This is a genomic window from Pseudonocardia petroleophila (assembly GCF_014235185.1).
In the GTDB taxonomy this organism is placed as follows: Bacteria; Actinomycetota; Actinomycetes; order Mycobacteriales; family Pseudonocardiaceae; genus Pseudonocardia; species Pseudonocardia petroleophila.
Window position 1 is genome coordinate 459844 of the sequence record NZ_CP060131.1, and the last position, 55346, is coordinate 515189.

General features: G+C 75.2%; 62 protein-coding genes and 2 tRNA genes (2 of these 64 only partly in view). 26 read left to right on the forward strand and 38 right to left on the reverse strand.

What is annotated here, in order from left to right; genetic code table 11:
- Both H6H00_RS02190 and H6H00_RS02195 read right to left on the reverse strand, forming a co-directional pair.
- Positions 1-30 carry the beginning of a patatin-like phospholipase family protein gene (locus tag H6H00_RS02190; protein ID WP_255425537.1) on the reverse strand. Its footprint begins 906 nt before the window's first position, so the window shows 30 of its 936 coding nt (coding positions 1-30); its start codon is at positions 28-30; its stop codon lies beyond the left edge, outside the window.
- 68 nt (positions 31-98) lie between these two features.
- Positions 99-821 carry a hypothetical protein gene (locus H6H00_RS02195; protein WP_185719714.1) on the reverse strand — a complete coding sequence of 241 codons (723 nt, stop codon included), beginning with the start codon at positions 819-821 and terminating at the stop codon, positions 99-101.
- 139 nt (positions 822-960) lie between these two features.
- Here H6H00_RS02195 and H6H00_RS02200 point away from each other — a divergent pair, with 139 nt between their 5' ends.
- Together H6H00_RS02200 and H6H00_RS02205 are read left to right on the forward strand one after the other, a co-directional pair.
- Positions 961-1620 (forward strand): response regulator transcription factor, encoded by a 660-nt coding sequence (locus tag H6H00_RS02200; protein WP_185719715.1) that lies wholly within the window; start codon positions 961-963, stop codon positions 1618-1620.
- Positions 1621-1625: 5 nt separating this feature from the next.
- Positions 1626-2003 (forward strand): response regulator transcription factor, encoded by a 378-nt coding sequence (locus H6H00_RS02205; RefSeq protein ID WP_185719716.1) that lies wholly within the window; start codon positions 1626-1628, stop codon positions 2001-2003.
- Positions 2004-2006: 3 nt separating this feature from the next.
- Here the strand turns inward: H6H00_RS02205 and H6H00_RS02210 are convergent, their stop codons facing one another.
- The 5 genes from H6H00_RS02210 to H6H00_RS02230 all read right to left on the reverse strand — a co-directional run bounded on the left by H6H00_RS02210 (position 2007) and on the right by H6H00_RS02230 (position 8057).
- Positions 2007-4328, reverse strand: coding sequence for an ABC transporter permease (locus H6H00_RS02210; protein ID WP_185719717.1), 2322 nt, complete (start codon positions 4326-4328; stop codon positions 2007-2009).
- Positions 4325-5911: a sensor histidine kinase gene (locus tag H6H00_RS02215; protein ID WP_185719718.1), complete on the reverse strand. Its 1587-nt coding sequence runs from the start codon at positions 5909-5911 to the stop codon at positions 4325-4327. The genes H6H00_RS02210 and H6H00_RS02215 overlap by 4 nt, the downstream gene beginning before the upstream one ends.
- On the reverse strand, positions 5908-6621 hold the full coding sequence (locus tag H6H00_RS02220; RefSeq protein WP_221775768.1) for an ABC transporter ATP-binding protein: 714 nt from the start codon (positions 6619-6621) through the stop codon (positions 5908-5910). Before H6H00_RS02220 ends, H6H00_RS02215 begins: the two co-directional genes overlap by 4 nt.
- A gap of 113 nt (positions 6622-6734) precedes the next feature.
- Positions 6735-7472, reverse strand: a complete 738-nt coding sequence (locus H6H00_RS02225; RefSeq protein ID WP_185719720.1) for an alternative oxidase — start codon at positions 7470-7472, stop codon at positions 6735-6737.
- Between the two features lie 165 nt (positions 7473-7637).
- A complete protein-coding gene (locus H6H00_RS02230; protein WP_185719721.1) occupies positions 7638-8057 on the reverse strand; it encodes an acyl-CoA thioesterase in 420 nt (139 codons plus the stop codon).
- Positions 8058-8076: 19 nt separating this feature from the next.
- Here H6H00_RS02230 and H6H00_RS02235 point away from each other — a divergent pair, with 19 nt between their 5' ends.
- Positions 8077-8496 (forward strand): acyl-CoA thioesterase, encoded by a 420-nt coding sequence (locus H6H00_RS02235; protein WP_185719722.1) that lies wholly within the window; start codon positions 8077-8079, stop codon positions 8494-8496.
- Positions 8497-8499: 3 nt separating this feature from the next.
- Here H6H00_RS02235 and H6H00_RS02240 read toward each other — a convergent pair whose 3' ends face one another.
- Positions 8500-8769, reverse strand: a complete 270-nt coding sequence (locus tag H6H00_RS02240; protein ID WP_185719723.1) for a DUF2795 domain-containing protein — start codon at positions 8767-8769, stop codon at positions 8500-8502.
- A 202-nt stretch (positions 8770-8971) separates the two neighbouring features.
- Here H6H00_RS02240 and H6H00_RS02245 point away from each other — a divergent pair, with 202 nt between their 5' ends.
- From H6H00_RS02245 to H6H00_RS02265, 5 genes are all read left to right on the forward strand, one after another.
- The gene (locus H6H00_RS02245) at positions 8972-9370 is read left to right on the forward strand and encodes an STAS domain-containing protein (RefSeq protein WP_255425538.1); all 399 of its coding nucleotides are present in this window, start codon (positions 8972-8974) and stop codon (positions 9368-9370) included.
- A 14-nt stretch (positions 9371-9384) separates the two neighbouring features.
- Positions 9385-9480 (forward strand) — tRNA-Sec (locus H6H00_RS02250).
- A 37-nt stretch (positions 9481-9517) separates the two neighbouring features.
- Complete coding sequence (locus H6H00_RS02255; protein WP_185719724.1) at positions 9518-9766, forward strand: carboxymuconolactone decarboxylase family protein; 249 nt, start codon at positions 9518-9520, stop codon at positions 9764-9766.
- A gap of 12 nt (positions 9767-9778) precedes the next feature.
- On the forward strand, positions 9779-10129 hold the full coding sequence (locus H6H00_RS02260; protein WP_185719725.1) for a carboxymuconolactone decarboxylase family protein: 351 nt from the start codon (positions 9779-9781) through the stop codon (positions 10127-10129).
- A 19-nt stretch (positions 10130-10148) separates the two neighbouring features.
- Positions 10149-11513: an amidase gene (locus tag H6H00_RS02265; RefSeq protein WP_185719726.1), complete on the forward strand. Its 1365-nt coding sequence runs from the start codon at positions 10149-10151 to the stop codon at positions 11511-11513.
- Here the strand turns inward: H6H00_RS02265 and H6H00_RS02270 are convergent.
- From H6H00_RS02270 to selD, 5 genes are all read right to left on the reverse strand, one after another.
- Positions 11504-13054 (reverse strand): PH domain-containing protein, encoded by a 1551-nt coding sequence (locus H6H00_RS02270; protein WP_185719727.1) that lies wholly within the window; start codon positions 13052-13054, stop codon positions 11504-11506. The genes H6H00_RS02265 and H6H00_RS02270 overlap by 10 nt on opposite strands.
- A complete protein-coding gene (locus H6H00_RS02275) occupies positions 13051-13560 on the reverse strand; it encodes a PH domain-containing protein (RefSeq protein WP_185719728.1) in 510 nt (169 codons plus the stop codon). Before H6H00_RS02275 ends, H6H00_RS02270 begins: the two co-directional genes overlap by 4 nt.
- A gap of 57 nt (positions 13561-13617) precedes the next feature.
- A complete protein-coding gene (cds1, locus tag H6H00_RS02280; protein WP_185719729.1) occupies positions 13618-14715 on the reverse strand; it encodes an L-cysteine desulfhydrase Cds1 in 1098 nt (365 codons plus the stop codon).
- A 90-nt stretch (positions 14716-14805) separates the two neighbouring features.
- Positions 14806-15390 (reverse strand): PH domain-containing protein, encoded by a 585-nt coding sequence (locus tag H6H00_RS02285; protein ID WP_221775769.1) that lies wholly within the window; start codon positions 15388-15390, stop codon positions 14806-14808.
- A 92-nt stretch (positions 15391-15482) separates the two neighbouring features.
- On the reverse strand, positions 15483-16505 hold the full coding sequence (gene selD / locus H6H00_RS02290; protein WP_185719730.1) for a selenide, water dikinase SelD: 1023 nt from the start codon (positions 16503-16505) through the stop codon (positions 15483-15485).
- A gap of 24 nt (positions 16506-16529) precedes the next feature.
- Here selD and selA point away from each other — a divergent pair, with 24 nt between their 5' ends.
- From selA to H6H00_RS02310, 4 genes are all read left to right on the forward strand, one after another.
- The gene (selA, locus tag H6H00_RS02295) at positions 16530-17834 is read left to right on the forward strand and encodes an L-seryl-tRNA(Sec) selenium transferase (RefSeq protein WP_185719731.1); all 1305 of its coding nucleotides are present in this window, start codon (positions 16530-16532) and stop codon (positions 17832-17834) included.
- A gap of 34 nt (positions 17835-17868) precedes the next feature.
- Positions 17869-19641 carry a selenocysteine-specific translation elongation factor gene (gene selB, locus H6H00_RS02300; RefSeq protein WP_255425539.1) on the forward strand — a complete coding sequence of 591 codons (1773 nt, stop codon included), beginning with the start codon at positions 17869-17871 and terminating at the stop codon, positions 19639-19641.
- An 18-nt stretch (positions 19642-19659) separates the two neighbouring features.
- Complete coding sequence (locus tag H6H00_RS02305; protein WP_185719732.1) at positions 19660-20067, forward strand: STAS domain-containing protein; 408 nt, start codon at positions 19660-19662, stop codon at positions 20065-20067.
- A 141-nt stretch (positions 20068-20208) separates the two neighbouring features.
- Positions 20209-20502, forward strand: a complete 294-nt coding sequence (locus H6H00_RS02310; RefSeq protein ID WP_185719733.1) for a WhiB family transcriptional regulator — start codon at positions 20209-20211, stop codon at positions 20500-20502.
- Between the two features lie 67 nt (positions 20503-20569).
- On the opposite strand, the gene H6H00_RS02315 is transcribed toward H6H00_RS02310, so the two are convergent.
- The 3 genes from H6H00_RS02315 to H6H00_RS02325 form a co-directional block, all read right to left on the reverse strand.
- Entirely contained in the window at positions 20570-21070 is a 501-nt protein-coding gene (locus H6H00_RS02315) for a Dps family protein (RefSeq protein WP_185719734.1), read from the reverse strand.
- Positions 21071-21177: 107 nt separating this feature from the next.
- Positions 21178-21774, reverse strand: coding sequence for a hypothetical protein (locus H6H00_RS02320; protein ID WP_185719735.1), 597 nt, complete (start codon positions 21772-21774; stop codon positions 21178-21180).
- A 182-nt stretch (positions 21775-21956) separates the two neighbouring features.
- Positions 21957-24104 carry a SpoIIE family protein phosphatase gene (locus H6H00_RS02325; RefSeq protein ID WP_185719736.1) on the reverse strand — a complete coding sequence of 716 codons (2148 nt, stop codon included), beginning with the start codon at positions 24102-24104 and terminating at the stop codon, positions 21957-21959.
- A gap of 175 nt (positions 24105-24279) precedes the next feature.
- Between H6H00_RS02325 and H6H00_RS02330 the strand changes: the two genes are divergently transcribed.
- The 4 genes from H6H00_RS02330 (at position 24280) to H6H00_RS02345 (ending at position 27220) form a co-directional block, all read left to right on the forward strand.
- Positions 24280-24672 carry an STAS domain-containing protein gene (locus H6H00_RS02330; protein ID WP_185719737.1) on the forward strand — a complete coding sequence of 131 codons (393 nt, stop codon included), beginning with the start codon at positions 24280-24282 and terminating at the stop codon, positions 24670-24672.
- A gap of 107 nt (positions 24673-24779) precedes the next feature.
- Entirely contained in the window at positions 24780-25220 is a 441-nt protein-coding gene (locus H6H00_RS02335) for an ATP-binding protein (RefSeq protein WP_185719738.1), read from the forward strand.
- Entirely contained in the window at positions 25217-25996 is a 780-nt protein-coding gene (locus tag H6H00_RS02340) for a SigB/SigF/SigG family RNA polymerase sigma factor (RefSeq protein ID WP_185719739.1), read from the forward strand. The genes H6H00_RS02335 and H6H00_RS02340 overlap by 4 nt, the downstream gene beginning before the upstream one ends.
- A gap of 27 nt (positions 25997-26023) precedes the next feature.
- On the forward strand, positions 26024-27220 hold the full coding sequence (locus tag H6H00_RS02345; RefSeq protein WP_185719740.1) for an NAD(P)/FAD-dependent oxidoreductase: 1197 nt from the start codon (positions 26024-26026) through the stop codon (positions 27218-27220).
- On the opposite strand, the gene H6H00_RS02350 is transcribed toward H6H00_RS02345, so the two are convergent.
- The gene (locus H6H00_RS02350) at positions 27217-27438 is read right to left on the reverse strand and encodes a DUF3618 domain-containing protein (RefSeq protein ID WP_185722105.1); all 222 of its coding nucleotides are present in this window, start codon (positions 27436-27438) and stop codon (positions 27217-27219) included. The two genes, H6H00_RS02345 and H6H00_RS02350, sit on opposite strands and share 4 nt — an antisense overlap.
- Positions 27439-27519: 81 nt before the next feature.
- Here H6H00_RS02350 and bcp point away from each other — a divergent pair, with 81 nt between their 5' ends.
- Positions 27520-27987: a thioredoxin-dependent thiol peroxidase gene (gene bcp, locus H6H00_RS02355; protein ID WP_185719741.1), complete on the forward strand. Its 468-nt coding sequence runs from the start codon at positions 27520-27522 to the stop codon at positions 27985-27987.
- Positions 27988-28679: 692 nt separating this feature from the next.
- A tRNA-Leu gene (locus H6H00_RS02365) sits at positions 28680-28753 on the forward strand.
- A 3-nt stretch (positions 28754-28756) separates the two neighbouring features.
- On the opposite strand, the gene H6H00_RS02370 is transcribed toward H6H00_RS02365, so the two are convergent.
- Positions 28757-29416: a TVP38/TMEM64 family protein gene (locus H6H00_RS02370; protein ID WP_185719742.1), complete on the reverse strand. Its 660-nt coding sequence runs from the start codon at positions 29414-29416 to the stop codon at positions 28757-28759.
- Between the two features lie 106 nt (positions 29417-29522).
- On the opposite strand from H6H00_RS02370, the gene H6H00_RS02375 reads away from it, so the two are divergent.
- Complete coding sequence (locus tag H6H00_RS02375; RefSeq protein WP_185719743.1) at positions 29523-29930, forward strand: carboxymuconolactone decarboxylase family protein; 408 nt, start codon at positions 29523-29525, stop codon at positions 29928-29930.
- A gap of 19 nt (positions 29931-29949) precedes the next feature.
- Here the strand turns inward: H6H00_RS02375 and rdgB are convergent, their stop codons facing one another.
- Positions 29950-30543, reverse strand: coding sequence for an RdgB/HAM1 family non-canonical purine NTP pyrophosphatase (gene rdgB, locus H6H00_RS02380; protein ID WP_185719744.1), 594 nt, complete (start codon positions 30541-30543; stop codon positions 29950-29952).
- Positions 30540-31286 carry a ribonuclease PH gene (rph, locus tag H6H00_RS02385; RefSeq protein WP_185719745.1) on the reverse strand — a complete coding sequence of 249 codons (747 nt, stop codon included), beginning with the start codon at positions 31284-31286 and terminating at the stop codon, positions 30540-30542. Before rph ends, rdgB begins: the two co-directional genes overlap by 4 nt.
- A 63-nt stretch (positions 31287-31349) precedes the next feature.
- On the opposite strand from rph, the gene H6H00_RS02390 reads away from it, so the two are divergent.
- On the forward strand, positions 31350-31826 hold the full coding sequence (locus H6H00_RS02390; protein ID WP_185719746.1) for a DUF2231 domain-containing protein: 477 nt from the start codon (positions 31350-31352) through the stop codon (positions 31824-31826).
- On the opposite strand, the gene H6H00_RS02395 is transcribed toward H6H00_RS02390, so the two are convergent.
- From H6H00_RS02395 to H6H00_RS02420, 6 genes are read right to left on the reverse strand one after another with little or no spacing between them, the layout of a single operon-like run.
- Positions 31823-32596, reverse strand: coding sequence for an MBL fold metallo-hydrolase (locus H6H00_RS02395; RefSeq protein WP_185719747.1), 774 nt, complete (start codon positions 32594-32596; stop codon positions 31823-31825). The genes H6H00_RS02390 and H6H00_RS02395 overlap by 4 nt on opposite strands.
- A gap of 10 nt (positions 32597-32606) precedes the next feature.
- The gene (locus H6H00_RS02400; RefSeq protein WP_185719748.1) at positions 32607-32999 is read right to left on the reverse strand and encodes a hypothetical protein; all 393 of its coding nucleotides are present in this window, start codon (positions 32997-32999) and stop codon (positions 32607-32609) included.
- Positions 32992-33354 carry a hypothetical protein gene (locus H6H00_RS02405; RefSeq protein ID WP_185719749.1) on the reverse strand — a complete coding sequence of 121 codons (363 nt, stop codon included), beginning with the start codon at positions 33352-33354 and terminating at the stop codon, positions 32992-32994. The genes H6H00_RS02400 and H6H00_RS02405 overlap by 8 nt, the downstream gene beginning before the upstream one ends.
- Complete coding sequence (locus H6H00_RS02410; protein WP_221775770.1) at positions 33351-34514, reverse strand: MFS transporter; 1164 nt, start codon at positions 34512-34514, stop codon at positions 33351-33353. Before H6H00_RS02410 ends, H6H00_RS02405 begins: the two co-directional genes overlap by 4 nt.
- A complete protein-coding gene (murI, locus tag H6H00_RS02415) occupies positions 34511-35317 on the reverse strand; it encodes a glutamate racemase (RefSeq protein ID WP_185719750.1) in 807 nt (268 codons plus the stop codon). The genes H6H00_RS02410 and murI overlap by 4 nt, the downstream gene beginning before the upstream one ends.
- A gap of 9 nt (positions 35318-35326) precedes the next feature.
- Complete coding sequence (locus H6H00_RS02420; RefSeq protein ID WP_185719751.1) at positions 35327-35944, reverse strand: rhomboid family intramembrane serine protease; 618 nt, start codon at positions 35942-35944, stop codon at positions 35327-35329.
- A gap of 681 nt (positions 35945-36625) precedes the next feature.
- On the opposite strand from H6H00_RS02420, the gene H6H00_RS02425 reads away from it, so the two are divergent.
- Together H6H00_RS02425 and H6H00_RS02430 are read left to right on the forward strand one after the other, a co-directional pair.
- Entirely contained in the window at positions 36626-37918 is a 1293-nt protein-coding gene (locus H6H00_RS02425) for an HNH endonuclease signature motif containing protein (protein ID WP_185719752.1), read from the forward strand.
- 24 nt (positions 37919-37942) lie between these two features.
- Positions 37943-38287 (forward strand): hypothetical protein, encoded by a 345-nt coding sequence (locus H6H00_RS02430; protein ID WP_185719753.1) that lies wholly within the window; start codon positions 37943-37945, stop codon positions 38285-38287.
- Between the two features lie 66 nt (positions 38288-38353).
- On the opposite strand, the gene H6H00_RS02435 is transcribed toward H6H00_RS02430, so the two are convergent.
- The 4 genes from H6H00_RS02435 to H6H00_RS32750 are packed head-to-tail and all read right to left on the reverse strand — an operon-like array spanning position 38354 to position 41034.
- Positions 38354-39301, reverse strand: coding sequence for a cysteine synthase (locus H6H00_RS02435; RefSeq protein WP_185719754.1), 948 nt, complete (start codon positions 39299-39301; stop codon positions 38354-38356).
- Positions 39302-39308: 7 nt separating this feature from the next.
- Complete coding sequence (locus H6H00_RS02440; RefSeq protein ID WP_185719755.1) at positions 39309-39578, reverse strand: MoaD/ThiS family protein; 270 nt, start codon at positions 39576-39578, stop codon at positions 39309-39311.
- A gap of 43 nt (positions 39579-39621) precedes the next feature.
- Positions 39622-40200, reverse strand: coding sequence for a M67 family metallopeptidase (locus H6H00_RS02445; protein ID WP_185719756.1), 579 nt, complete (start codon positions 40198-40200; stop codon positions 39622-39624).
- 9 nt (positions 40201-40209) lie between these two features.
- Positions 40210-41034, reverse strand: a complete 825-nt coding sequence (locus H6H00_RS32750; protein ID WP_221775771.1) for a GNAT family N-acetyltransferase — start codon at positions 41032-41034, stop codon at positions 40210-40212.
- A gap of 102 nt (positions 41035-41136) precedes the next feature.
- Between H6H00_RS32750 and H6H00_RS02460 the strand changes: the two genes are divergently transcribed.
- Positions 41137-42816 (forward strand): bifunctional metallophosphatase/5'-nucleotidase, encoded by a 1680-nt coding sequence (locus H6H00_RS02460; protein WP_379539895.1) that lies wholly within the window; start codon positions 41137-41139, stop codon positions 42814-42816.
- Here the strand turns inward: H6H00_RS02460 and H6H00_RS02465 are convergent.
- Positions 42813-43364, reverse strand: coding sequence for a DUF2017 domain-containing protein (locus H6H00_RS02465; protein ID WP_185719757.1), 552 nt, complete (start codon positions 43362-43364; stop codon positions 42813-42815). The genes H6H00_RS02460 and H6H00_RS02465 overlap by 4 nt on opposite strands.
- Positions 43365-43664: an ATP-dependent Clp protease adapter ClpS gene (gene clpS, locus H6H00_RS02470; protein WP_185719758.1), complete on the reverse strand. Its 300-nt coding sequence runs from the start codon at positions 43662-43664 to the stop codon at positions 43365-43367.
- Positions 43665-43700: 36 nt separating this feature from the next.
- On the opposite strand from clpS, the gene H6H00_RS02475 reads away from it, so the two are divergent.
- Positions 43701-44996, forward strand: a complete 1296-nt coding sequence (locus tag H6H00_RS02475; protein ID WP_185719759.1) for a nicotinate phosphoribosyltransferase — start codon at positions 43701-43703, stop codon at positions 44994-44996.
- Positions 44993-45538 carry an isochorismatase family protein gene (locus H6H00_RS02480; protein WP_185719760.1) on the forward strand — a complete coding sequence of 182 codons (546 nt, stop codon included), beginning with the start codon at positions 44993-44995 and terminating at the stop codon, positions 45536-45538. Before H6H00_RS02475 ends, H6H00_RS02480 begins: the two co-directional genes overlap by 4 nt.
- On the opposite strand, the gene H6H00_RS02485 is transcribed toward H6H00_RS02480, so the two are convergent.
- Complete coding sequence (locus tag H6H00_RS02485) at positions 45535-46410, reverse strand: thioesterase family protein (protein WP_185719761.1); 876 nt, start codon at positions 46408-46410, stop codon at positions 45535-45537. The genes H6H00_RS02480 and H6H00_RS02485 overlap by 4 nt on opposite strands.
- A 403-nt stretch (positions 46411-46813) precedes the next feature.
- Here H6H00_RS02485 and H6H00_RS02490 point away from each other — a divergent pair, with 403 nt between their 5' ends.
- A complete protein-coding gene (locus H6H00_RS02490; protein ID WP_185719762.1) occupies positions 46814-48811 on the forward strand; it encodes an ATP-dependent DNA helicase in 1998 nt (665 codons plus the stop codon).
- Between the two features lie 13 nt (positions 48812-48824).
- Here the strand turns inward: H6H00_RS02490 and H6H00_RS02495 are convergent, their stop codons facing one another.
- From H6H00_RS02495 to ctaD, 5 genes are all read right to left on the reverse strand, one after another.
- Positions 48825-50708, reverse strand: a complete 1884-nt coding sequence (locus tag H6H00_RS02495) for an SEC-C domain-containing protein (RefSeq protein ID WP_185719763.1) — start codon at positions 50706-50708, stop codon at positions 48825-48827.
- 80 nt (positions 50709-50788) lie between these two features.
- Positions 50789-51967, reverse strand: coding sequence for a winged helix DNA-binding domain-containing protein (locus H6H00_RS02500; RefSeq protein WP_185719764.1), 1179 nt, complete (start codon positions 51965-51967; stop codon positions 50789-50791).
- Positions 51964-52641 carry a peptidyl-tRNA hydrolase gene (locus H6H00_RS02505; protein ID WP_185719765.1) on the reverse strand — a complete coding sequence of 226 codons (678 nt, stop codon included), beginning with the start codon at positions 52639-52641 and terminating at the stop codon, positions 51964-51966. Before H6H00_RS02505 ends, H6H00_RS02500 begins: the two co-directional genes overlap by 4 nt.
- A complete protein-coding gene (gene serB / locus H6H00_RS02510) occupies positions 52638-53861 on the reverse strand; it encodes a phosphoserine phosphatase SerB (RefSeq protein ID WP_185719766.1) in 1224 nt (407 codons plus the stop codon). Before serB ends, H6H00_RS02505 begins: the two co-directional genes overlap by 4 nt.
- A gap of 4 nt (positions 53862-53865) precedes the next feature.
- Positions 53866-55346: the 3' portion of an aa3-type cytochrome oxidase subunit I gene (gene ctaD / locus H6H00_RS02515; RefSeq protein WP_185719767.1), read on the reverse strand. Its footprint extends 274 nt past the window's final position; the window shows 1481 of its 1755 coding nt (coding positions 275-1755); its start codon lies beyond the right edge, outside the window; the stop codon is at positions 53866-53868.

Here is a 55346-nt window from a genome sequence, read left to right on the forward strand (position 1 = left end):
GTGGTCACCGCGGAGGAAGGCGCCCGTCACGGGCGGAGAGTAGGCCACGCACGACGCAGGCCCGGACCGTGCGGTCCGGGCCTGCGGGGTGGAGCGGGTCAGCGGCCGGCTCCCCGCGAGCCGCCGACCCACTCCTGGTCGGTCATCCGCAGCACCGCGACGCCGACGGCCACCATGAACAGGCCCAGGCACGCGCCCTGCACGATCCCGGAGACCGCGCCGATCGGCAGCGCCACGGCCCCGACCACCATCAGCGGGACCAGCAGCGTGGGGACCCAGTGGAAGAACCCGGCGCGCCAGGCGGCGACACCCAGGACGGTCATGCCCACGAAGGTGAGCATCAGGACCGGGCCGGCCAGCATGAGACCGGCCAGCGGCAGGGCCTGGGCGGCGTCGGACACCGCCACCGCCTGGTCGGCGGGCAGGCTCTGGCGGATCGCGATGTCGTAGAAGTCGGTGACGAGCAGGCCGGGCAGGGCGAGCGCCCCGGGCACCGCCAGGGCCATCCCGACGTTGCCGGCGATCCGGCTGCGGCGGCGGGTCATGATCCCCAGTGCGAGCAGCACCGGGACGATGCCCAGGTAGCCGTAGTGCAGCAGCAGTGCCGCGACCTGGCTGCGGACCGGGTCGGCCACCAGCGAGTCCAGGTAGGCGAGCTTGCCCTCCGCGGTCTCCCAGTTCGTCGCCGCGAACCCGGCCGCGGTGACGAGACCGCCGAGCACCGCGACGGCACCGGTGACGCGGCGGCGGAAGCGGGTGGCGGGGGCGACGGGGACGTCGACGGCGGAGAAGAGGTCGGCGGCGGTGGCGGTGGCGGTCATGGCGGGCTCCTCGGATCGGTCGGTCTGGTGCCGAGAAGACTCCTCGGGACGGGCCGCCGGCGGACCGGTGTTCCCTGGCCGACCGACAGTGGTGCCAGCACCCCCCGCAACGGGGCGTCCGCGCCCTACGCTCGTCGACGTGCCCACCCGAGTCGTCCTCGCCGAGGACAACGCCCTGCTGCGCGCGGGCCTGGTCCGGCTCGTCGACGCCGCCGAGGACCTCTGCCTCGTCGGTTCCGCCGCCGACCTGCCCGCGCTCACCGCACTCGTCGACCACGAGCTGCCCGACGTCGTCGTCACCGACATCCGGATGCCCCCGACGCACACCGACGAGGGCATCGCGGTCGCCACGCGGCTGCGCGAGGCGCACCCCGGGATCGGGGTGCTCGTGCTCAGCCAGTACGCCGAGGCGCCCTACGCGCTGACGCTGCTGGCGGGCGGCACCGCGCGCCGCGGGTACCTGCTCAAGGAGCGCGTGGCCGACGGCGACGAGCTCGCCGAGGCGATCCGCCGGGTGGCCGCGGGCGGGTCGGTGATCGACCCGACGGTGATCGAGGGGCTCGTCGCCGCCAACCGCGCGGCCCCGTCGGACCTCGACCGGCTGACCCCGCGCGAGCTGGAGGTGCTCGGCGAGATGGCGCAGGGCAAGAGCAACGCCGCGATCGCCGCGGCGCTGGTGCTCTCCGAGCGGGCGATCGAGAAGCACACCAACTCGATCTTCGCCAAGCTCGGGCTGTCCGAGGAGCGCGACCTCAACCGCCGCGTCAGCGCCGTCCTGATGTACCTGCAGAAGGACTGATCCCGATGGACCCCGTGCGGGTGCTCGTGGTGGACGACCAGCGGCCGTTCCGGCTGGCGGCCGCCGCGGTGCTGGCCCGGACGCCCGGGTTCCTGCTGGTCGGCGAGGCGGGCACCGGCGAGGAGGCCGTGACGCTCGCCGCGACCCTGCATCCCGACCTCGTCCTGCTCGACGTCCGCCTGCCCGGCATCAGCGGGGTGGAGGCGGCCGCGCGGATCGCGCAGCACGCTCCGCGGACCGTCGTCGTGCTGTGCTCCAGCTACGCCCGCGCCGACCTGCCCTTCCCCGTCGACAGCCCCGGGGTGAGCGCCTACCTGCACAAGGAGGAGCTGCGCCCGTCCGCGCTGCGGTCGGTGTGGGAGGCCTCGCTCAGCTCCCCCTGACGCTCAGCTCTCCCTGAGCACCGCGGCGGGCGGCGTCCGGGCGACGCGCAGCGCGGGCCGGACCGCGGCCGCCACGGCCGTGAGCAGCACCAGCGGCCCGATCGCGACGAGCAGCCCGACGGGCAGCGCGACGTCGCCGCCGACGCCCGTCGACGTCGCCACCTCCCACCACAGCAGCCGCGCGACGGCCAGGCCGAGCGGCACCCCGATCAGCAGCGCGGGCGCCGCGATCGACAGGGCCATGACGACGACGGCGGTGCACACCTGCCGCGGCGTCGCCCCCAGCACGGCCAGCGCGGCGAGGCTCGGCGCGGTGCGCCGGACCCCGGTGAGCACGGCGTGCACCAGGCCGGCGGCCCCGACGACGGCGAGCCCCAGCGCGAGCAGCTCGGGCAGCTCGACGATGTCGGCGAGGTTGCGGATCTCGTCGGGGGTCTCGGCGAGGAACACCTCGAGGTCGCGCGACAGCTCGTCGAACAGCGGCCCGGCCTGCCCCGGCACGGTCTGCAGGTAGGCCCCGACCAGCGGCTCGCCCCCCGCCACCGCCGGGAGCTGCTCGGGCATCACGAGCGCGACCTCGCCGAGCGCGCTGGTCTCGCCGGAGTCCTCCGACAGCACGACGACGGTGCCGGTCACGGTGAGCGCGACGGGGCCGCCGGGCCCGGCCACCTCCAGGACGTCGCCGACGACCACCCCGAGCCGCTCGGCCAGCCGGGGCCCGACCGCGATCTCCCCCGGGCGCCCGGGCTCGCGCCCGGACGGCGTCTCGACCGGCATCCGGCCGAGCCGGTGGTCCAGTGCCACGACCTTCAGCGGCTCCCCCGCCGCGGTGACGGCGTCGGCGCTGGTCATCACGTCCAGCGCCGCGACGCGCGGGTCGGCGACGAGCCGGGCGACGTCGGGCTCGCGGGCGTCGATCAGGGACAGGTCGGCCTGCTGTCCGTAGCGCGCCGGGGTGTCGACGAGCCGCTGCAGCCCGGCCCCGAAGGTCGCCCCCGCCACCACCCCGGCGACGACCGCCGCCGCGCCGAGCACCGCGACGGCGTGGCGCCGGTGCCCGCCCCGCAGCGCGACGCCCAGGCGCAGCGCGGGACGGCCGGGCCGCCACCACGGCGGTCCGGCGGCCGCCGCCTGCGGCGCGCGGCGCGGGCGGCCCGCCACCGCGGTCGCGAGCACGGTGAGCCCCACGAACAGCACCGCGAGCAGGGCGCCCCCGCCCAGCGCGACACCCCACGGCGCCAGGTAGCCCGGCGTCGGCTCGAACCGCGCCTGGCTGCCCAGCGCCTCCAACCGGCCCGACGCGGCGGCCACCGCGCCCCCGCACAGCGCCGCCACGGCGGCGGCGGGGAGGGCGGCCAGCACGCGCGCGCCGATCCGCCCGACCGCGGTGAGCCCGAGCGCCGCCTCGACGCGCTGCGCTGCGCGGGCCGACTCGTGCTGGCGGGCGAGCCCCTGCCCGACCACGAGCAGCACCCCGCCCGCCAGCACCAGCGCGACGACCGCGAGCCCGGTGGTGAGCACGCGCTCGGCGGTGGCGACCGCGGGGTCGACCTGGGTGCGGGGCAGCTCGATCCGGGCGGGCAGGTACATCCCGACGATCGACGGCGGCTGCTGCGCGGCGGCCCCGGTGAACGCCGCGGAGAACGCCTCGGCCGCGCCCGGGCTGCCGTCGAGCCGGACGTAGGTCGGGTGGGTCGAGGCGTCGGCGGCGTGGGCGCGGGCGAACGCGGGCCCGGCGAGGGTGTTCGACAGCGCCCCGCCCCAGTACGGCATCCGGCCGATGCCGACGACCTCCATCGGTGCCGTCGCCCCGTCGGGCTCGCCGAAACCGACCGCGAACTGCGAGATCTCCTCCAGCGTGAGCAGCTTCAGCGTCAGCCGGTCGCCGACCCGCAGCCCCGACGCCTGGGCGAAGGGCTCGCCGATGAGCAGCTCGCCCGCGGCGTCGGGGGCGGGCAGCCGCCCGTCGACGACGACCGGGTCGACGAGGTCGGCCGGCTGGTCCACCCCGGCCCCGATCGACACGTACCGCAGCACCGGCCCCTCGACCTGCGCGACCCAGCCGTCGGTGGTCCAGGCCCGCGCCACGCCGGGCATCGTGGGCACGGCCGCGGTGAGGTCGGGCTGGTCGTCGGGGACGACGACGCGCGCGTCGTCGAGGTGGACGGCCTCGACCAGCCGCGGGTACGCCGTCGCGGTCCGCTGCGCCAGCGCGACGGTCCCCAGCGCCGCCCCGCCGCCGATGCCGAGCACGAGGGCGAGCACGAGCAGCGAGCGCCACCGGGCACGCAGCTCGGCGCGCGCGACGGCGCGGACGGCGCTCATCCGGCCGTCCGGTCCGCCACCGGCCCCGCCACCGGCACGGTCGCCGTCACCGTCGTCCCGACGCCCGGCGTGGAGACCCAGCGGACCGACCCGCCGACGGCCCCGAGCCGGTCGGCCATGTTCTGCAGCCCGGCCCCGGTGGGCACCTCGCCGGCCGGGAAGCCGGGACCGGTGTCGCCCACCTCCACGACGAGCTGCCCGTCGCGGCGCCCGATCCCGATCTCCACCTCGGAGCCGGGGGCGTGCTTCGCCGCGTTCTGCAGCGCCTCCAGGCAGCAGAAGTACACGGCGGCCTCGACCGGCTCGGGATGCCGCCCGACGTCGGCCGCGTGCACCTGCACCGTCAGCGGGCTGCGGGCGGCGGCGGCGCGCAGCGCGTCGGGCAGCCCGGCGTCGCGCAGCAGCGGCGGGTAGATGCCGTGGGCGAGGTCGCGCAGCGCCGAGATCGACTCGCGGACGCCGCGGTCGAGCTCGTCGAGCAGCTCGACGTCGGCGGTGTTGCCCGCCTCCTCCGCGGTGTCGCGCACCAGCCGCAGCCCGACCGCGATCGCGACGAGGTGCTGCTGGGCGCCGTCGTGCAGGTCGCGCTCGATCCGGCGGCGCTCCGCGTCGGCCGTGCTGACCAGGCGGGCGCGGGAGGCCTGGAGCTCGGCGTTGGCGCGGCGCAGGTCGGCGAGGGTGTCGGTGAGCGCCTCGTCGAGCGCGCGGTTGCGCAGCACGATCGCGAGCCGCCGCGCCACCTCCCCCAGCGCGCGCTCGTCGGCCCCGGTGATCGCGTCGGCGTCGCCGGTGCGCTCGACGACGATCAGCGCCAGCACCCGCCCGGCGTGCACGGCGGGCGCGAGCCGCAGCTGCGTGTCCGGGCCGCGCCCCTCCAGCAGCCGGGGCAGCCACAGCCGCAGCCACCCCGGCCCCGCGACGCCCGCGCGGGCGAGCAGCGCCAGGTCGGACTTGTCCAGCGGGTGCGGCTCCGGCTCGTCCGCGACGGCGGGCACGGCCAGCGCGCGGACCAGCTCGTCGCCGTCGCCGCCCGCGGGCACCGACCAGATCTCGACGCGCGCGAGCCGGTGCTCGCGGCGCAGCGACTCGGCGAGGCGGCGCAGCAGGTCGTCGTCGGTGTCGGACCCGGACCCCTCCGCGACGGCGGCCAGCAGCTCGTCCGGGGAGCTGCGGGTGCCGTGGAGCGCGGCGCGGGCGGCCTGCGCGGCGCGCCGGGCGAGCGGGCGCGCCAGCACCGCCGCCACCGCCACCCCCACCAGCAGCGGCGTGCCGAGGCCGCGCTCCGCCCCGACGGGCAGCCGCCCGAGCACCAGCAGCGTGACGACCAGGCCGATCGCGGCCGCGAGCCCGACCGCCCCGGTGACGGCCCCCGCCGCCAGCACCGTGAGGCTCGCCCGGCGCAGCGGCGGGACCTCCCCGGCCAGCACCCCCAGCAGCACGCACCCGGCCGCGACGGCGAGGGCGACCGGCAGCGGCGGGCCGCCGCCGAGCAGTGACCCCGCCACCGCGACGACGAGCACGCCCCCCGCCACCAGCACCCCGGCCACCACGAGCGACCACCGGGCCCGGACCCCCGGCCTCACGACCGGCCCGCCCGGCCGTCGTCGACGACCCGGCCGTCGCGCATCCGCACCACCCGCTGCGCCGCGTCGGCGACCTCGGAGGCGTGGGTGACCATGAGGATCGTCTGCCCGGCGTCGTGCAGGCGGCCGAACAGGTCGAGCACCTCGGCCTGGCCGTCGGAGTCCAGCGCCCCGGTCGGCTCGTCGGCCAGCAGGACCGTCGGGCGGTTGGCCAGCGCCCTGGCGATCGCGACGCGCTGGCGCTGCCCGCCGGACAGCGCGCCCGGCAGCTCCCCGGAGCGGTCGAGGAGCCCGAGCGTGTCGAGCAGGTCGCGCGCCCGCTCCCCCGCCTGCGCCGGCTTCTCCCCCGCGACCAGCGCGGCCAGCGCCACGTTCTCCAGCGCCGACATGTGCTCGATGAGGTGGAAGAACTGGAACACCAGCCCGACGTGGCGGCGGCGCAGCCGGGCGAGCGCGGCGGCGCCGAGGTCGTCGGCCCGGGTGCCCGCCAGCTCGACCGCACCCTCGTCGGCGCCGTCGAGCCCGGCGATCAGGTGCAGCAGCGTCGACTTCCCGCAGCCCGATGGCCCCATCAGCGCGACGAACTCGCCGCGCTCGACGCAGAGGTCGACGCCGCGCAGCGCCCGCACCGCGACCTCGGAGGACCCGCCCGCCCCGTAGGTCTTGCGCAGGCCGCGCACCGCCAGCGCGGGCCCACTCGGATCCTCCACGCGGACCACCCTAGGAATGCGACGTTCGGGGCACCGGCCCCCTGACACCACCGCCGGGGGTGGTGGTAGCACCCCCGGCGGATGGTCGAACGGGCCGCACCGCGCGTTACCCGTCAGCGGAGCGGGCCGGCGTCGAGGTAGCGCTCGGACTCCTGCTTGTGCATCCGCTCGTCGTGCCCGATCTGGCGCAGCAGGTCGGCGACGGTCTCGAACGCCCCGTACTGCCGGGCGAACGACGAGCGGTGCGGCACGCGCTCCAGCTCCGGGTGCTCGGCGACGAACTCGGCGTAGGTGTGCTCGGCGTGGTCCTCGAAGTCGGCGTTGAGGCGGTAGCTGACGCGCGGCGCGAGGACGAACAGCAGCCACGACACGTGGTAGTAGCCCAGCGCCATCAGCCACGGCACGAACCCGTACCAGAAGCGCGAGACCCGGTCGCCCACCAGCTCGCTCAGGATCAGCAGGTGCCACTGCTCGTTGTCCTGCTGCTCCCGGTTCTCCACGATCCGCTCGGTGATCCGGTGGGCGAGCCCGGAGTCGCGGTGGCGGCGGTGCAGCGCGCGGTAGGCCGCGTTCTCCCAGATCTGGTACGGGATCCGGGCGACGACCTCGAGCACCAGGAACTTCTCCAGCGAGCCGCGCCTGCCGTAGATCAGGTCCATCGTCCCGAACAGCAGCCGCGCGACCGGGCCGTAGCGGCGGCGCGGGGCGGCGAGCGTGGCGCGGTGCTCGTGGAGCAGGGCGCGGCGGCTCAGCCGCGGGGTCTGCGCCGCGGTCAGCGACGGGAGCGCGGGGGCCGGGTGGGTGGCGACGGGGCGGGTGACGACGGGGCGGGCGAGGGTCGGGGCGGTCATGGCGTTCCTCCTGGTGGGCGGGCCGCCGGGGTCGGCGGCGGCACGGGACGAGCCTGCCGCCGCGGGCCCGCCGGGAGGACCCTGCTGCCCGGCCGGTCCGCGCCCCCGGCCCCCTCCGCCGGGCCGCGCACCAGCCCCACCCCGGACGGTGCGGCCACCACCCGGTCAGAGCCCGAGGACCCCGGGGTCGGTCGCCAGGTCGCGCAGGCGGGCACGGGGGTCGGCCACGAGCCGGCGCGCCTCCTGGTCCAGCAGACCCATGACGCCCTCGATCTCGGCGGCGACGACGCCGTCGGAGCGCCGCAGGGTGTTGTCCATCGTGAACACCCGGCGCTCCCCGAACGCCAGGCGGCAGTCGACGTCGATCTCGTCGCCGTGGCGCATCTCGCGCAGGAACCGCACGCGGGTCTCCAGCAGCACGATGCCGATGCCGTGCTCGACCATCCGGCCGAACGAGCACCCGGCCGCGGTGAGGAGCTCGCTGCGGGCGTGCTCGCCGAACTGGTGGTAGACGGCGTGGTTGACGTGCCCGTTCATGTCGAGCTCGTAGCTGCGCACGCCGACCCGCACGGAGAAGGTGGTCATGCGGGCATGATCTCCGGCCATGACGCTGATGCAGGACCCGGCCCGGGTGCGGATCCGCCGACGGGTCGAGTGGGCGCAGACCGACGCCGCGGGCCACCACCACTGGACGGCGGTCCTGCACTGGGCCGAGCAGGCCGAGACGGTGCTGCACGAGCGGCTCGGCATCGCCGAGCTGACGTTCGGGCGCGAGCCCCGCGTCAACGCGACGGTCGACTTCACCGCCCGCCTGTACTTCCGCGACGACGTCGACGTCGACATCGCCGTGGAGCGCGTCGGCACGACGTCGGCGCGCTACGCGTTCGTCGTGAGCCGCGACGGCGAGACGGCCGCCCGCGGCACGCTGTCGACCGTGCTGGTGGACCCGGGGACCGGCCGGCCGACGCCGTGGCCCGACGCCCTGCGCACCGCCCTGACCAGCGGCGGCGCGCAGGAGCGGTAGGCCCTAGAGGGGCAGGTCCTGCCCCGCGGCCTGCGCGGGCGGGGCGGCCCGGTACTCGCGGCGCGCCGGCGGCGCGGTGAAGCCCAGCGCGGCGACGACCGCGCCGACGCTGTCGTAGGTGCCGGCGGGCAGGCCCCACAGGTCGGTGCGCGTGGAGGCGTCGGCGCCGTAGTCCTCCGCGTGGATGATCAGCTGCCACTTCGCCGCCGGGAACGTGACCCCGGCGAGTACGTGCCTGATCCGCTGGATGTCCACCGGGGTTCCCTTGCGCATCGTCGTGCTCCTTCCGCACCACCGACTGTACGACGGGGTGTACCCAACATCACATTCTGGCAAACGGGCGACGCTACTCCGATCCGGTGACGGGGGGTGATGTTGTGCCCGCCCTGGGCCGGTCGTAGGGTTGGCCGGCGGTTGAGAACACAGTCCGCGCTTCCAGTCCGCGATCCGCGATCACCTCGAGGAGCCGGTGCGCATGAGTGGCGATCTTCCCGTCGACAGCGGGATGCCCAACGATGGCGGCGACGTCGGCGAGGTCATCCGGTTCGACGTGGTCGCGCACGGTGAGGGCGCGGTCGTCGTGCACGTCGTCGGCGAGGTCGACACGCTGACCGCCCCGCTGCTGCGGGCCCAGCTCGACGAGCAGATCGCGGCCGTCCCGCTGTTGGTCCTCGACCTGACCGACGTCACGTTCCTCGGGTCCGCCGGCCTCGCCGTCCTGGTCGCGGCCAAGGACGACGCCGACCGCAGGGGCCACCGCCTGCGGCTGGTCTGCGGCTCGCGCATCGTCACCCGCGCCCTGCAGGCCACCGGCCTGCTCACGCTGTTCGACACGGCCGACGGGGTGCCGGAGGCGCTCGACGTCAGCGCCTGACGCCCGGGGTCCGGGGAGGCGTGTGGGTGCCTGGTGGCCCCCGCGGTCTTCAACACCGACGTGGCCGAGCACCTCGGCCAGGCGGGTTCGATTCCCGTCCGCCTCCGCCACCCGGCGCGAACCCGCTCCCGGCCCTACGGTTCGACCATGCCGCGCCTCCCGCTGGTCGACCCCGACGATCCCGACGCCGACCCGCACGCCCGGGCCCTGCTCGGCCGGGTCCAGGAACTCCGTGGCCGCACGCTCAACGTCTACCGGGCCGTCGGCAACCACCCCGAGGTGCTCGAGGGACTGCTGCAGTTCGGCGCGGCGGCCTACTTCCGCAACTCGCTGACGCCCGCGCAGAGCGAGCTGGCCTACCTCGGCGCCTCGGTCGCCAACGACTGCCACTATTGAATCCCGACCCACGTGGTGGCCGGTCGGGCCACCGGACTGACCGAGCAGAAGCTCGCCCTGATCGGCGTCGATCCCCTCCCGGACGGCGTGTACGCACCGGACGAGGCCGCGATCGTCCGCTACGCGCGGGCGTCGAGCCGGCTCGACCCCATCACCGACGAGCTGTACGCGAGCCTGCTCGAGCACTTCACGGAGAAGCAGATCATCGAGATCTGCTTCACGGTGGGCATGTCGAACATGATCAACCGCTTCCACGCGACGTTCCACACCGACGTCGACGAGGACACCGAGGAGATGCTCGGCGCGGTCTGCCCCGTTCGGTTACCACCGCCACCCGGCGGGTCGGTGGCCGATAACCCCTGATCAGTGGGATCGTGAGCCGATGGACCCGGACGACCTCACGTCTTCGAGCGCGGCGCAGATCGCGGCGCGCGTGCACGACGGCTGGAGCAGCGCCGTCGACGTCGCCCGGGCCCACCTCGCCCGCATCGATGCCCTCGACGCCCACGTGGGCGCGTTCGAGGTCGTCGACCCGCGCCGCGTGCTCGCCGAGGCCGAGGGCGTCGACTCGCGCGCCGACCGCTTCGCGCTGCCGCTGGCCGGCGTGCCGGTGGCCGTCAAGGACTGCGTCGACGTGGCCGGCTACCCCACGCGGCACGGCAGCGCCGCCACCTCGACCGAACCCGCCCGCCGCGACGACGAGCTGGTCAAGCGGCTGCGCGCGGCCGGGGCGATCGTCGTCGGGAAGACGCGGATGCCGGAGCTGGCGATCTGGGGGTTCACGCACTCGGAGCTGGGCACCACCCGCAACCCGCTCGACGGGGCGTCGGACCCGGGCGGGTCGAGCGGGGGCAGTGCCGCCGCGGTCGCCGCGGGGATGGCCGCGCTCGCGCTGGGCACCGACGGCGGCGGTTCGATCCGCATCCCGGCCGCGTACTGCGGGCTCGTCGGGGTGAAGCCGGGCGACGGCGTCGTCCCGCTGCCGGGCAAGCTCACCGAGCACTGGTACGGGCTGTCCGCCGCCGGGCCGCTCGCCCGCACCGCGCACGACGCCGCGATCATGCTGGGCGTGCTCGGCGGCGCGCCCGTCGAGCTCGCGGAGCGGGGGCCGTCGCGGATCGCGCTGTCGCTGCGCGTGCCGTCGCCGATCGGGCGCCTGCACCCCGACCACCGCGCCGCAGCCGTCGGGGCCGCCGCCCGCCTGCGCGCGGGTCCCGGCGGCGCCACGGTCGTCCTCGCCGACCCGCCCTACCCCCGCGGGCTGGCCACGCAGTGGATGCGCCGCTGGCACGCCGGGGTGGCGCAGGACCTCGCGGCGCTGCACCTCGACCCCGACGACGTCGAGCCGCGCACCGCGGCGGTCGCCCGCCGGGGCCGCCGCGCCCGCCCCGGCCCGCACGCCGGCCGTGCCTGGCGCGACCGCATGGTCGCCTGGCTCGACGACGGCGGCTACGACCTGATGATCACTCCCGCCGTCGCCGGGCCGGCGCCGCGGGCCGGGTCGCTGCACGGCCGCGGCTACACCCGCACGCTGCTCGAGCAGACCCGCCAGGTGCCGTTCACGCAGGCCTGGAACCTCGCCGGGCTGCCCGCGATGGTGGCCCCCGTCGTCATCGGGGGCCGCGCGGTCGGGGTGCAGCTCGTCGGGCGTCCGGGGTCGGAGGCCGCCCTGCTCGGCGCCGCGGCCCGCCTGGAGCGACGGGTCGTCCCGATGGCCGGCGCGGCCGCCCCCCGCAGCTACGCCTGAGCCGCGGACCCGTCGACGGGGTCGGGTTCGAGGAACGGGGCCAGCAGGCCGGGCACCGCCTCGGCGGCGACGGCCAGCACCTCGTCCTGGTCGGCGTAGGCGATCGTGTGCGTGCCCCTCCCCGCCGCCACCGCCGCCGTCACCGACAGCAGGCGCGGACGGCGCTGCAGCACCGTGCGGCGCAGCCGCCAGGCGATGACGCCGTCGCGGCGCACCGCCGCGGTGCGGCGCACCCCGGACCCGCCGCGCGCCACCAGGAACTCCCCCGACAGCGCGTGCCCGAGGTTGCCGAACTCCAGCGCCGCCCCGGCCGCCGCCGCCGGCACGAGCACCAGCGCGAGCTGCCACGGCCAGTGCGGGAACACCCCGAGCGCGGCGGGCACCGCGAGCCCCAGCGCGGGCAGCAGCGACACCGGCACCCACTGCAGGAGCAGCACGCGCAGGGCCGCGGCCGGGTGCCGGCGCAGCGGGACGGCCGCCGGGGAGGACGGCGCGCCGAGGACGTCGGCGGTCACGCGGTGCACGAGCGCGACGGGCACCGCGGGCAGCAGCAGGTCGGAGTCGCGCTTCCCGTTCCCCTCGCCGTCCTGCACCCCGAGGCCCGCGGCCACGATCCGCGCCTTCGCTCCCCCGCCGAGCCGCAGCAGCAGCGGCTCGTCCACGCGGACCCCGCGGATCCGCGCCTCCTCGATCGTCACCGAGCGGTGCGTGAGCAGGCCGTAGGTCAGGCGCAGCGTCCGGTCGTCGCCGCGGACCAGCCGGAACCCGCCGTAGGACACGACGTAGAGCACCGTCGACAGGACGGTGTTGAGCAGCACCAGCCCGCCGAGGGCCAGCAGCACCAGCAGCGGCAGCGGCACCCCCTCGGCCCACGCCACCCCCGACCGCACGGGCCCGGACCCCCACAGCGCCGCGTAGTCGATCGCCTCGCGGAACTGGCCGAGCGCGGCGGCCAGCACGCCGATCGCCACCAGCCCGGCCAGCGACAGCGGGGCCAGCCGGACCCAGGACGCCCCGAACTGCGCGAGCGGCGCGCGCGGCTCGGGCGGGGCGGCGTCGGCGGCGGGCGCCGCGTCCCGCAGGAGCAGCACCGAGCGCAGCCGCTCGGCCTCCGCCCTCGACACCGACTCCAGCTTCAGCTCGTCGTCGGACTCCCCGCCCTGCCGTCCGGTGCCGATCGCGACGACGGCGAGCCCGGCCACGCGGTGCACGACGTCGACGGTGAGGTCGACCGACCGCAGCCGGTCCCGCGGCACCGACCGCGCGGAGCGCACCAGCAGCCCGCTGCGCAGCTCCACGTGCGTGTCGGTGACCCGGTAGGTCGTCGTGGCCCAGGCCCACGCGCTGAGCACGAGGATCCCGAGCACCACGACGGCGCCGATCGCCGGCTCGATCCAGCCGAGCCGGTCCCAGCCGCGGAGCGTCACCGCCACCGCCCCGGCCAGCAGCAGCCCGCCCGCGGGCCGGACCGCCTCCACCCAGATCGAGCGGCGGTCCAGCCGCCGCCACCCGGTGACCGGTGGCGCGTCGGTGACGGTCACGTCGCGTCCCCGGGGGTGGCCTCCGTGGCGGCGGTGAGCCGTTCCACCAGCTCCACCGCGGCGTCGCGGTCCAGGCCCCTGATCTTCAGCGCGCCCGCCGTCGACGCCGTCGTGACCGTCACGGTCGACAGGCCCAGCCACTGCTGCAGCGGCCCGCGCCGGGTGTCGACGGTCTGCACGCGCGAGAGCGGCGCCACCCGCCAGTCCTCGACGAACACGCCCTCCCGCACGTAGACGGCGACCCCGGTGGTCTCCCAGCGGTGCCGGGCGTAGCGGATGGGCGGGGTGACGACGACGTCGGCGACCGCGAGCACGGCGACCGCGATCCCCACCGCCACCAGCCATCCGGGCCGCCAGAACACCAGCACCACCCCGACGGCGAGCAGCACCGCACCCCAGGACAGCGCGTTCTGCAGGCGCCACCAGGTGACGGCGCGGGGATCGACGTGGTGGGCCGGGGCGCGCAGCCGGAGGCGCGGGGCGCCGGAGGTCGGTACCGGGGTCATGGCCCCACACTGCCGCGTGGCGGCGACGGTGTCGTCATCCCTTGGTCGGGGGCCGACCTACTGCGGTGGATCCCACACCCCGTCGGTGACGAACCGCTCCAGCGTCGCCGTGTACGGCGCGAGGTCCATCCCCTGCGCGGCGACCCAGGCGTCGTCGTCGTAGCTGTGGCGGTAGCGCTCGCCGCCGTCGCAGATCAGGGAGACGACGCTGCCGCGGCGCCCGTCGCGCAGCATCCGCGCGACGAGCTCGCACACGCCCCACAGGTTCGTCCCCGTCGACCCGCCCGCCCACGTCCCGGTGCGCCCGCGCAGGAAGCGGGCGGCGGCGATGCTGGCGGCGTCGGGGACGGTCATCATCAGGTCGACGACGCCGGGCACGAAGCTGGGCTCCATCCGCGGGCGGCCGATGCCCTCGATCCTCCCGCTGACGCCGGTGGCGTGGTCGGCGGTACCGCTCGCCCACCCCGGCGCGAACGACGAGTCCTCCGGGTCGACGACGGCCAGGCGCGTGTCGTGGCGGCGGTAGCGCAGGTAGCGCCCGATCGTCGCCGACGTGCCGCCGGTGCCCGCTCCGACGACGATCCACTCCGGCACCGGGTGCGGCTCCTGCGCCATCTGCTGGAAGATCGACTCCGCGATGTTGTTGTTGCCCCGCCAGTCGGTGGCGCGCTCGGCGTGGGTGAACTGGTCGAGGTAGTGCCCGCCGCACTCCTGCGCGAGCCGCTGCGCCGCCCCGTACACCTCCGGGGCGTGCTCGACGAAGTGGCAGCGCGCCCCGTACCGCTCGATCAGCCCGATCTTCTCCGGGCTCGTCGACCGCGGCATCACCGCGACGAACGGCACCCCGATCAGCCGCGCGAAGTACGCCTCGGACACCGCCGTCGACCCCGAGCTCGCCTCGACCACCGTCGTCCCCTCGACGATGTGCCCGTTGACCAGCGCGTAGAGGAACAGCGACCGGGCCAGGCGGTGCTTGAGGCTGCCGGTCGGGTGCACCGACTCGTCCTTGAGGTAGACCTGCACGCCCCAGTCGCGGGGCAGCGGGAACACGTGCAGGTGGGTGTCGGCGGAGCGGTTGGCGTCGGCCTCGACGAGCCGGATCGCCTCGTGCACCCAGGCGCGGGTGCGGGCGCAGGACCGGTCGACGGGGATCACGCCCCGCACGCTAACCCTGATTGTCCGTGAGATGACACCGAGCGCTACGCGGCCACGGGTGAACAGCGTTCGACGTCATCTCACGTGGGGTCAGATCCGCGACAGGAGCTCCGCCTTCTTGGCCTCGAACTCCGTCGGCGTGACCACACCCGCGTCGCGCAGCTCGCCGAGCTGGCGAAGCTGGTGGAACACGACGTCGGGGTCGGAGGTGGGGGGCGGTCCCGGCGGCGGCTGCCGGTGACGCGCGGGAGGAGGCCCGGACGGGGGTCCGTAGCCGGCCTGGGGCGGCCCTGCCTGCCCACTCAAGCGAGCGCGGATGAGGTCGACGATCTCCTTGCCGTCCACCTTGTTGACGTTCTTGATCTCTGCCTTGTTGCCCGAGGCGAAGACGGTGATCGTGCCCAGCAGAACCCCCGACGACCATTGGATCGACGAGATGCGCTCCAGAGGGAAGTCCTCGCTCTTCTGGCTCATCCAGCCGTCCTTGAGGAAGAACATCCGGCGGTCCGTGAGCACGATCAGACCCGTCCCGTTGCCGTAGAAGCCTGCGGTCATGCGGTCGACGGTCTCGTGCTCCCACAGGTGCTCGACGAGCTTGCGGATCTCCCGCTTCGCACCCACTGTGTTGGCCATCCGAGCGGCGGAGGACGCGATGTCCGGACGGAGCTCGTCCATGTGCGCTCCTCCCATTCGTCGTGATCGGAGTCGCACTCACTGTGACAGGTGACCCGCGGCACGTGTCGACGGCCACCCGAAAGTGGCCGCCGTCAGCGCAGCGTGATGCGGCCGCTGCCCGTGCGGACCGACCCGATCACCGCGGCCGGGGCGCCCAGCGCGGCCACCGCCTCGGCCGCCCGTTCCGGGGACGCGCCGAAGAGCAGGCCGCCGGAGGTCTGGGCGTCGGCCAGGAGCAGGACGTCGACCTCGCCGTACGCCCCGGCGTCGACGCGCGGCGCCACCCAGTCGCGGTTGCGGCGCGAGCCGCCGGGCACCGTCCCGGCCTCGGCGAGCGCGCGCACGCCGTCGAGGAGGGGCACCGCGGCGACGTCGATCTCCGCGTCCACGCCCGACGCCGCGGCCATCTTCGACAGGTGCCCGAGCAGCCCGAACCCGGTGACGTCGGTGCAGCCGGTGGCGCCCGCGGCGAGCGCGGCGGAGGCGGCGGGGCCGTTGCTGCGGGTCATCGACGCCACCGCGGCCTCGGTCAGCCCCGCGGGCACGGTGCCGGTCTTGATCGCCGTCGTCGCGATGCCGATGCCGAGCGCCTTCGTGAGGACGAGCACGTCGCCGTCGCGCAGGCCGGCGTTGGTGAGGATGCGGTCCGGGTGCACCTCGCCGATCACGGCGAGCCCGTACTTCGGCTCCGGGTCGTCGACGCTGTGGCCGCCCACGACGGCGAACCCGCTCTCCGCCCCGATCTCCGCTCCCCCGGCCAGCACCTCGCCGAGCAGCGACATCGGCAGCTCGTCGCGCGGCCAGGCCACGATGTTGAGCGCGAACAGCGGCCGCCCGCCCATCGCCCAGACGTCCGACGCCGCGTTCTGCGCCGCGATCCGGCCCCAGGTGCGGGCGTCGTCGACGACGGGGGTGAAGAAGTCGGTGGTGGCGACGAGGGCGCGGTCGGCGTCCAGGCGCCACACCGCGGCGTCGTCGCCGGTCTCGGTGCCGACGAGGAGGTCCGGGGCGCTCGGCGGGGTGAGCGTGGCGAGCAGCTCCGCGAGGTGCTCCGGCCCGAGCTTGCAGCCGCACCCGGCGCCGTGGCTGAACTCGGTGAGTCGGCGAGCGGTCATGCGGCTCAGCCTACGATCCCTGCCGTGACCGACGTCCGCCGTCTCGTGCCGCGCACCGACGCCGTGCTCGCGCTCCCGGCCGTCGCCGCGGCGGCGCAGCGGCTGGGCCGGGCGCTGGTCAAGGAGGCAGTCGTGGCCGCGCAGGGCCGCGCGCGGGCCGGGGAGATCGCGCCCGGCGACGTCGCGGACGCGGCGCTGGCCGCCCTCCCCGGCACCCCGACGACGCTGACGCCGGTCCTCAACGCCACCGGCGTGCTGCTGCACACCAACCTCGGCCGCGCCCCGCTCTCGGCCGCCGCGCGCGCCGCGCTCGACGTCGCCGCCGGCACCTGCGACGTCGAGCTCGACCTCGCGACGGGCGGGCGCGGCCCCCGCGGCACCGCCGCGATCGATGCCCTGCTCGCCGCCGTTCCCGGGGCGGCCGCCGCGCACCTGGTCAACAACGGGGCGGCGGCGATCGCGATGGTCGCGGCCTGCCTCGCGGGGGGCGGGCGGGAGATCGTCATCGCGCGCGGGGAGCTCGTGGAGATCGGCGCCGGGTTCCGGATCCCGGACCTGCTGACGGCGACGGGCGCGCGGCTGCGGGAGGTCGGCACGACCAACCGCGTGCACCGCGACGACTACGCCGCCGCGGTCGGCGAGGACACCGCGTTCGTGCTCAAGGTGCACCCGTCGAACTTCGTGGTCAGCGGGTTCACGCACTCCTGCGGCGTCGACGAGCTGACCGGGCTCGGCGTGCCGGTCGTCGCCGACATCGGTTCCGGGCTCCTCGCCCCGCACCCCCTGCTCCCCGACGAGCCCGACGCGGCCACCACGCTCGCGCAGGGCGCCGCGCTGGTCACCGCGTCGGGCGACAAGCTGCTCGGCGGCCCCCAGGCCGGGCTGCTGCTGGGCGCGCCCGGCGAGGGCGCCGAGCTCGTCGGCCGCGTCCGCCGCCACCCGCTGGCCCGGGCGGTGCGCGTGGACAAGCTGACCCTCGCCGCGTTCGAGGCGACCCTGCGCGGGCCCGTGCCGCCCACCCGCACCGCCCTCGACGCCGACCCGCGCGACCTCCTGGCGCGCGCCCAGCGGATCGCGGACCGGCTGCGCGCCGACGGGGTGGACGCCCGCGCCGTGGAGTCGGACTCGACCGTCGGCGGCGGCGGGGCCCCCGGGCTGACGCTGCCCAGCGCCGCGGTGTCGCTGCCCGAGCCGTACGCGGCGGTCCTGCGCGCCGGCACGCCCGCCGTGCTGGGCCGCACCGAGCGCGGCCGCTGCCTGCTCGACCTGCGGGCCGTGCCCCCGGAGTCCGACGACGCACTGGCCGGGGCGGTCGGCCGTGCGCGGTAACGGCGGCCGGGGCAGCCGTTCCCGCGCACAGGTCGTGGCCACCGCCGGGCACGTCGACCACGGGAAGTCGACGCTGGTCCGCGCGCTGACCGGGATGGAGCCCGACCGCTTCGCCGAGGAGCGCCGCCGCGGCATGACCATCGACCTCGGCTTCGCCTGGACCCGCCTGGGGGCGGGCACCGTCGCGTTCGTCGACGTCCCCGGCCACGAGCGGTTCGTGACCACGATGCTCGCCGGGGTCGGGCCGGTGCCCGCGGTGCTGCTGGTCGTCGCCGCCGACGAGGGCTGGATGCCCCAGTCCGCCGAGCACCTCGACGCCCTCGTCGCCCTCGGCGTCCGCGACGGCCTGCTGGTGATCACCCGCAGCGACCTCCTGGAGCCCGACCTCGCCCTCGACGACGCCCGCACCCACCTGCGCGGCACGCCGCTGGACGGGATCCCCGCCGTCTCCGTGTCCGCCCGCACCGGCGCGGGCATGGACGAGCTGCGCACCGCGATCGGCGCGCTCGCCGACCGCCTGCCCGCCCCCGACGACGGCGCGGACGTGCGGCTGTGGGTCGACCGCGCGTTCACCGTGCGCGGCGCGGGCACCGTCGTCACCGGGACCCTGCCCGCCGGGCGGCTGCGCGTCGACGACGAGCTGGAGCTGGCCGGGGCCGACGGCACGCGGCGCGTGACGGTCCGCGGGCTGCAGAGCCTCGGCGAGCCCGTCGGGGACGCGGGCGGGGTGAGCCGGGTGGCGGTCAACCTGCGTGGCGTGCCGCGCGAGGCGCTGACCCGCGGCGACGTCCTGCTCACCCCCGGCGCGTGGCTCACCTCCGACACCGTCGACGTGCGGCTGCACCACGCCCACGACGACGACCTGCCCCGGGAGCTGAGCCTGCACGTCGGGTCGGTCGCGGTGCCGGTCCGCGTCCGTCCGCTCGGCGCCGACACCGTCCGGCTGCGGCTGCGGCACCCGCTGCCGCTGCGCGTCGGTGACCGGGCCGTGCTGCGCGACCCCGGCCGCCGGCGCGTCCGCGCCGGGGTCACCGTGCTCGACGTGCGGCCGCCCGACCTGCGTCGCCGCGGGTCGGCCGCGGCCCGCGGCGTCGAGCTGGCGGGGATGGACGGCCGGCCCGACCCGGTCGCGGAGCTGCGCCGCCGCGGGACCGTGCGGCGCGCCGAGCTGGCCGCGATGGGGGTCCCCGTCGACGGTCTCGGGACGGGCCCGTGGCTGCTCGACCCGGAGCGCGCCGCGACCGCAGCGCGCGACCTCGCCGCCGCCGTCGACGCCCACGACCGCGCCGACCCGCTGGACCCCGGCCTGCCCACCGAGGCCGCGCGGCGCGCCGCGGGCCTGCCCGACGCCCGGCTCGTCGACGACGTCCTGCCGCACGCCCCCGGGCTCGCGCACCGCGACGGGCGCGTCGTGCGGACCGCCGCGGCGGGGCTGACGCCGGCCGTCGTCACCGCGCTGGAGGCCCTGCGCTCCGACCTGGCCGCGGCCCCCTTCGCCGCCCCCGACGCGGCGCGGCTGGCCGAGCTGGGGCTCGGGCCGCGCGAGCTGGCCTCGCTGGTGCGCGCGGGCGAGCTCCTGCGCCTCGCCGACGGCGTGGTGCTGCTCGCCGGCGCCGACGACCGCGCCGCGGAGTCGCTCGCCGGCCTGCCCGACGGGTTCACCGTCAGCGACGCCCGGCAGGCGCTCGGCACCAGCCGGCGGGTCGCGGTGCCGCTGCTGGAGCTGCTGGCCCGCTCCGGCCGCACGACGCGTTCCCCCGACGGGGTGCACCGCCTGCGCGTCCCGGGTGGCAGCGCACCCCCCTGAGCCCTACCGTGTACCGCGATGTCCGAGACGCGCGAGTCCCCGTCCCCCGATCCCGCCCCGATCCGTCGAGGTGGGGATGCGGACGACCAGATCAGCCTGACGACCCGACCCGCCGGTTCCGGTCAGGTCGTGATCGAGGTCGGCGGTGAGGTCGACATGCTCACCTCGCCCCAGCTGCGCGCGGCGGTCCTCGACCAGTTCGCCGCCGGCACCGAGCTGGTGGTGCTCGCGCTCGACGGCGTCACCTTCCTCGGCACCAGCGGGCTCGCCGCGCTCATCGAGGTGCGCGAGGCCGCCCACACCGCCGGGGTCGAGCTGCGGCTCGCCTGCACGGCCCGCCGGGTCCTGCGCCCGCTGACGATCGCCGGCCTCGTGCCGCTGTTCGACATCCACGAGACGGTGGACGCCGCCCTCGCGGCCACCTGAGTTCCCCGGGGTGACGTGATTCGGGTCACACCTGTGCGCGGTGCGCCCGATCGGCGTTTGGTCCACCGCCCAGGCGGGAATCAGTGCTCCGATCGCCCGGCAGTTCCCCCGGGCACGGACGCATGTGAGGTGACTACCGCGATGAGCGACGTTTCCCGGCTCCCCGGCCCGATGGACCACGCCTGGCAATGGCAGCGCCTCGGCTCGTGCCGCGGCATGGACAGCGCCAGCTTCTTCCACCCCGACGGCGAGCGGAACCCGTCCCGGGCCCGGCGCACGGCGCAGGCCAAGGAGGTCTGCCACCGCTGCCCCGTCATCGACATGTGCCGCGAGTTCGCGCTGGAGACCCGCGAGCCGTTCGGCGTCTGGGGCGGGCTGGCCGAGGCCGAGCGCCGCGTCATCCTCGAGCAGCGCGGGGTCCCGCTGGCCAGCTGAGCCGGTCACCGACACACGGAACGGGCCCACCCCCGCGGGGGTGGGCCCGTTCCGTCGTGCGGGGCTCTCAGGCGTTCTGGTAGCCGATGTTCTGGGCCTGCCACATCCAGCGGGCCTTCTCCAGCTCCGCGACCATGCCGATGAACAGGTCCTGGGTGACCGGGTCGGTCTTGTCGGTCTCCTCGATGCGCGGGCGCAGCCGGGTGACGACGCCGTCGAGGGCCTCGAACACCTGCGCGATGACGTCGCGGTCCTGGACCCAACCGGCCTGGGGCGGCGCGATGCCGGTGGTGGCGGCGACGGTGGCGGCGCGACCGTCCGGGGAGACCCCGACGGCGGCGGCCCGCTCGGCCACGGTGTCGGAGTACAGGCGGGCGGTGTCGACCAGCTCGTCGAGGTGCAGGTGCACGTCGTGGAACTGGCGGCCGACGAGGTTCCAGTGCGCCTGCTTCGCGACCAGGGACAGGTCGACCATGTCGACCAGCGTGGCCTGCAGGGCGGCCCCCGTGACGTCGCGCGCGGCGTCGTCGAGCGTGCTGGGGATGGGGTGGGCCGGGGATGCGGCCATGACGGTACCTCCGTGGATCGTGGTGGGTGCTGTCGTGCGTACCTCCACCGTCCAACGAACCCGCCGGAAGCGCCATTCCACCCGGTCCGGCCGGAGTGGGCAGGGCCTCAGTCCGCGTCGACGACCGTCAGCTCGTGGCAGCGGTAGCGCAGCAGCGGGATGCCGTAGACCTGCGCGATGCGCTGGACGGCGCGGTCGACCACCGCCCGGTCGACGCCCGCGCGACCCGCCTCGACGGCCGGCCCGAGCAGGTAGACGCCCGGTTCCGGGTCGAACCCGACGAGCTCGCTGAGCGCGGCGACGAGGTCGTCCTCAGCGCCGGGGCCGAGCGGGGAGCGCAGGCCCAGCCGGTGCACGGCCAGGTCGGGGAGACCGAGCTCCGCGGCCCGGGCCCGCAGCTCGACGCCGTCGTCCTCGCGGTCGTCGTCCCACTCGTCGTCGTACGCGTCGAGCTCCACGGCGTCGCCCACGCCCAGCACCCCGACGGGGGCCGGCCCGGCGACGGGACCGTCGTCGCAGGCCACCAGCAGGTCGACCGACCGGCCGCCCTCCAGCAGGCGCACGAGGTCGGACCCGGGCCGCAGCAGCTCGACGGTGCAGACCGACACGGCCACGAACCGGCGCTGCGAGACCGGCCGCACCGACCGGTCGGCCGGGAACGGGGCGTTCGGGACGGCGAGCCCGCCCACCGGTTCCGCGACCATCCACCGCCCCCTCGGACCAGACCGCCGGCGGGCACCGTTGCCGCGCCGGTCCGGTCTCTGCTGCCGTCGAGTCAACCGCGTCCGGCCGGAGGTCCGTGCATCGTGCACGGGTGCATACGCCCAACGGCCCGGAACGATCTCCGAGCGGCCGCCGCGCACCCGGGGCCGCGACCGTTCCGTGATCAGGCCGTGAGGCGGACCGCCAGCAGCGCGACGTCGTCGCTGAGCCGGGTGGGGGCGCACGCCGCCAGCACACCGTCCACCAGCTCCTCCGCCTCCACGCCCGGGCGCTGGGCGTGGACGGTGCGCTCCAGCAGGTCGGTGCGCTCGTCGGCGTCGTGACCGACCATGTCGGTCAGCCCGTCGGTGTAGAGCAGCAGGACGGAGCCGGGCGGGCAGGTCAGCTCCGCCTCGGCGCGCACCCGTCCCGAGGAGCGGCCGAACATCGGGACCGCGCCGATCATCGGGGAGCGCTGCTCGTCGAGGCGGCGCAGCGAGCCGTCCGGGTCCAGCACCAGCGGCGCCGGGTGACCGGCGTTGGCGTACCGGACGACGCGCATGCCCTCGGCGTCGGGCGGTTCGATGCGGGCGTAGAACGCCGTGGCCATCGCGGCCATCTCCAGGCCCTGCACGAGCTGGTCGCAGCGGTCGAGCACCGAGCCGGGGCCGCGCCCCTCCCAGGCGTAGGAGCGCACGACGCCGCGCAGCTGCCCCATCGCCGCGGCCGCAGCGAGGTCGTGGCCGACGACGTCGCCGACCGCGATGCCGACGGCCCCGTCGGGCAGCGGCAGCACGTCGTACCAGTCGCCGCCGACCTGGTTGCCGTCGGCGCCGACGAGGTAGCGCGCCGCGACCTGGAGCCCGGTCACCTCGGGCACCACCGGCAGCAGGCTGCGCTGCAGCGTGGCCGCCGCGGCGTGCTCCACCTCGTAGAGCCGGGCGTTGTCGACGGTCAGGCCCGCGCGCCCGGCGAGGTCGGCGGCCAGGTGCAGGTCCCGCGAGCCGTACCGGCGGCCGTAGGGCAGCTGGGTGAGCAGGGTCAGCGTGCCGAGGACGCGCCCGCGCGCCCGGATCGGCACGACCATCGCCGACCGCAGCCGCAGCTCGTCGTAGACGGCGGCCGACGCGGGGTCGTCGGGATGCCGCTCGGCCCCCCGCTCGGGCAGTTCGGCGATCAGCCGCGGCGCGTCGCCCGCCGGGCCGTCCGGCAGCTCGCCCAGGCGGCGCAGGCGGTCCTCGTCGGCCGCGTCGCGGGCGGCCACGGCCAGGCGCGTCGGCACGCTCGCCCCCGGACGCTCCAGTAGGTCGACCACGCACAGGTCGGCGAGCTGCGGCACGACGATCCGGGCCAGCCGCGCGCAGGCGTCGCCGACGCCGAGCGCCTCGGTCATCTGCGTGGTGGCCTCCGCGAGCAGCCGCAGCTGGCTGCGGCTGGACTCCGCGTCGGCCAGCGCGGTGGCGCGCTCCTGCTCGACGGTCACCCGCTCGGTGACGTCGTTCTGCACCCCGACGAAGTTGATCAGCTCACCGGCGCCGTCGAAGACCGGGGAGATCGACACCTGGTTCCAGTAGGCCGACCCGTCCTTGCGGTAGTTGAGCAGGACCGAGGTGAACGGCTCGCGCCGGCTCAGCGCGTCGGCGATCCGCTCGACCGTGGCCCGGTCGGTGTTCGGGCCCTGCAGGAGCCGGCAGTTGCGGCCGACGACGTCCTCGTAGGAGTAGCCGGTGAGACGGGTGAACGACGGGTTCACCCAGATCAACGGGTCGTCGGGCTGGCGGGGGTCGGTGATCGTGAACGACATCTCGGTGGCGACGACGGCGCGGTCGCGCAGCACCTCCAGCTGCCGACGGTCCCCGTGCTCGGTGCCGGAGATCTGCAGGAACACCACCAGCGCCCGCGACTCCAGACCCGCCGCACCGGCGGTCGGGGCCGCACCGGTCAAGCCGAAACCGGTGACCCACAGCAACCGGCCCTCGCTCGCGTCGCGCTGCTCGTCGGTGACGGTCGACCCGCGGCGGGCGGCGTCGTGCACCGCGACGGGCTCGCCGGAGACCGGCACCCCCGCGGCCACCAGCGACAGCGGCGAGCTCGTCTCGCTCATCCGCTGACCGCCGAGATCGGTGAGCCCGGCGGCGTCGCCCCAGGCGTCGACGTCGACGGGCAGGTGCACCCGGTCGCCGGTCAGCTCGATGGCGGCGGCGTTCGCGTAGACGACTTCGCGGGTGGTGAGATCGATCATCAACACGGCGGCGGGCGCACCGTGCAGGACGCGCGGGAGGTCGGCGGCCGCGACCGGGGCCACGCCCGCGGTGCCGGAGATCTCGGTCACGGCGTCACTCTAGAAGAGGTCGCCACAGCGCGCCCGCGACGGCCGCCGACGGTACTCTCGGCGCGAGAGCGGTTGAGCCACCAGCCGCCGCAGGTCGCCGGCCGAGACCGGCGCGGTCGTCCGTGCGCCCCGTCCGCGGACCGTTCTACCGCCCCGTGCGTGGAGGTGCCCCCGAGTGTTCGACACGATCCCGTCCACCACCGGTGACGGAGACGCCGACCAGTCCATCCTCACCGAGCTGACCCGCCCCGCCCCGGGCACCGCGCTGCTGACCGTGTCCGGCGAGATCGACACCATCACCGCGCCGCACCTCGAGGCGGCGCTGGACACGCTGCTGCAGGCCGACGACGCCACCCTCGTCGCCGACCTCCAGGGCATCACGTTCCTGGCCTCCAGCGGTCTCGCCGTGCTCATCCAGGCCGCCCACCGCGCGGAGCGCTCCCGCCGGCGGCTGCACCTCGTCGCCTCCGGCCGCCAGGTGCGCCGGCCGCTGGAGATCACCGGCACCGACCAGCTGTTCGATCTGCACGACGACCGGACGTCCGCGGGGCTCCCCGCCGGGGGCTGAGACGGGGCTCGATTGATCTCGCGGTACCCGGGGTAGCAAGATGAGCCCAGCCCCAGCACGACGGCCGGCTCGACCGGCCCTGCACGACCCGGAAGGAGACCGGCAGCGTGTCCGATCTGGACTCCCCCCACCCCGCCGAGACGCTCGACGGGGTGTCCACCGTGGAGGTCCGGACCTCGGCCAGCGCGGCGCTGATCCCGACCATCCGCGCCGTCGCCTCCGATCTCGCCGCGCGCGCCGACTTCGACCTCGACGCCATCTCCGACCTGCGGATGGCCGTCGACGAGGCGTGCGCCACGCTCGTCGACGTCGCCGCCCCCCGCTCGGTCCTGCACTGCACCTTCCACGTCCGCGTCGACGGCATCGAGGTGCGCGCCGAGGTCGAGGTCGGCGAGCCGAGCTCCTCCGTGTCCACCGACACGTTCGGCTGGCGGGTCCTGCAGACCCTCGCCGACGACGTCGACGTCCTGTCCGCGCCCGGTGTCGACGGCGGGCGTCCGACGGTCGGCATCCGGTTGGACAAGCTCGCCGGCGACCCACCCCGGTGACCAGGGGCGATTCCGAGTACGGCCATCTGGCACCCCTGCTGGAGCGGTACGCCTCACTGCCTGCCGACGACCCGGCCCGCGAGCGCCTGCGCGACGAGCTGGTCACCGGTTTCCTGCCCGTGGCCCAGCACATCGCCCGGCGCTTCGCGCACCGCGGCGAGCCCCTCGACGACCTGGTCCAGGTCGCGACCGTGGGCCTGATCAACGCCGTCGACCGCTTCTCCCCCGACCGCGGCTCCGACTTCTTCTCCTTCGCCGTGCCCACGATCAGCGGCGAGGTGCGGCGGCACTTCCGCGACCTGGGCTGGTCGATGCGGGTGCCGAGGCGGCTCAAGGACCTGCACGTGTCGATCAACGGCGCCGTGTCGCACCTCGCCCAGGAGATCGGGCGCGCCCCGCGGCCCAGCGAGATCGCCCAGCACCTCGGCATCTCCGTCTCCGACGTCCTGGAGGGGCTGGAGGCCTCGGAGGTCTACCGCAGCTCCTCGCTCGACGAGATGCTGTCCTCCGACGCCGGCAGCGCCACGGTGGGCGAGCTCGTCGGCGAGGCCGACGCCGAGCTCGCCCGCGTCGACTTCATGCAGGCCCTGCGGCCGGTCATGAGCGAGCTGCCCGAGCGCGAGCGCACGATCGTGCTGCTGCGGTTCTTCGGCAACCGCACGCAGACCCAGATCGCGGAGGAGGTCGGGATCTCGCAGATGCACGTCTCGCGCCTGCTCTCCCAGACCCTCGACCGGCTGCGCAGCCGGCTCGACCCCGACACCCGCGTCGGCTGACGACCCGTGATCGGCCAGGATGGCTCCATGCAACCCGAGCACGTGCTGGTGGTGGGAGCGGGGCTGGGCGGGCTGCGCACGGCGGAGCAGCTGCGGGCCGCCGGTCACCAGGGCCGGATCAGCCTCGTCGGCGCGGAGTCGCACGCGCCCTACGACCGGCCGCCGCTGTCCAAGCAGGTCCTCACCGGCGACTGGGAGCCGGAGAAGGTCGTGCTCCGCGACGTCGACGCGCTCGGTGAGCTCGGCGTGCGCGCCCACCTCGGCACGGCCGCGGTCGCGCTGCGCCACGGCGAGCGCGGCTCGATCGAGCTCGAGCTCTCCGACGGGTCCACGCTGCACGGCGACGCGGTCGTCGTCGCGACCGGGCTGGTGGCGCGCACCCTGCCCGGGCAGCCCGCCACGGCGTTCACCCTGCGCACCCTCGACGACTCGCTCGCCCTGCGCGCCGCACTGGGGTCCGCGTCCTCGCTGCTGGTGGTCGGGGGCGGGTTCATCGGGGCCGAGGTCGCCAGCGCGGCTCTGGGGCGCGGGATCGCGGTCACCGTGCTGGAGGCCGCGGCCGTCCCCGCCGAGCGCGCGCTCGGCCCGGTGCTGGGCGGGGTCGCCGCGCGGCTGATGACCGAGGCGGGCGTCGACCTGCGCACCGGCACGTCGCTCACCGGGTTCGTCGACGGCGGCGTCGGGCTCGCCGACGGCACGGAGCTCACCGCCGACGTGGTGGTCGTCGGCGTCGGCGGCGCGCCGGAGCTGGACTGGCTCGCGACCGGCCGCACCCTCGACGTCGCGGACGGGCTGGCCTGCGGGCCCACCGGGCGCGTGCACGGACTGCCCGGGGTGTGGGCGGTCGGCGACGTCGCCGCGTGGGACGGGCACCGCACCGAGCACTGGACCAGCGCGGGCGACCAGGCCGCCGCGGTGGCCCACGACATCCTCGGCGTCGACCCGCCGCCGTCGACCGTGCCGTACTTCTGGTCCGACCAGTTCGGGCTCAAGATCCAGCTCGTCGGGCACCCGACCGCCGACGCCGAGGTGCTGCCGCTGCTCGGCGCGGGCCTCGACGGCGGCGCGATCCGGGGCACCGTGGCCGGCTACCTGGTCGGCGACCGGCTGGTGGCCGTCGCCGGGTTCGGCGCGGCCCGCCACGTGGCCCGCTACCGGGCACTGGTCGCCGACGGCGCCGACCGGGCCGCGGCGCTCGAGCTCGCCGCCGCGCAGCGCTCCTAGCTGAAGAGCTTCTTCAGGATCGCGACGCCCACGAGCGCGCCGACCGCGATCAGGCCGTACTTGATCCTGGGGTCGGCGAGCTTGCTCTGCACCGCCTGCTTGCCCTGGTCGGCGAACCGCTTCGGGCTCGCCTTCTCGCCGAGGGCGTCGAGGCTGTCGGCGAGGGCGTCCCTGGCCTTCTCGATCTCACGCTGGATGGTGTCCGGGTCGCGGGCCACGACGCCTCCTGTGTAGTGCGGCAGTTGCAGGTCGCCACCGTAGATCACACGCCGTCGGGGCGTCGTGCCAGGATCGCGCGCATGACCAACCGCCTCTCCCCCGGTGACCCCGCGCCGGACTTCACCCTCCCCGACGCCGACGGCGAGCCCGTCTCGCTGGCCGACTACCGGGGTCGCCGCGTCGTCGTCTACTTCTACCCGGCCGCCGCCACCCCCGGCTGCACCACGCAGGCCTGCGACTTCCGCGACAGCCTCGCCGACCTCGGCGACGCCGGGCTCGACGTCGTCGGCATCTCCCCCGACAAGCCCGCCAAGCTCGCGAAGTTCCGCGACGAGGAGGGCCTGACGTTCCCGCTCCTGTCCGACGAGGACCGCTCGGTGCTCACGGCCTGGGGCGCGTTCGGGGAGAAGACGATGTACGGCAAGACCGTCACCGGCGTCATCCGCTCCACCTTCGTCGTCGACGCCGACGGGAAGATCGAGGTGGCGCAGTACAACGTCCGCGCCACCGGCCACGTCGGCAAGCTGCGGCGGGACCTGAAGGTCTGAAACCCGGCCCGTGTCGAACGTCGGTTCGATACGCTGGCCGGATGCCTCGCTCCCGGAGCTGGACCGACGAGCAGCTCACCGCCGCGGTGGCGGCGAGCAGCACGCTGAGCGAGGTGCACGTCCGCCTCGGACTGCGACCCGGCAGGTACGAGGCGATGCGGGCGCACATCGCCCGCCTCGGGCTCGACGCGTCGCACATCCCGCGGGCCGTCGCCGGCGACACCCGCCGGACCCGGAGGTGGACCGATGCAGACCTCGCCGCAGCGGTCGCGGAGGGCAGGTCCGTGCACGACGTGCTCCGTCGGCTCGGCTACACGCCCAACGGCGGGCTGTTCCGGAACGTCGTCGCGCACATCCGGCGGCTCGGGCTCGACACCAGCCACTTCGGCGGTGGGCAGGGATGGGCGAAGGGCCGACGGTTCCCCGACCGGCCGACCCGACCGCTGTCCGAACTGCTGGTGGCCGACTCGACGTCGATCTCGTCCAGCCCGGTTGCGTCAGCGCCTCATCACGGAAGGGCTCAAGCCCGCGCACTGCGAGGAGTGCGGTCTGACCGGGTGGAGGGGACGACCGCTCCCGCTGGCGCTCGATCACGTCAACGGCGACCACACCGACAACCGGCTGGAGAACCTCCGTATCCTGTGCCCGAACTGCCACGCCATCACCGACACCTGGTGCCGGCGAAAGGCCTAGCCGGCGTACTCCAACTGGCAGAGAGACGGCGCTTAGAACGCCGCCAGTGCGGGTTCGAATCCCGCCGTCGGCACTCCTACGCGGGCTGCTCGACCGGCGTCCGCCCCGCCACCGGGCGCCGGGCGGCCAGCACCGCGCCCGCCACGCCGAGCAGCCCGCAGACCAGCGAGACCGTCAGCAGGACCGGGTGCGGGGAGCCGCCGGTGGCCGCGTCGCCCAGCACCACCACGGCGACGGTGCCGGGCAGGATCCCGAGCACCGTGCCCAGCACGTAGGGCACGAAGCGCACGCCGGAGAGCCCGGCCGCGTAGTTGAGCACCGCGAACGGCACCATCGGGATCAGCCGCAGCGACAGCACGGCGAGCAGCCCGCTGCGGTCGAGGCGGGCGCGCACCCAGGCCACGCCGCGCCGGTGCGCGTGCCGCTCCACGAACGCGGCCCCGAGCAGGCGCACCAGCCAGAACGCCACCGCCGCCGCGAGGGTGGTGCCGGCCACGGCCAGCAGCACGCCCGTGACCGAGCCGAACAGCACGCCCGCGGCCACGGTGAACACGGTCCGCGGCACGGGCGTCACCGTCACCGCGCCGGAGAACAGCACGAACAGCAGCGGCGCCCAGACCCCCGACGCCTCGACGGCCCCGCGCACGTCGGGCAGGCCCGCGGACCGCGCGACGAGCACCACGGCGACGGCGGCGGCGAGCACCGCGAGGCCGAGGATCACACGCCGGGGGTTCACGACACGACGGTACCGGCGTCCGGACCCCGCCCGGTGCGGCGGGTGACGCACGCCCCGTCCGGTCACCCGGCGGCCACCCGCCGGCCATCCCGCTACCGTGACGGCCGTGACGACTGCACCCGAACCCGTGGACCTCGACCTCGATCCGGACGGACTCGCGGTGCGCCGCGAGGTGCTCGGCCCGGAGTACGTCGACGCCGCGCTCGCCCGCGCCGACGCCACCACGGCCGCCTTCCAGGAGATGATCACCGAGTACGCCTGGGGCCACATCTGGACCCGCCCCGGCATCGACCGCCGGATGCGCAGCGCCGTCACCCTCACCGCGCTCGTCGCGCACGGCCACCTCGCCGAGCTGGAGCTGCACCTGCGCGCGGCCCTGCGCAACGGGCTCAGCCGGGAGGAGATCGTCGAGGTGCTGCTGCAGACCGCGATCTACTGCGGCGTGCCGGCGGCGAACTCGGCGTTCGGGGTGGCCCGCCGGGTGCTGGCCGAGGAGCAGGCGCCGGAAGGGTGATCCGGCGGTGGCGCTCGGGTCAGTCGGAGAGCGCCTGCAGGTGCGGGACGAGCGCGGCGAGGGCCAGCGCCCGGTGCGAGGCCGCGTCCTTCTCGTCGGGGCTCAGCTCGGCAGACGTCCGGTCGGAGCCGTCGGGCACGAAGACCGGGTCGTAGCCGAACCCGTTGGTGCCGCGCGGCGCGCGGGCGATCGTGCCGGTCCACTCGCCGTGCACCACGGTCTCGGTGCCCCCGGGCACGACCAGGGCGGCGGCGCACACGAACGCCGCGCCGCGCCGGTCGTCGGGCACGTCACCGAGCTGGGCGAGCAGCAGCTCCAGGTTCGCGACGTCGTCGCCGTGGCGCCCGCTCCACCGCGCCGACAGCACGCCGGGCATGCCGTTGAGGGCGTCGACGGCGAGGCCGGAGTCGTCGGCCACCGACGTCAGACCGGTGGCCTCGGCGGCGTCGCGGGCCTTGGCCAGCGCGTTCTCCGCGAAGGTCGCACCGGTCTCCGGGGCGTCGGGGAACTCGGGGACGTCGGCGAGCCCGACGATCTCGAAGCCGGACAGCATCCGCCGCAGCTCGACGAGCTTGCCGGCGTTGCGCGTGGCGAGCAGGATCCGCGCGCTCACTTCGGGAGCTCTCCGGGGTACGGCGCGGCGAGCGCCTCGGCCTGCAGCGCGCACAGCCGCTCGATGCCGCCGAGCGCGGAGTCGAGCATCGCGTCGAGGGTCTTCCGGCTGAACGTGGCGCCCTCACCGGTGCCCTGGACCTCGATCAGCGTGCCCCGGTCGGTCGCGACGACGTTCGTGTCGACCTCGGCGCGGGAGTCCTCCGCGTAGGGCAGGTCGAGGCGGACGCGCCCGTCCACCACCCCGACGCTGACGGCCGCGACCTGGCAGGACAGCGGCTGCGGGTCGGCGAGGCGCCCGTGCGCGCCGAGCCAGGTGACGGCGTCGGCGAGCGCGACGTAGGCGCCGGTGATGGCCGCGGTGCGGGTACCGCCGTCGGCCTGCAGGACGTCGCAGTCGAGCGCGATGGTGTTCTCGCCCAGCGCCTTGAGGTCGATGCAGGCCCGCAGCGAGCGGCCGATGAGCCGGCTGATCTCGTGCGTGCGCCCGCCGACGCGCCCCTTGACGGACTCGCGGTCGCTGCGGGTGTGCGTGGCCGAGGGCAGCATCGCGTACTCCGCGGTGAGCCAGCCCAGGCCCGAACCGGTGCGCCAGCGCGGGACGCCGGCGGTGACGCTGGCCGCGCAGAGCACCTTCGTGCCCCCGAACTCGACGAGCACGGAGCCCGCCGGGTGCGCCTGGAAGCCGCGGGTCAGCGTCACCGGGCGCAGTTCGTCGTCGGTCCTGCCATCGAGTCGGTTCACGCAGGACACCCTATGCGGGACCCGGTCACGCCCGTCTCACCGCCGTTCGTGTGAGATGTCCGGATGTACACCGTCGCGGGTCTGCCGCTGCACCCGTTGATCGTCCACGCCGTCGTGGTGCTGCTGCCGCTGGCGACGGTCGGCACACTGGCCGCCGCGGCGCTGCCGGCGTGGCGGCGCGCGCTCGCGATCCCGACGCTGCTGGTGGCGCTGGCCGGGGCGGTCGCGGTGCCGCTGGCGTCGTCGAGCGGGTGGCGGCTGCGGTCCACGATGGGCGGCGGCAGCCCGCTGGTGGCCGAGCACGCCGCACGCGCGTCGTTCCTGCTGCCGGCGGCCGTGCTGTTCGTCGCCCTGCTCGCCGCGGTGGTGTTCGCCGACCGGCGGGTGCCGGTGGCGGCGGGCGGCCACGCCGGGCCCGCACCGGCGTCCGCGTCCCGGCTCGCGGCCGGGCTGGCGGTCGCCGCCGCGGTCGTCGGGGTGGTCGTGACCGCGCTGGTGGTGTGGATCGGCCACGCGGGGGCGTCGGCCGTCTGGTCCTAGACCGCGTAGCCCGCGTCGGCGGCGACGACCTCGACCGGCCCGCCGAACGCCGCCTTCGCCTCGGCCGCGAGCTCCGCGGCGTCGAACCAGGGCGGGCAGTGCGTGAGCAGCAGGCGTCCGACGCCCGCGGCCGCGGCGTGCTCTCCCGCCTGGCGCCCGGACAGGTGCACGCCGGGCGGCGGCTCCGTCCACGACGACGTGACGTGCGGCCAGGTGGCCTCGCAGAGCAGGACGTCGGCGCCGCGGGCGAGCTCGACGAGGGCGTCGGTCGGGCCGGTGTCACCGCTGTAGACGAGGCTGCGCCCGGCGTGCTCGACGCGCAGCGCGTAGGCCTCGCAGGGGTGGTCGACGGCCGCGGTGCGCAACAGCACGTCGCCGATCGCGGTCTCGGCGACGTGCGGGCGGAAGTCGAACGCGTCGGTGAGGTCGGTGCCGGCGCGCTCGGCGGCGTCGGGGGCGTAGGCGGCGGCGAAGCGGTCGGGCGCCTCGCGGGGGGCGAACACCGGCAGCCTCCCGGCGTCGACGGGCGGGAACGGGTGGTAGCGGCGGTGCACGACGAGCGCGGTGAAGTCGGCGCAGTGGTCGGGGTGCAGGTGGGAGAACGCCACGGCGTCGAGGCGCCACGGGTCGAGGTGGCGCTGCAGCGCGCCGAAGGTGCCGTTGCCGAGGTCGAGGGCGAGCCGGACGTCGCCCGCCTCCACGAGGTACCCCGACGCGGGCGAGTACGGCCCGGGGCCGCTGCCCGAGCAGCCCAGCACGACCAGACGCATGGCCGTCACGCTAACGCGACCGGGTGCGCCGCAGCCACCACAGGCCGATCAGGGGCAGCACGAGCGGGATGTAGCCGTAGCCCCGCCCGAACTCCGACCACACCGTGTCGTCCGGGAAGTCGCCCGCGTCGAACACCGACAGCGCCCCGACGACGAGCACCCCGGCCAGCTCGAACCCGACGGCCCCCCAGGCCAGGCGACGCGCACCGGGCCCGCTGCGGGCGAGCCCGACCGTCGCGAGGATGTAGACGACGCCCGCGAGCGCGGAGAGCAGGTAGGGCAGCGGGGCCTCGGAGAACCGGGTGGCGATCTGCACGCCCGCGCGGGCCGTCGCCGACAGCGCGAAGATCCCGTAGACGGTGATCAGCAGGCGCCCGAAGCCGCTCGACGTGCGCTCAGGCACCGGCGTCCCACAACCCCTGGAGCCGGACGACCGCGACCGCGGTGCCGATCGCGCCCGCGGCGACGACGGCGCCGCCCCAGCGCGTCGGCTCGGCCGTGGCGAACTGGGTGGCGATCGGCAGCACGCACACCGACACCACGAGGTAGATCAGGAACGTCGAGGTCTCCGGCAGCTCGACGCCGGAGAACACCCGCACCGCCGCGATCGCCGCCTGCACGGCGAGCAGCGCGACGACCCCGGCGACGGCCAGTCGGGTCCAGCGGTCGGGCGGGCGGTTCAGCACGGTGGTGACGAGGCCGTACACGGCGAGCGCACCCAGCGCCACCACCACGACCAGCACGAGCGCGTCGATCACGGGGTGACGCTACCGGGTGCGGGTTCCTGTCTCAGGGCCAGGAGGAGGAGTCCGAGCGAGCCCAGGGAGAGCACCGCCCCGACGAGCGGCAGCGCCAGCACCCCGTACAGGGCGACGACTCCCCCGCCGACCAGCCCGGCCAGCCCGATCCCCAGGTAGATCGCCGAGGCGTTGAGCGAGAGCACCAGCGCGCTGTTGGCGGGCGCGAGCTCGATCAGCCGCGACTGCACCGGCGCGTTGACGACGAACCCGCCGCCCAGCACGAACATCGCGATCCCGGCCCCGACGACGGTGGTGATCGTCAGCGGCAGCGTCACCAGCGCCAGTGTGATGACCGGCAGGGTCATGAGCAGCGGGCGGCGGCTGCCGAAGCGGTCGGTCAGCCGGCCGCCGAGGTCGTTGCCGATCAGCGCGCCGACGCCGTAGACGACGAGCAGCACGCCGAGCAGCGGCCCGGTGACGCCCACGGACTCGGCGAGCAGCGGGGCGATGTAGGTGTAGACCGTCAGCACGGCCATCAGCCCGAGCACGGTGATGCCGAGGATCGTCAGGACGCGGCGGTCGGCCGCCACGGCGAGGCGCTCGCGCAGCCCGACCGGCGCCGGTGCCTCGACCGTCGGCAGCAGCGTGCGGACGCCGATCGCCCCGGCCAGGCACAGCGCCGCGACCACGGCGAACACCCCGCGGAACCCCACGGCCGAGCCGATCAGGGTGCCCGCGGGCACGCCGACCACCAGCGACAGCGTGATGCCGGTGAACACCGCCGACACCGCCCGGCCGCGCCGCTCGGGCGGGCTCAGCAGGGTGGCGGCGTGCGTGGCGGCCGGGGTGAACGCGGCCGCCCCCAGCGCCGTCAGCACCCGCCCGACCATCAGCAGCCCGTAGTTCGGCGCCAGCGCGGAGAGCAGGTTGCCCACCGCGGCGAGCAGCAGCGCGGCGACGAGCAGCCCGCGGCGCTCGCGACGGCCGAGGAGGGTGGCGAGCACCGGCGCGCCGAGGGCGTAGGCGAGGGCGAACGCCGTGGTGAGCTGGCCGGCCGCGGAGACCGAGACGCCCAGCTCCGCACTGATCTCCGGGAGCAGCCCGGCGACGACGTACGCGCTCGTGCCGACGGCGAACGCCCCGCCGGCGAGCAGGGTCAGGCGCAGCGGCGAGATCACGACGTCAGCGCCGCGACGGCGCCGACCTCGGGGCCCAGGAAGCGGCGGCCCAGCCGGGCGAACGGCTCCGGGTCGCCCGTGGCGAGGAACTCGTGCGGACCGGCGAGCGGCCCCGGTTCGCGCGCGAGCCCGGCCTCCCACAGCACCCGCACGACGTCCTTCGCGGTCTCCTCCGCGCTGCTCACCAGCGTGACGTCCGGGCCCATGACGATCTGCAGGACCGCGCTGAGCAGCGGGTAGTGCGTGCAGCCGAGGACGAGCGTGTCGACGCGGGCGCGCTGCAGCGGCTCGAGGTAGCTCTGCGCGAGGCCCAGCACCTGGCGGCCGCTGGTGGTGCCGCGCTCCACGAAGTCGACGAACCGCGGGCACGCGACCGCCGTGACCTCGACGTCGCGGGCAGCGGTGAACGCGTCGACGTAGGCGCCCGAGGCGATCGTGGCCCGCGTCCCGATGACGCCGATCCGGCCGGTGTGCGTGGCCGCCACCGCCCGGCGGACGGCGGGCCGGATCACCTCGACCACCGGCACCGGGTAGCGCTCCCGGATGTCGGGCAGGCAGGCGGCCGTCGCGGTGTTGCAGGCCACCACCAGCGCCTTGATCCCGCGCTCCATCAGCGAGTCGCCGACGGCGAGCGCGTGGCGCCGGATGTCGGCGATCGCGAGCGGGCCGTACGGGCCGTGCGCGGTGTCGCCGACGTAGACGACGCGCTCCGCCGGCAGCTGGTCGATGACCGAGCGGGCGACGGTGAGGCCGCCGACGCCGGAGTCGAAGATGCCGATCGGGGCGTCGAGGTCGGGCGTCACCCCGCGAGCCTACGTCCCGGGCAGGGCCGGCTCGGGTCGGTCGGCGCGGGCCACCAGCCACGCGGCCAGCACCCCCGCGAGCGCCCCGAACAGGTGCGCCTGCCAGGAGATCCCCGGCTGCCCGGGCAGCACGCCGAACAGCACCCCGCCCCAGACCAGGAACAGCACGACCGCCACCGCGATCTGCCGGCCGCTGCGGGCGAAGAACCCGCGCGTGAGCAGGAACGCGAGCCAGCCGAACACCAGCCCGGAGGCGCCGATGTGGTAGCTGTTGTCGTCGCCGGTGAGCCACACGCCCAGCCCGCCCAGCAGCCAGATCGTGGCCGTGACCAGCACGAACTGCCGGATCCCCCCGGCCATCGCGAGGAACCCGAACACCAGGAACGGGATCGTGTTGGCGGCCAGGTGCGCCCAGTCGTCGTGCAGGAGCGGGGCCCAGAGGATGCCGTCGAGGTCGCCGGTGTCGCGCGGGACGATGCCGTTGTACTGCAGCGTCTGACCGGAGACCACGTCGGCGACCTCCACGGCGTAGAGGAACGCCGCGAACACCAGCATCGTGACCGCCGAGCGGCCGGGGGCGGCGGGCAGCACGCGGCCGATCGTGCGGCGGGGCGCGGGGGCGGTCATGGATCCGAGGGTACCGACGGGATCCGGGGTGGGGGTGGGTCGAACTCCCGACCACCACCCGGCGAGTTTGCCGCAGCCGCCCGGCGAGTTCGCCGACGGCGCCCGGCGAGTTTGTCGCAGCCGCCCGGCGAGTGTGCCGACGGCGCCCGGCGAGTTTGCGGCAGCCGCTCGGCGAGTTCGCCGGTGGCGCTGGGTGAGTTCGGCGACGGTGTTCGGTCGGTTGGTCGCTGCCGGTCGACGTGATGGCCCCGAAACCGTTTCGGGGTGCCTGGGACGCACAGCCTGGTGCCGGTCTCGGCCGTGGTCCGGTCTACTGCGGGCCAGGACGCCAGCCGGTCGGGCACGGGTCGATCCGGGCGGTGGGGTTGCGGTTCGGGCGGTGGGGTTGCGGTTCGGGCGGTGGGGTTGCGGTTCGGGACCACCGGGCGTCTCGCCCCACCCGACCGGAAGACTGCGCTCAGAGCCGGGCACGTCGGTCGGGGACGGCCGCCCACCCCACCACGTGATCCGGTACTTCTTCCCAGGCGACCCAGATCTGACCGCACCAGCCCACCAGGCCGCAGAGAGGTCGGGGAGGTCTCATCCGAAGCGACGATCAACCCCGCGCAACAATGCGCCGAAGGGTCTCTGAGCTGCGGCGATCCGCTTCAGTTCGAACACACGTTCTAGTAGAATCGGGTCATGGTCGGCGACACCCTCCGAGACGCGCACCAGCACCTCGCTGCCGCACTCGACGAGCTCGCCGCCGCCACCACCCACGCCTCCGAGAACGACCTCATCTCCCTGCTGACCCTCTGCGAAGGCGTCACCCGGCGGGTCGAGGCCATCTCCAGCGCAGCAGTCGCCGTCCTCGACGACCGGGGCACGTTCCTGTCCCGTGGTTATCCGAACACCGCGGGCGCTCTGTCGGATCTGCTGTCGTGGGACCACCGGCAGGCGCGGTCCTTCACCTCCGCGGCCACCGACGTCCACGGCCGCACCACTCTCAGCGGGGAACAGCTCCCGGCCCGGATGCCCGCCACCGCCGCCGCGTTCGGCGAGGGAACGATCGGGTGGCGGCACGTGGAGGTGATCCACCGTGTCCTGGGCACCCGGGCGGCGGAACGGCTCACCACGTCAGCGTGGACCGGCGCGGAGGTGCAGCTCGCTGAGTACGCCCAGCAGGCCAAGCCCGGACAACTGCTCAGCTTCGGCACCCTACTGATCGACCGGTTGGATCAGGACGGGCCGGAACCCGATGACTCGCCGCCGCCGGTGAACGAGCTGCGCCTGACCCGGCACCGCGGCGGGGCGGGCGGGTCGATCAAGGGCCGGTTCGAAGACCCCGCCCTCTACGACGCCATCGCCGCAGTCATCGACGCCAAGGCCAAACCGCTCACCGCCGACGACGACCGAACCGCGGCCCAGCGACAGGCCGAAGCACTCGCCGACGTCTGCGGGTACGTCCTCGACCACAGCGACGACCTCCCCGAGACCGGCGGCCGACGACCCCACCTCACCGTGACCATCCGACTCGAAGACCTCGAGGACCGAGCACGCAGGGCGATGCTCGAGTTCGGCGGCACCATCACCCCCGCCACCCTCCGCACCCTGGCCTGCGACGCCGGCGTCATCCCCATCGTCATGAACGGCGACAGCCAACCCCTCGACGTCGGCCGCGAGAAGCGCACCCTCCCCGACGGACTCCGCAAAGCCATCACCGCCCGCGACCGCGGATGCGCCCACCCCGGATGCGACCGACCACCCTCCTGGTGCGACGTCCACCATGTGGATCACTGGGGACGTGAGGGACCGACGGAACTCAACAACCTAGTCATGCTGTGCAAGGCCCACCACCGCCAGATCCACCACACCGACTGGACCGTCCGGATCCGCGACGGGCTACCGGAGTTCGTCCCACCACGATGGATCGACCCCACCCAGACCCCGCGTCGGAACACGGCCGCCCACCTCGTGGGCGGGCGGGCCGCCTGACGACCACCGCGGAAGTCCGGCACGGTGGCGGCCACACCGGAGCAGCTCGCTCCGGGGAACGAGGCCGGCGTGGCGCTGGCCTGGTCGGGGATCCTCGGACGCGGCCGGACCTCGCGGTCGCCCTCACCGGTGCCGCCGTGTTCGGTACCGGCGTGCGGCTCGCACGACCACCGGCTGGTCGACGCAGTCCTCGGGGACGCCCCGGCGTCCGACCGGCTGCTGCCGGGCGTGGAGCCGGCCGACGGCCGGGTTGCCACGACGGGGTGGCCGCCGGCCGACCTCACCACCGACGCGGCGTCGCTGGTACCGGGCGGCGGGGAGGGTGTCGACCGGTCCGTCGACGTCCACGTCTACCGGGCACACGCCTGACCGGGACGCGGGATCGCCGAGACCCGCACCGAGTTCACCGGCGCCGCCGACCCGCGTGCTGGGCGGCTAGGCCCAGAGGTGGCCCTCGATGCCGTCGGCGGCGTCGTCGAGGTCACCGCTGTAGGCGCCCGTCGACAGGTACTTCCAGCCGGCGTCGCAGACGATCAGCGCGATGTCGGCGCGGTCGCCCGCGCCCGCCGCCTTCTCGGCGACGGCCAGTGCGGCGTGCAGGATGCCGCCGGTGGAGATGCCCGCGAAGATGCCCTCGCGCTCCACCAGCTCCCGGGTGCGGCGCAGGGCGTCGTGGCTGCCGACGGAGTAGCGGGCCGTCAGCACGTCGGGGTCGTAGAGCTCCGGGACGAAGCCCTCGTCGATGTTGCGCAGGCCGTAGACGACCTCGCCGTAGCGCGGCTCGGCGGCCACGATCTGCACGTCGGGCTTGTGCTCGCGCAGGTACCGGCCGGTGCCCATCAGCGTGCCGGTGGTGCCGAGACCGGCGACGAAGTGCGTGATCGTCGGCAGGTCGCGCAGCAGCTCCGGGCCGGTGGTCCGGTAGTGCGCGTCGGAGTTGGCGGGGTTGCCGTACTGGTACAGCATCACCCAGCTCGGGTTCTCCGCCGAGAGCTCCTTGGCCATCGCGACGGCCTGGTTCGACCCGCCCGCCGCGGGCGAGGAGATGATCCGCGCGCCGTACATCTCCAGCAGCTGGCGCCGCTCGATCGAGGTGTTCTCCGGCATCACGCAGATCAGCCGGTACCCCTTGAGCTTGCAGGCCATCGCCAGCGAGATGCCGGTGTTGCCCGACGTCGGCTCGAGGACCGTGCAGCCGGGGGTCAGCAGGCCGTCGGCCTCCGCCTTCTCGATCATGGCCAGCGCGGGCCGGTCCTTGATCGAGCCGGTGGGGTTGCGATCCTCCAGCTTCGCCCACAGGCGCACGTCGGCGCTGGGCGAGAGGTTCGGCAGCCCGACCAGCGGCGTGTCCCCGACCGCCGCGATCAGCGAGTCGTACCGCATCGCAGGATCAGCCGCCCGCGACCGCGGGGAGGATCGTGAACGTCGAGTTCTCCTTGACGGGGGCGTCGAGGCCACCGGAGAAGCGGACGTCCTCGTCGTCGACGTAGATGTTGACGAAGCGGTGCAGCTTGCCGTCGTTGAGCAGGCGACCGGCGATGCCGCTGTGCTTGGCGTCGAGGTCGGCGATCACCTCGGCGACGGTGCTGCCCTTCGCCTCGACGGACTTCTCGCCGTCGGTGTGGGTGCGCAGGATGGTGGGGACGGACACGGTGGCCATGCGAATGCTCTCCAGGTGAGGACGGACGGGTCGAGGCGGAACGTCAGCCGTTGTCGGGGACGTCATCCGCGCCGGTGTGCGCGAACATGTAAGTCTCCACGACGTCGACTTCTTCCTCCGTGACCACACCGTCCACGATCCGGAACGACCGGAGGTCGTGCCCGTGCACCCGCGGCTCGGCGTCGGGACGCGTCGAGACGATCACGTAGTGGATGCGCGGGTCGTTGGCCGGGCCGGAGGCGACGTCGATGTCGACCTGCGACGGGTACGCCTCGCTGCGCGTGTGCGAGTGGTAGATCACGACCGGCCACTCGTCGGCGGCGTCCATCTCGCGCTGCGCGCGCAGCCGCTCCTTGACGTCCCACGTGTAGTACGTCAGTGACGAGCGTCGCTCGCCCTGGTACTCCGCGTGCGCCTCGCCCAGCACGAGGGCGCGGTGGGCCTGCTCGCGCTCCTCGGCGAGCGCGTCGCCCGTCGGCTTCGCCGCGTTCGTCATCCGGAAGAAGCGCTCGGGCCGCTCAGTGCCCTCGGCGCCCGCGATCATCCCGCACGCCTCGTGGGGGTGCTCCGCACGGGCGTGCGCCATGATCTCCTCGACGAGGTCGGCGCGGATCTGCAGCACCGCGCCAGACTACGTGGCGTTCCCGGACGATCGCACCCCGGCGGCGGGTGCGGTCACAGGGCGGCGGACCAGACAGGTGTCGCCGGGCGCGGCGAAGCCGTACCGGTTGTAGAGACCGTGGGCGTCGTCGGTGAACAGCACCCAGCGGACCCGCCCCGGGCCGTCGAGCACCGCCTCGACCAGCGCCTTGCCGAGTCCGGCGCCCCGGGCGGACGGGAGCACGAAGACGTCGGCGAGGTAGCCGAACGTCACGTCGTCGGTGACGGCGCGGGCGAAGCCGACCATCTCCCCCGTGTCTCGCCGGTAGACCCCGACCTGCCTGCGCGACGCGTCGAGCTGCGCCTCGAGCTCGGCGCGGGTGCGCGACCCGTGCCAGTAGGCCCCGGTGGACAGGAACGTCCACACGACGTCGCGGTCGACGCGGGCCGGGTCGTCGTCGGTCTCGTGCTCGCCGACCACGACGCGGGTCGACCTCTCGGACAGCCCGCGCAGCACCACGAGAGCCTCGTCGGCCCGGTCGACCGGGACGAACAGGTGGTCGTGGTGGAACCCGGCGACGGGGTTGACGCTGATCCCGCGCGCCGCCAGCGCCGCCGTGACCCGGGCCAGCAGCCCGACGCCGTCGAGCGCCGTGTGTGCGCGCAGCGTGATCCACGCGCAGCGGTAGGTCGCGGCCAGGCCGAGCCGCTCCGCGTCGGCCTCGGGGAGCACGACGGTCCGGCCCTCCCGCTCGAGGATCGACGCCACCGGCTCGACGTCGATCGCCGTGCCGGGCGCGAGCGTGACGAACACGTGCACCCCGTCGTTGCGGTGGGGGTCCAGATCGATGTTCACACCGCCGAAACTAGATCGCCCCCGCTCCGGTCGGCACGGATTTCCCAACGCCGCGATACTCGCGCCGTGCCGTCGCAGACCCGGAAGCCCCCGCGTCCAGCCGTGATCGCCCTCGTCGTGCTCCTGGTGCTGGTCGTGGCCGGGATCGTGGCGCTGGAGGTGCGCAACGTGAACGGGTCAGCGCCGGTCGCGGGCGGCGGACCGGTGCCGGTGCGGATCGTCGCGTTCAACGACCTGCACGGGAACCTGGAGCCGCCGTCGGGCTCCTCCGGCGAGGTCGAGGACGCCACGGGCACGGCCGTGGAGGCGGGCGGAGCGGCCCACCTCGCCGCGCACGTCGCCCGGCTGCGGGCCGAGGCGGCCAACACGGTCCTGCTGTCGGCGGGCGACAACGTCGGCGCCTCCCCCGTCGCCTCGGCGCTGTTCCACGACGAGCCCACGATCGAGGTCCTCGACGCGCTCGGGGTGGCCGCGAGCACCGTCGGCAACCACGAGTTCGACGAGGGGTTCGCCGAGCTGCGGCGCCTGCAGGACGGCGGCTGCCACCCCGTCGACGGCTGCGTCTTCCGCCCCGGGCACGACGGCGCGTCGTTCCCGTTCCTCGGCGCCAACGTCGTCGACGCCGCGGGCGCCCCGGCCCTGCCGACGAGCACGGTCGTCGAGGTGGGCGGGGTCCGGATCGGCGTCATCGGGGTGACGCTGCGCGAGCTGCCGACCGTCGTCACCGCCGAGGCGGTGGCCGGCCTGACCTTCGGCGACGAGATCGCCGCCGCGGACGCCGCCTCGGCCGAGCTGACCGCCCAGGGCGTCGCCGCGCAGGTGCTGCTCGTGCACCAGGGCGACGAGGGCGCGGGCGGCGGACCGTCGGACTGCTCGGTCGAGCCCGACGGTGCGGGGTCGGCGATCGCTCAGGGCGTGAGCGCCGACGTCGACGCCATGTTCACCGCGCACACCCACCAGCAGTACGTCTGCGCGCAGCCCGACCCGGCCGGGAACCCGCGCCCGGTGGTGCAGGGGCTGTCGTTCGGGCGGCTGCTGTCGGTCGTCGACGTGGTGGTCGACCCGGCCACCGGCGACGTCGTCCGCGACCGGACCGCCGCCCGCAACGAGGTCGTCTCCCGCGACGTCGAGCCGGACGCGGCGGTGCAGGCGATCGTCGACGAGGCCGTGGCCGACGCCGCCCCGATCGCGAACGAGCCCGTGGGCACGATCACCGCGGACCTGCTGCGCACCGGCGGGCCGTCGGGCGAGACCCCGCTCGGCGACGTCATCGCCGACGCCCAGCTCGCCGCCACCCGCGACGCCGGCGCCCAGGTCGCGATCACCAACCCCGGCGGGATCCGGGCCGACCTCCCGTTCGCCCCCGACGGCGTCGTCACCTACGGCGAGGCGTTCACGGTGCAGCCGTTCGGCAACATCCTGCAGGTCGTCACGCTGACCGGGGCCCAGCTCGACGCGGCGCTGGAGCAGCAGTGGGCGGGGCAGTCGAGCCCGCGGATCCTGCAGGTGTCCTCGACGCTGCGCTACGGCTGGTCGAACGCCGCGCCGGTCGGGGACCGCGTCACCGGCATCACCGTCGACGGGGTCCCGGTCGACCCGGCCGCGCCGTACCGCGTCACCGTCAACAACTTCCTGGCCGCGGGAGGCGACAACTTCACCGCCTTCGCCGAGGGCACCGACCTCACCGGCGCGGAGATCGACCTCGACGCCCTGCTCGCCTACCTCGGCGCCAACCCCGCGCTGGCGCCGCCCGCCCAGGACCGGATCACCGTCACCGGCTAGCGGACCTGCATCCGGCTCTGCACGAGGGCGTCCTGCACGAACGTCAGCCACTGGTAGACGCCCAGGTGCGACGCGCGGGGGTCGTCGGGGTCGAGCTGGTCGGGCATGTCCTCGCTGACGTCGAGCGCGGTGCCCAGCGCGAGGCGGACGTCGTTGAGCGCGGCGAGCCAGACGTCGGCCTGGTCGACGGTGAGCTCGATCCGCCCGCCCGTCTCGGGCAGCGTGTCGAGGACGAGGGAGGCCGCGGCGTCCTTCGCCTCGATCAGCTCCGGCTCGTGCAGCGAGCGCAGGCCGGCGGCGAGGTCGGCGTCCTCGGTGGTGAAGTCGGGCAGCAGCCGGGCCAGGACGCGGTCGTCGGGGCGCGTCGACGGGCCGGTGCGGATCCCGGTGATCGCCGCGAGCTCGTCGGGCGGGTTCTGCTCGACGCGCCCGGCGAGCATCTGCTTCACCTCGGCGACGAGCCCGCGCAGCACCGAGGCCTCCTGCGCCTCCAGCGACGCGACGAGCCGCACCTTCGACCCGCGACCCGACTTCTTCCAGCCGTTCATCTACGACGCCTTCTGCATGGTCGCCCAGAGCCCGGCCGCGTGCAGCTTCGCCACGTCCGCCTCGATCTTGTCCTTGTCGCCCGACGACACCGCGGCCTTGCCCTTGTGGTGCACGTCGAGCATCAGCGCCGTGGCCTTCGGCTCGGGGTAGCCGAACAGCTTCTGCAGCACGTAGGCCACGTAGGACATGAGGTTGACCGGGTCGTTCCAGACGATCGCCTGCCACGGGACGTCGCCGGTGACGTCCTCCTCGACCGCCGTGCCGGTCTGACGGGTGGGGGCGGGAAGCGGCGCCGTCATGCCTCCATGGTGGCACGGGACATAGGCTCCCCTGTCATGAGTGGTACTCCGCAGTCGGCCGGGGTCTCGACGGCCCTGCTCACCGACCGCTACGAGCTGACGATGGTGGCCGCGGCGCTGGCCGACGGGACGGCCGGTCGCAGCTGCGTGTTCGAGGTCTTCGCGCGCCGGCTGCCCGACGGGCGGCGCTACGGCGTCGTCGCGGGGACGGGCCGGCTGCTGGAGTCGATCACCCGCTTCCGCTTCGGCGACGAGGAGCTGGCCGCGCTGGAGGGCGTCGTCGACGCCGCGACGCTCGACTGGCTGGCGGCCTACCGCTTCACCGGCGACGTCGACGGCTACCCCGAGGGCGAGCTGTACTTCCCCGGCTCGCCGATCCTCACCGTCCGCGGCACGTTCGCCGACGCGGTGCTCCTGGAGACGCTCGCGCTGTCGATCCTCAACCACGACTCCGCAGTGGCCTCGGCCGCCGCGCGGATGGTCACGGCCGCGGCCGGGCGCCCGCTGATCGAGATGGGGTCGCGGCGCACCCACGAGGCGGCCGCGGTGGCGTCGGCCCGCGCGACCTACCTGGCCGGGTTCGGCGCCACGTCGAACCTGGAGGCCGGGCGCCGCCATGGCATCCCGACCGCGGGCACCGCCGCGCACGCCTGGATCCTGCTGCACGACGACGAGCTGGGCGCGTTCGCGAGCCAGGTCGAGGCGCTGGGCGCCGACACGACGCTGCTCGTCGACACCTACGACATCCGCCGCGGCGTGGAGCTGGCCGTGCAGGCCGCCGGGCCAGGGCTCGGCGCGATCCGGATCGACTCCGGCGACCTGGGCGAGCTGGCCCGCCAGGCCCGCGACCAGCTCGACGCGCTCGGCGCCGTCAACACGAAGATCGTCCTGTCCGGCGACCTCGACGAGTACGCGATCGCCTCGCTGCGCGCCGAGCCCGTCGACTCCTACGGCGTCGGCACGTCGGTCGTCACCGGGTCGGGGGCGCCGACGGCGGGGATGGTCTACAAGCTGGTGGAGGTCGACGGGCGGCCGGTCGCCAAGCGCAGCGCGGCGAAGGAGTCGCGCGGCGGGGCGAAGTCGGCGGTGCGCCGGTTCAAGCCGACCGGCACCGCGGTGGAGGAGGTCGTGCACGCGGCGGGCTCGCCGGTCCCGGTCGGCCCGCACGACCGCGTGCTGCCGGTGCCGCTGGTCCGCGGCGGCGAGCCGGTGCCCGACCTGCCGACGCTCGCCGAGTCGCGCGACCGGCTGAGGGCCGCGCTGGTGTCGGTGCCGTGGGAGGGCCTCAAGCTCTCCCGCGGCGAGCCCGCGATCCCTACGGTGTTCCCGTGACGAGAGCGCTGATCGTGGTGGACGTGCAGAACGACTTCTGCGAGGGCGGCTCGCTGGCCGTCGCCGGGGGTGCCGCGGTGGCCGCGGCGGTCTCGGAGCGGATGGGCGGGTACGAGCTGGTCGTCGCCACCCGCGACCACCACGTCGACCCGGGCGACCACTTCTCCGACACCCCGGACTTCGTGCACAGCTGGCCGCCGCACTGCCGCGTCGGGACGCCGGGGGCGTCGTTCCACCCCGCGCTCGACGTCGGCCCGGTGCAGGCGGTGTTCTCCAAGGGAGAGCACACCGCCGCCTACTCCGGCTTCGAGGGCGCCGACCCGGACGGGGTGACCCTGCGCGACTGGCTCGTGGAGCGCCGCGTCGACGGCGTGGACGTGGTCGGCATCGCCACCGACCACTGCGTCCGGGCCACCGCGCTCGACGCGGTGCGCGCCGGGTTCCCCACCGTCGTGCTGACGGACCTGTGCGCCGGGGTGGCCCCGGACTCGACCGCCCGCGCCCTCGACGAGCTGCGGGCGGCCGGGGTGGAGATCCGCTAGCCGCGCATCCGGAACGGCTCCAGCGCCGCCGACAGCTCGACGAGCCCTCCGTCGAGGCCCTGCGCGTGGTGGGCGCCCCTGGCCTGCGCGAGGCCGATGCAGCGGGGACCGTCGAACAGGCCGCAGGCGTAGCTCACGGTCTCCTCGTCGAGCTCCAGCACGCCGACGCGCAGCTGGTGGATGCCCGGGTAGTGCACCTCGGCGAGGTACTGCACGGTGAGCGAGCTGGGCTGCAGGCCGTCGAGCGGGCCGCCCGTCGGGTAGCCGAGGACGTCGAGGTGCAGCTCGGCGAGCGCGTCGAGGTACCAGCCGGCCAGCGCGACGTTGTTGACGTGGCGGTTGGTGTCGATGTCGCCGAAGCGGGTGCGGATGTCGAGGCGGAACGGGTAGGCCTCGCGGACGACGAGGTCACGGCCGCTGCGCGGGGACGGGTCGCCGACCACCCGCAGCCCCTCCAGCGCGGCGCGCACGGCGTCGGGCAGCGGGGCGGGCCCGTCGGCGGTGGCGTGCACGCTGACCGACTCGCCGGTGGCCACGCACTCGTCCCCGGCGAACACGGCGTAGACGTAGGTGAACGACGTCGTCCCGACGTGCGTGACGCCCAGGCCGATCCGGTAGCGGCCGGCCACCCGCAGCGGTGCGAGGACGTCGACGCGGACCGCGGCCAGGAGCAGGCGCATCTCGCCGCGCAGGCGGGTGTCGAGGTCGCCGCCGAACGCGTCGAGCTCCACGGCGACGCGGGCGTCCTCGAACCAGCGGACCAGGGCGTCGCGGCCGATGCGGCGGCTGGGGTCGAGGTCGCTGTAGCGGGCCGGGTGCTCGACGAGCACGGGGAACGAGGCGGGTTCGAGGCGCAGCTGCGTGGCGGTCACTGCGTCCATTGTGCCGTCCCCCTTCCGGGTGACCTCGGGAGGCCCCGGACAGCCGAACGCCGCCCGTGCTGGCCACGGGCGGCGTTCGAGGACACGAGTCAGCGGGTTACCAGGCGTGCGCAGTCGGCCGTGTGGGTGGTCTCGGCACCGGAGGGCGGGTGTCGCCGACCGGTGCAGACCCACGACCTGGTGCCTTCGCGGCGTGCTCCGCGTGGGTACCCGGTGCTCGTGCCGGGAACTGCGACCGGGAGGACGGATCTTCTCCACCGATCCGGCCTTGGCCTGCCGCCGTTCCGTGCCATCTTTCTACTCCGTGTGTGCCCCGGGTCACAAGAGCGTCACGGGGGGTGTGCGGCGAACGGTTCCGGTCCGGGCCCGCGACCCGCCGGGTAGCCTCCTGCGGGTGCCGGCCAAGACCTCCCTCCCAGGTGTCGCCGAGCTGCTGGAGGCCGCGGTCGAGGCCGTCGGGGGCACCCGGCGGGAGGGCCAGGACGCGATGGTCCAGGCCGTGCGGAAGGCCCTGAGCAGCGGCGAGCACCTCGCCGTCCAGGCCGGGACGGGCACCGGCAAGTCGCTGGCCTACCTCGTGCCGTCGATCCACCACGCGGTCGCGAAGGACAGCACCGTCGTCATCTCGACGGCGACGATCGCGCTGCAGCGCCAGCTCGTCGACCGCGACCTGCCCCGGCTCGCGAAGGCGCTGAAGCCGCTGATCGGCCGCGCCCCGACGTTCGCCATCCTCAAGGGCCGGCGCAACTACCTGTGCCTCAACAAGCTGCACGGCCCCGACGACGTCGACCCCGCCGACGAGCTCTTCGACCCGTTCGCCGTCTCCGCCATGGGACGCGCGGTCAAGCGCCTGCACGAGTGGGCCGACACCACGAAGAAGGGCGACCGCGACGAGCTCGTCCCCGGCGTCACCGAGGCGGTGTGGCGGCAGGTGTCGGTCACGGCGCGGGAGTGCGTCGGCGCGTCGAAGTGCCCGGTGGGCGACGACTGCTTCGCCGAGCTCGCGAAGGCCGAGGCGGGCAAGGCCGACATCGTCGTCACCAACCACGCCCTGCTCGCGATCGACGCGCTGGAGGGCCGCCCGGTGCTGCCCGAGCACGACGTCGTGGTCGTCGACGAGGCGCACGAGCTGGTCGACCGCGTCACCGGCGTCGCCACCGCGGAGCTGACGTCCGGCATGGTCGGCACGGCCGCGCGGCGCCTGGGCAAGCTCGTCGACCAGGCCGTGGCCGACCGGCTCGCCGAGTCCGGCGAGGGCCTGGCGATGGTGCTCGACGACCTGCCCGTCGGCCGCTGGGACGCCCTGTCCCCCGCCGCGTCCGGGGTGCTCTCGACGATCCGCGACAGCGCCGGGGAGTGCCGCCAGTCCCTCGGCCCCGAGCGCAAGGACGATCCCGAGGGCGCGTCGGCGCGCAAGCTCGCGCTGGCCGCGCTCGACGAGGTGTCCGAGGTCGCCGTCCGGCTGATCGAGGCGTTCGCCGAGCCCGACCCGTCGAAGCGCCGCGACGTCGTGTGGCTGGGCGAGCAGGGGCCCGACGGCTCCCGGCACAAGGTGCTGCGCGCGGCCCCGCTGTGGGTCGGCGGGCTGCTGCGGGAGCGGCTGTTCGGTCGCTCCACCGTGGTGCTGACCAGCGCGACCCTGGCGCTCGGCGGCAACTTCGACGCGCTCGCCCGCCAGTGGGGGCTCCCGCCGTCGGACGCGCCGTCCGAGGAGCTGGGCGCCCCGAAGTGGTCCGGGATGGACGTCGGGTCGCCGTTCGCACACGCGCGGAGCGGCATCCTCTACGTCGCCAAGCGGCTGCCCCCGCCCGGGCGCGACGGCCTCGCGCCCGCCACGCTCGACGAGATCGCCGGGCTGGTGGCGGCCGCGGGCGGGCGCACGCTGGGGCTGTTCTCGTCCACGCGCGCGGCGAAGCAGGCCACCGAGGCGCTGCGCGGGCGCCTGGACACGCCGCTGCTGTGCCAGGGCGAGGACTCCACGATGCAGCTGGTGAAGAAGTTCGCCGAGGACGACGCGACGTCGCTGTTCGGCACGCTGTCGCTGTGGCAGGGCGTCGACGTCCCCGGGCCGTCGCTGAGCTGCGTGATCATCGACCGCATCCCGTTCCCGCGGCCGGACGACCCCCTCGTGGCCGCCCGCCAGCGCGCCACCGACGCCCGCGGCGGCAACGGGTTCCTCTCCGTCTCCGCCACCCACGCCGCCCTCCTGCTGGCCCAGGGGGCCGGGCGGCTGCTGCGGGGCATGGACGACCGCGGCGTCGTCGCGATCCTCGACTCCCGCCTCGCCACGGCCCGCTACGGCGGCTTCCTCCGTGCGAGCCTCCCCCCGTTCTGGGAGACCGACGACCGCGACAAGGTCCACGCCGCCCTCAGGCGCCTGCGCGGGGCCTGAGCCGGGGGTGCGGTCAGGCCCGGGCGGGTGGGGCGGGGGCCACCGGGACGTGGGTCGCGGCCCAGTCCAGCAGCGACGCCGGGTCGCCGATCTCGAGCAGCTCCCGCAGGTCGGACTCGGCGTCGGCCGGGACCGGGAGGACCGCGCCGACGAACCGGTGCCCGCCCCCGCCGTCCGGCACGGCCCGGGCGCAGAGCACCGCACCCACCCGCACCGCGCCGCTCGCCGTGCGCTCGGTGACCGTCACCGGGTCGCCGCCGCGGCGGTCGCGCACGTCGAGCCCCTCGCCGGGGCGGACGGCGAGCACCTCGACCAGTGCGCGGTCGGCGTCGAGCCAGGACGCCCCCAGCGCCGCCTCGTCGGCGGGGAGCAGCGGGCCGCGCTCGGTGAGGAACTGCGCGAACCAGCCGCCCTCGTGCAGGGTGGCGTCGGCGGTGAACGGGTCGACGAAGGCGGCGTCCGGGTCGCCCGACTCCCCCGCGCGCCACGCCGCGTGGTCCGCCAGGTCCTCCTCGGCCGCACCCCCGCGCCGCTCCAGGTAGGCGACCGCCTTGCGCCACAGCCCGCCGACCCACTCCGGCAGCGGCGCGGCCATCGGCCGGCCGCTGTGGCACTGCTTGAACTTGCGGCCGGACCCGCACCAGCACGGCTCGTTGCGACCCGGCTGCGCGCCGAGCCCGGCGGCGGCGCGGGCGGCGAAGCCGAGGTCGGGGTCGTCGTCGGGGGTGCCGATGGAGCGCCAGCGCCCGGCGGCGGCCGCCGCGTCACCGCGGTCGGCCTCGTACCAGGCCAGCCGGTCCTCGACGAACGGCCAGCCCTCGGCCTCGCTGCAGGCGGCGCGCAGGTGCGACTCGGCGTCGAGCACCCGGCCGTCGCGCTCGGCCGCGAGGGCCGCCATCCAGCGGGCGACCGCGGCGCGGGGCGAGGTGCCCGCCGCGGCCACCATCCGGTCGGCCAGCGCGACGAACGGCGCGAGCCGGGCCGGGTCGTCGCCGTCGAGCAGCTCGTCGGTGACGGCGACGAGGACGTCGGGCTCCTGGAGCAGCTCCAGCGCCCGGCGCAGGGTGCCGGGATCGCCCGCGGGGTCGGCGAGCAGGTCCAGCGCCTCCAGGGCGGTGGTGGCGGCCCCGTCGGTGCCGAGGCGCTCGATCAGGCGCCAGTGCCGGTCGGCCTCCTCCCCCGCGGCCCACACCGACCCGGCGTGGGCGAACTCCGGCCCGCGCCGCTCCAGGCCCGCCGCCGCGGCCAGCTCCGCGAGCGGCGGCACCGGCGAGGACAGGGCGCCGCGGTCGGCGGCGCGCAGGCCGAGCACGAGGTTCTCCGCCGACACCGGCAGTCCCGGCTCGTCGGGTGAGTCCAGCTCCGCGTCGTAGACCGCACGCAGCCGCTGTACCAGCCCCGGCGGGACGGCCGGGTCGGCGTCGAGCACGGCCAGCTCGACCGCGCCGTCGTCGGCGACGCGCACGGCCAGCAGGGCGTCGGCGGGGTGCGCGGCCAGCCAGTCCTCGGGGCCGATCCAGGCGGGCTCCCCGTCGACGTCGTCGACGGCCAGCGGCTCGGCGCCCGCGTGCGGGCCGGGCACGCGCAGGAACCCGGCGAGGTCGACGTCGAGCACGAGGAAGCCGCCCTCGCGCTCGTCGGCGGTGAGGCGGTGGGTGAGCACCGCACCGGCCATCAGCGCGGGGGCGTGCACCACGGTCTCGGGCGCCAGCAGCGTGAGCGGCGAGTACGGGTCGAGCATCGCCTCGTCGCCCGCGTCGAGCAGCAGCTCGTCGTCGGCGGGGAGGCCGAACCGGGTGGCGAGCTGCGCCTCCAGCTCCGACGCCCCGAGCGCGACGCGGGTGCGCGCCAGCTCGACGTAGGCCGCCGTGACGGTCTCCACCGGCGGCCGCTCCACGGCCGCACCCGGACGCCCGCGCCGGGCCCCGCCTCGGGCCAGGACCCGCTGTCTCGACGTATCCACCCCTCAACCCTGGTTCACGCGAGGAGCTCGGCCTGCACCGGGGCCGGGTAGCGCACGGTGAACCGCACGTCGCCGAGCAGCGCCTCCAGCTCGTGGGCGTGGCGCTCCAGCTCCGCCGCGGCCTCCGCACCGACGTCGGCGAGCAGCTTCGTCGCGATCACGCCGTCCCGGCGCTGCACCCAGCTCCCGACGATCCGCCCGTCGACCCACAGCATCGGCCCGCCGTTGCCGTTGCGGTCGAACAGGTGCGGCACGTGGTCCGGGTCGAGGTGGAACCCGCGCTGCTTCCACCCCATCGTCGACGGGTCGAGGCCGGGCAGGAGCCGGGCGGACGGCTCCTGCGGCGCCACCGGGTCGACGTCGTCGGGCAGCACCCAGCCCGGGCCCTCGTCGAGCTCCACCTCCACGGCCCCGACGTCGGCCAGCGCGGCCGTCGTCGTGGCGACCGTCCAGCCCGCCCACCACGCCAGGTCGGTGCGGGTGCCGGGCCCGAAGGCGCGCAGCCAGCGCCGGGCCAGGCCCGCCGCCGACTCCCGCACGTCGGCCTCGCCGAACCCGCCGGGCAGCCACCGGTCCGCCGCGGCCCAGCGGTACTGCCCGTTGATCCAGGTGCCCGTCGGGCGGGCCCGGATGACGCGCCCGGTGAACCCCAGCACCAGCAGGACGCGGGAGTGCGCGGCCTGCGTGGCGACGAACTTCCCCCCGCCGACCGTGAGGGGCCGGGCCAGCTCGGGCAGCCGCGCACCCACCTCGCGGGCGGTCAACGGGCCCTCCGCGGCGAGCAGCGCGTGCACCTGAGCGTCGGCGGCGGCGAGCCACGCCTCCGGGTCGGCGACGCCGCTCGCGCCGAGCGAGGCCAGCAGGTCGCGCCGCTGCACCCGCGCGACGGCCAGGGTGGCCCCGTGGTGGGCCAGCCGGGCGGTGTCGTGGCCGAACACCCACAGCGTGCGGCGCATCGCGTGGTGGCGGATCAGCGTGCGGTCGTCGTAGAGCGCGGCGGCGAGCGGCTCCAGCGCCGGGGTGCGCATCCGGGCCGCCACCGACAGGTACACCGTGACGGGATCGGTGGAGTGCAGCGCCACCAGGTCGTCGGCGATCGCGACGACGTCGTCGGTGCGGGCGGAGGGCACGTGCCGGTGCCGCAGCGCGAGGCGGGCGCGGCGCTCCGCGGCGCCGATGCGGCGTGCGGTCATCGCGCGACGCAGGTGACCGTGCCCGGCGCCACCTCGGTGAACCCGGCGTCGCGCACCGGCACCCCGGCCGGGTCGGTGACGAGCCGCGCCCACTGCGCTGGCCCCGCCTCGCGCACCGCGAACGCCGGCACCGCCGTGAGCCCGCGCGCCGCCGCGTACAGCATCGACGCGTGCCCGACCTGCGCCGCGGCCTTGCCGACCGTCATCTCCAGCGCCGCATTCACCCAGATCACCGGGCCGTCGGGGGGCGGGCCGGGCGCGTCGCGCTCCAGGTCGGTGCCGCCGATCTGCAGCCGCGCGAGCACCCGCGGGACGTCGTCGACGGGGCCGGGCAGCAGCGCGCGGACCTGCGCGTCCCCCACCGTCCACGTGACGCCCGGGAGGTCCTGCACCGCCGTCCAGTGCGCACCGCGGGCCCGGCGGGCGATCTTGCGGATCCGGCTCGCCACCCACGCCGACACGGACTCGTGCCACTCCCCGCCCGGCTCGGCGCGCGGGTCGAGGCACAGGGCGAGCGACGCGGCGGCGGCCGCCTCCAGCACCGGCGTCCGCGCGGCGGGCGGCTTCTCCAGCCGCAGCACCAGCGGCATCGCGCGCACCACCCCGTCTGGCTCCGGCGGGACGGCGACCCGCGGCCCGGTGAAGCGGCCCACCAGCGGCGCGAGTGCGGTCACGCGATCGGCACGCGGCGCGCGATGCCTTCCGCGGCGTCGGCCCGCTCGACGTCGTCGCGGGTGATGCCCAGCACGAACAGCACGACGTCGAGGTAGGGGTGGGACAGCGCGGTGTCGGCGACCTCGCGCAGCGCGGGCTTCGCGTTGAACGCGATGCCCAGCCCGGCCGTGGCCAGCATGTCGATGTCGTTGGCCCCGTCGCCGACGGCCACGCACTGCTCCAGCGGGACGCCGTGGGTCTCGGCAAAGCGGCGCAGCGCCACGGCCTTGCCCGGCCGGTCGACCACCTCGCCGACGACGCGGCCGGTGAGCCGCCCGTCGACGATCTCCAGCTCGTTGGCGGCGCAGAAGTCCAGTCCCAGCTCGTCGGCCAACCCGGAGATGACGGCCGTGAACCCGCCGGAGACCACGCCGCAGCGGTACCCCAGGCGCTTGAGCGTGCGGATCGTGGTGCGGGCGCCCGGCGTCAGCTCCAGCTCGGAGGCGACCTCGGCCAGCACCGACTCGGGCAGCCCCGCCAGCACCGCGACGCGGCGGCGCAGCGACTCGGTGAAGTCGAGCTCGCCCGCCATCGCGGCCTCGGTGACGGCCCGGACCTCGTCCTCGGCCCCGGCCCGCGCGGCGAGCATCTCGATGACCTCGCCCTGGATGAGCGTGGAGTCGACGTCGAACACGATCAGCCGCTTGCTGCGGCGCGCCAGCCCCGCCCGCTCGACGGCGACGTCGACGCCCGCGGCTCGCGCGACCTCGACCAGCTTCGTCCGCAGCGTGCCGGGCGGGTAGTCCTGCGAGCTCTGGCCGGGCACCGGGGAGACCATCAGCTCCAGGCCGGTGACCGGATAGTCGGCCACGCGGCGGATGGCGTCGATGTTGGCGCCCGCGTCGGCCAGTGCCTGCGCGATCGAGCCGAACGCCCGCGCGGAGATCGGCCGCCCGGTGACGACGACGACGTGCGTGGAGTGCCGCACCGACGGGTCGGCGCCGATCGAGGTCTGCACCTGCATCGAGATGCTCGCCATCGCCTGCTCGACGGCCTCCTGCAGCCCCTCGGGGTCGTGGTGCGCCGTGACCAGCGCCCCCAGCGTGAGCCGGCCGCGGATGACGACCTGCTCGACGTCGACCAGGTCGACCCCGTGCCGGGTCAGCGCGGCGAAGAGCACCGAGCTGACACCGGGCCGGTCGGGGCCGGTGACCGTGATGAGGACGCTGGTGTCGGCCACCGGTCTAGCGGGACTTCGGGTCGCCGTTCGGCTGCTCCTCGCGCCCGACGGCCTGGGTGAGCATCTCCGACGGCGCCGCCCTGCCCCCGACGTGGGCCTCCTCGCGGAAGCGCTCGACCAGGTGCGGGTAGTGCAGCTCGAACGCCGGGCGCTCGGAACGGATCCGCGGCAGCTCGGTGAAGTTGTGCCGCGGCGGCGGGCAGCTGGTGGCCCATTCCAGCGAGTTGCCGAAGCCCCACGGGTCGTCGACGGTGACGACGCGGCCGTAGCGGTAGCTCTTGAACACGTTCCAGATGAACGGCAGCGTCGAGGCGCCGAGGACGAACGCGCCCACCGAGGAGAACGAGTTGAGGAACGTGAACCCGTCCTGCGGCTGGTAGTCGACGTAGCGGCGCGGCATGCCCTCGTTGCCCACCCAGTGCTGCACGAGGAACGTCATGTGGAAGCCGACGAACGTGGTCCAGAAGTGGAACTTGCCCAGCGTCTCGTCCATCATCCGGCCGGTCATCTTCGGGAACCAGAAGTAGATGCCGGCGTAGGTGGCGAACACGATCGTGCCGAACAGCACGTAGTGGAAGTGCGCCACCACGAAGTAGGTGTCGGAGACGTGGAAGTCGATGGGCGGGCTGGCCAGCAGCACGCCTGTCAGGCCACCGAACAGGAACGTGGCGAGGAAGCCGACCGAGAACAGCATCGGCGTCTCGAACGTCAGCTTGCCCTTCCACATCGTGCCGATCCAGTTGACGAACTTGACGCCCGTCGGGATCGCGATGAGGAACGTGGTGAAGGAGAAGAAGGCCAGCAGCACCGCGCCGGTGGCGTACATGTGGTGCGCCCACACGGCGACCGAGAGGACCGCGATCGCGATCGTCGCGTAGATCAGGGTCTTGTAGCCGAAGACGGGCTTGCGGCTGAACACCGGGAAGATCTCCGAGACGATGCCGAAGAACGGCAGCGCCACGATGTAGACCTCCGGGTGGCCGAAGAACCAGAACAGGTGCTGGTAGAGGATCGTGCCGCCGTTGGCGGGGTCGAACACGTGCGCGCCGAGGTGGCGGTCGGCCAGCAGCCCGAACAGGGCGGCGGTCAGCACCGGGAACGCGATGAGGATGAGCAGCGCCGTCACGAAGATGTTCCACGTGAAGATCGGCATCCGGAACATCGTCATGCCGGGCGCGCGCATGCAGACGATCGTGGTGATGAAGTTGACGCCACCGAGGATCGTGCCGAGCCCGGAGACGATCAGGCCGACGATCCACAGGTCGCCACCGGCACCCGGGGAGTACGTGGCGTTGCTCAGCGGGGTGTAGGCGAACCAGCCGAAGTCGGCGGCGCCGCCCGGCGTGAGGAAGCCCGAGATGACCGTGAGGCCACCGAAGAGGAACAGCCAGTAGGAGAACGCGTTGAGCCGCGGGAACGCGACGTCGGGGGCGCCGATCTGCAGCGGCACGATGTAGTTCGCGAACCCGAAGAGGATCGGGGTGG

Excerpts from the sequence above, each read along its gene's own strand:
- H6H00_RS02195 (WP_185719714.1), bottom strand. The coding sequence starts at position 821 with ATGACCGCCACCGCCACCGCCGCCGACCTCTTCTCCGCCGTCGACGTC.
- H6H00_RS02205 (WP_185719716.1), top strand. The coding sequence starts at position 1,626 with ATGGACCCCGTGCGGGTGCTCGTGGTGGACGACCAGCGGCCGTTCCGG.
- H6H00_RS02210 (WP_185719717.1), bottom strand. The coding sequence starts at position 4,328 with ATGAGCGCCGTCCGCGCCGTCGCGCGCGCCGAGCTGCGTGCCCGGTGG.
- H6H00_RS02225 (WP_185719720.1), bottom strand. The coding sequence starts at position 7,472 with ATGACCGCCCCGACCCTCGCCCGCCCCGTCGTCACCCGCCCCGTCGCC.
- H6H00_RS02230 (WP_185719721.1), bottom strand. The coding sequence starts at position 8,057 with ATGACCACCTTCTCCGTGCGGGTCGGCGTGCGCAGCTACGAGCTCGAC.
- H6H00_RS02235 (WP_185719722.1), top strand. The coding sequence starts at position 8,077 with ATGACGCTGATGCAGGACCCGGCCCGGGTGCGGATCCGCCGACGGGTC.
- H6H00_RS02240 (WP_185719723.1), bottom strand. The coding sequence starts at position 8,769 with ATGCGCAAGGGAACCCCGGTGGACATCCAGCGGATCAGGCACGTACTC.
- H6H00_RS02245 (WP_255425538.1), top strand. The coding sequence starts at position 8,972 with ATGAGTGGCGATCTTCCCGTCGACAGCGGGATGCCCAACGATGGCGGC.
- H6H00_RS02255 (WP_185719724.1), top strand. The coding sequence starts at position 9,518 with ATGCCGCGCCTCCCGCTGGTCGACCCCGACGATCCCGACGCCGACCCG.
- H6H00_RS02265 (WP_185719726.1), top strand. The coding sequence starts at position 10,149 with ATGGACCCGGACGACCTCACGTCTTCGAGCGCGGCGCAGATCGCGGCG.
- H6H00_RS02275 (WP_185719728.1), bottom strand. The coding sequence starts at position 13,560 with ATGACCCCGGTACCGACCTCCGGCGCCCCGCGCCTCCGGCTGCGCGCC.
- H6H00_RS02285 (WP_221775769.1), bottom strand. The coding sequence starts at position 15,390 with ATGGACGAGCTCCGTCCGGACATCGCGTCCTCCGCCGCTCGGATGGCC.
- selD (WP_185719730.1), bottom strand. The coding sequence starts at position 16,505 with ATGACCGCTCGCCGACTCACCGAGTTCAGCCACGGCGCCGGGTGCGGC.
- H6H00_RS02305 (WP_185719732.1), top strand. The coding sequence starts at position 19,660 with ATGTCCGAGACGCGCGAGTCCCCGTCCCCCGATCCCGCCCCGATCCGT.
- H6H00_RS02310 (WP_185719733.1), top strand. The coding sequence starts at position 20,209 with ATGAGCGACGTTTCCCGGCTCCCCGGCCCGATGGACCACGCCTGGCAA.
- H6H00_RS02315 (WP_185719734.1), bottom strand. The coding sequence starts at position 21,070 with ATGGCCGCATCCCCGGCCCACCCCATCCCCAGCACGCTCGACGACGCC.
- H6H00_RS02320 (WP_185719735.1), bottom strand. The coding sequence starts at position 21,774 with ATGGTCGCGGAACCGGTGGGCGGGCTCGCCGTCCCGAACGCCCCGTTC.
- H6H00_RS02345 (WP_185719740.1), top strand. The coding sequence starts at position 26,024 with ATGCAACCCGAGCACGTGCTGGTGGTGGGAGCGGGGCTGGGCGGGCTG.
- bcp (WP_185719741.1), top strand. The coding sequence starts at position 27,520 with ATGACCAACCGCCTCTCCCCCGGTGACCCCGCGCCGGACTTCACCCTC.
- H6H00_RS02390 (WP_185719746.1), top strand. The coding sequence starts at position 31,350 with ATGTACACCGTCGCGGGTCTGCCGCTGCACCCGTTGATCGTCCACGCC.
- H6H00_RS02395 (WP_185719747.1), bottom strand. The coding sequence starts at position 32,596 with ATGCGTCTGGTCGTGCTGGGCTGCTCGGGCAGCGGCCCCGGGCCGTAC.
- H6H00_RS02420 (WP_185719751.1), bottom strand. The coding sequence starts at position 35,944 with ATGACCGCCCCCGCGCCCCGCCGCACGATCGGCCGCGTGCTGCCCGCC.
- H6H00_RS02425 (WP_185719752.1), top strand. The coding sequence starts at position 36,626 with ATGGTCGGCGACACCCTCCGAGACGCGCACCAGCACCTCGCTGCCGCA.
- H6H00_RS02435 (WP_185719754.1), bottom strand. The coding sequence starts at position 39,301 with ATGCGGTACGACTCGCTGATCGCGGCGGTCGGGGACACGCCGCTGGTC.
- H6H00_RS02440 (WP_185719755.1), bottom strand. The coding sequence starts at position 39,578 with ATGGCCACCGTGTCCGTCCCCACCATCCTGCGCACCCACACCGACGGC.
- H6H00_RS02465 (WP_185719757.1), bottom strand. The coding sequence starts at position 43,364 with ATGAACGGCTGGAAGAAGTCGGGTCGCGGGTCGAAGGTGCGGCTCGTC.
- clpS (WP_185719758.1), bottom strand. The coding sequence starts at position 43,664 with ATGACGGCGCCGCTTCCCGCCCCCACCCGTCAGACCGGCACGGCGGTC.
- H6H00_RS02475 (WP_185719759.1), top strand. The coding sequence starts at position 43,701 with ATGAGTGGTACTCCGCAGTCGGCCGGGGTCTCGACGGCCCTGCTCACC.
- H6H00_RS02500 (WP_185719764.1), bottom strand. The coding sequence starts at position 51,967 with ATGACCGCACGCCGCATCGGCGCCGCGGAGCGCCGCGCCCGCCTCGCG.